The sequence below is a fragment of the Streptomyces sp. R302 genome (assembly GCF_012927245.1).
GTDB lineage: Bacteria > Actinomycetota > Actinomycetes > Streptomycetales > Streptomycetaceae > Streptomyces.
Genome location: NZ_JABBGE010000017.1, coordinates 57,330 through 109,000 on the forward strand (window position 1 = coordinate 57,330; position 51,671 = coordinate 109,000).

Annotated in this window: 72 protein-coding genes and 1 pseudogene (2 of these 73 cut by a window edge); 14 read left to right on the plus strand and 59 right to left on the minus strand. The window is 70.7% G+C overall.

What is annotated here, in order from left to right:
* From HHL19_RS35440 to HHL19_RS35530, 19 genes and pseudogenes are all read right to left on the minus strand, one after another.
* On the minus strand, positions 1 to 1,575 hold the 5' end (the start) of the coding sequence (locus HHL19_RS35440; RefSeq protein ID WP_169094528.1) for a UvrD-helicase domain-containing protein. The gene continues 12,126 nt to the left of window position 1, outside the view; the window shows 1,575 of its 13,701 coding nt (coding positions 1–1,575); its start codon is at positions 1,573 to 1,575; its stop codon lies beyond the left edge, outside the window.
* 128 nt (positions 1,576 to 1,703) lie between these two features.
* Positions 1,704 to 1,916 carry a hypothetical protein gene (locus tag HHL19_RS35445; RefSeq protein ID WP_169094529.1) on the minus strand — a complete coding sequence of 71 codons (213 nt, stop codon included), beginning with the start codon at positions 1,914 to 1,916 and terminating at the stop codon, positions 1,704 to 1,706.
* Positions 1,917 to 1,922: 6 nt separating this feature from the next.
* Entirely contained in the window at positions 1,923 to 4,376 is a 2,454-nt protein-coding gene (locus tag HHL19_RS35450) for a phage portal protein (RefSeq protein WP_169094530.1), read from the minus strand.
* Positions 4,376 to 4,753 (minus strand): hypothetical protein, encoded by a 378-nt coding sequence (locus HHL19_RS35455; protein ID WP_169094531.1) that lies wholly within the window; start codon positions 4,751 to 4,753, stop codon positions 4,376 to 4,378. The genes HHL19_RS35450 and HHL19_RS35455 overlap by 1 nt, the downstream gene beginning before the upstream one ends.
* 41 nt (positions 4,754 to 4,794) lie before the next feature.
* A complete protein-coding gene (locus HHL19_RS35460) occupies positions 4,795 to 5,310 on the minus strand; it encodes a hypothetical protein (protein ID WP_346768574.1) in 516 nt (171 codons plus the stop codon).
* Between the two features lie 214 nt (positions 5,311 to 5,524).
* Positions 5,525 to 5,977, minus strand: a complete 453-nt coding sequence (locus HHL19_RS35465) for an NUDIX domain-containing protein (protein WP_169094532.1) — start codon at positions 5,975 to 5,977, stop codon at positions 5,525 to 5,527.
* Positions 5,978 to 5,985: 8 nt separating this feature from the next.
* Positions 5,986 to 6,624 (minus strand): dTMP kinase, encoded by a 639-nt coding sequence (gene tmk / locus HHL19_RS35470; protein ID WP_169094533.1) that lies wholly within the window; start codon positions 6,622 to 6,624, stop codon positions 5,986 to 5,988.
* A complete protein-coding gene (locus HHL19_RS35475; protein ID WP_240982073.1) occupies positions 6,621 to 7,763 on the minus strand; it encodes a radical SAM protein in 1,143 nt (380 codons plus the stop codon). Before HHL19_RS35475 ends, tmk begins: the two co-directional genes overlap by 4 nt.
* 324 nt (positions 7,764 to 8,087) lie before the next feature.
* A pseudogene (locus HHL19_RS35480) lies at positions 8,088 to 8,276 on the minus strand (DUF4158 domain-containing protein); the annotation flags it as partial.
* 120 nt (positions 8,277 to 8,396) lie between these two features.
* Positions 8,397 to 8,639, minus strand: a complete 243-nt coding sequence (locus tag HHL19_RS35485; RefSeq protein WP_240982074.1) for a hypothetical protein — start codon at positions 8,637 to 8,639, stop codon at positions 8,397 to 8,399.
* Complete coding sequence (locus HHL19_RS35490) at positions 8,608 to 9,438, minus strand: hypothetical protein (protein WP_169094535.1); 831 nt, start codon at positions 9,436 to 9,438, stop codon at positions 8,608 to 8,610. The genes HHL19_RS35485 and HHL19_RS35490 overlap by 32 nt, the downstream gene beginning before the upstream one ends.
* 81 nt (positions 9,439 to 9,519) lie before the next feature.
* Positions 9,520 to 10,050 carry an NUDIX hydrolase gene (locus HHL19_RS35495; protein ID WP_169094536.1) on the minus strand — a complete coding sequence of 177 codons (531 nt, stop codon included), beginning with the start codon at positions 10,048 to 10,050 and terminating at the stop codon, positions 9,520 to 9,522.
* A complete protein-coding gene (locus tag HHL19_RS35500) occupies positions 10,047 to 11,387 on the minus strand; it encodes a UDP-glucose/GDP-mannose dehydrogenase family protein (RefSeq protein ID WP_169094537.1) in 1,341 nt (446 codons plus the stop codon). Before HHL19_RS35500 ends, HHL19_RS35495 begins: the two co-directional genes overlap by 4 nt.
* 95 nt (positions 11,388 to 11,482) lie before the next feature.
* Positions 11,483 to 11,866 (minus strand): hypothetical protein, encoded by a 384-nt coding sequence (locus tag HHL19_RS35505; RefSeq protein WP_169094538.1) that lies wholly within the window; start codon positions 11,864 to 11,866, stop codon positions 11,483 to 11,485.
* A gap of 71 nt (positions 11,867 to 11,937) precedes the next feature.
* Positions 11,938 to 13,197: a hypothetical protein gene (locus HHL19_RS35510; protein ID WP_169094539.1), complete on the minus strand. Its 1,260-nt coding sequence runs from the start codon at positions 13,195 to 13,197 to the stop codon at positions 11,938 to 11,940.
* Between the two features lie 302 nt (positions 13,198 to 13,499).
* A complete protein-coding gene (locus tag HHL19_RS35515) occupies positions 13,500 to 14,042 on the minus strand; it encodes a DUF6082 family protein (RefSeq protein WP_169094540.1) in 543 nt (180 codons plus the stop codon).
* A gap of 149 nt (positions 14,043 to 14,191) precedes the next feature.
* The gene (locus HHL19_RS38345) at positions 14,192 to 14,788 is read right to left on the minus strand and encodes a class I SAM-dependent methyltransferase (RefSeq protein WP_169094541.1); all 597 of its coding nucleotides are present in this window, start codon (positions 14,786 to 14,788) and stop codon (positions 14,192 to 14,194) included.
* Positions 14,785 to 14,979 carry a hypothetical protein gene (locus HHL19_RS35525; RefSeq protein WP_169094542.1) on the minus strand — a complete coding sequence of 65 codons (195 nt, stop codon included), beginning with the start codon at positions 14,977 to 14,979 and terminating at the stop codon, positions 14,785 to 14,787. Before HHL19_RS35525 ends, HHL19_RS38345 begins: the two co-directional genes overlap by 4 nt.
* A gap of 137 nt (positions 14,980 to 15,116) precedes the next feature.
* On the minus strand, positions 15,117 to 15,536 hold the full coding sequence (locus HHL19_RS35530) for a hypothetical protein (RefSeq protein ID WP_169094543.1): 420 nt from the start codon (positions 15,534 to 15,536) through the stop codon (positions 15,117 to 15,119).
* Positions 15,537 to 15,954: 418 nt separating this feature from the next.
* Between HHL19_RS35530 and HHL19_RS35535 the strand changes: the two genes are divergently transcribed.
* Both HHL19_RS35535 and HHL19_RS35540 read left to right on the plus strand, forming a co-directional pair.
* On the plus strand, positions 15,955 to 16,788 hold the full coding sequence (locus HHL19_RS35535; RefSeq protein WP_206325883.1) for a helix-turn-helix transcriptional regulator: 834 nt from the start codon (positions 15,955 to 15,957) through the stop codon (positions 16,786 to 16,788).
* Positions 16,789 to 16,791: 3 nt separating this feature from the next.
* Positions 16,792 to 17,013: a DUF397 domain-containing protein gene (locus HHL19_RS35540; protein ID WP_169094545.1), complete on the plus strand. Its 222-nt coding sequence runs from the start codon at positions 16,792 to 16,794 to the stop codon at positions 17,011 to 17,013.
* 276 nt (positions 17,014 to 17,289) lie between these two features.
* Here the strand turns inward: HHL19_RS35540 and HHL19_RS38640 are convergent, their stop codons facing one another.
* Genes HHL19_RS38640 through HHL19_RS35575 form a run of 7 tightly spaced genes read right to left on the minus strand, consistent with a single transcriptional unit; the run spans position 17,290 to position 21,417 of the window.
* Positions 17,290 to 18,501, minus strand: a complete 1,212-nt coding sequence (locus tag HHL19_RS38640; RefSeq protein WP_169094546.1) for a tyrosine-type recombinase/integrase — start codon at positions 18,499 to 18,501, stop codon at positions 17,290 to 17,292.
* Entirely contained in the window at positions 18,498 to 18,908 is a 411-nt protein-coding gene (locus HHL19_RS35550; RefSeq protein ID WP_169094547.1) for a hypothetical protein, read from the minus strand. The genes HHL19_RS38640 and HHL19_RS35550 overlap by 4 nt, the downstream gene beginning before the upstream one ends.
* On the minus strand, positions 18,905 to 19,075 hold the full coding sequence (locus HHL19_RS35555; protein ID WP_169094548.1) for a hypothetical protein: 171 nt from the start codon (positions 19,073 to 19,075) through the stop codon (positions 18,905 to 18,907). Before HHL19_RS35555 ends, HHL19_RS35550 begins: the two co-directional genes overlap by 4 nt.
* Positions 19,072 to 19,602 (minus strand): hypothetical protein, encoded by a 531-nt coding sequence (locus tag HHL19_RS35560; protein ID WP_169094549.1) that lies wholly within the window; start codon positions 19,600 to 19,602, stop codon positions 19,072 to 19,074. The genes HHL19_RS35555 and HHL19_RS35560 overlap by 4 nt, the downstream gene beginning before the upstream one ends.
* The gene (locus HHL19_RS35565; RefSeq protein ID WP_169094550.1) at positions 19,599 to 20,132 is read right to left on the minus strand and encodes a hypothetical protein; all 534 of its coding nucleotides are present in this window, start codon (positions 20,130 to 20,132) and stop codon (positions 19,599 to 19,601) included. The genes HHL19_RS35560 and HHL19_RS35565 overlap by 4 nt, the downstream gene beginning before the upstream one ends.
* Complete coding sequence (locus tag HHL19_RS35570; protein WP_169094551.1) at positions 20,129 to 20,524, minus strand: hypothetical protein; 396 nt, start codon at positions 20,522 to 20,524, stop codon at positions 20,129 to 20,131. Before HHL19_RS35570 ends, HHL19_RS35565 begins: the two co-directional genes overlap by 4 nt.
* An 8-nt stretch (positions 20,525 to 20,532) precedes the next feature.
* Complete coding sequence (locus tag HHL19_RS35575; RefSeq protein WP_169094552.1) at positions 20,533 to 21,417, minus strand: hypothetical protein; 885 nt, start codon at positions 21,415 to 21,417, stop codon at positions 20,533 to 20,535.
* Positions 21,418 to 21,647: 230 nt separating this feature from the next.
* On the opposite strand from HHL19_RS35575, the gene HHL19_RS35580 reads away from it, so the two are divergent.
* Positions 21,648 to 22,244: a hypothetical protein gene (locus HHL19_RS35580; protein ID WP_169094553.1), complete on the plus strand. Its 597-nt coding sequence runs from the start codon at positions 21,648 to 21,650 to the stop codon at positions 22,242 to 22,244.
* Between the two features lie 7 nt (positions 22,245 to 22,251).
* On the opposite strand, the gene HHL19_RS35585 is transcribed toward HHL19_RS35580, so the two are convergent.
* Positions 22,252 to 22,524: a DUF6225 family protein gene (locus tag HHL19_RS35585; RefSeq protein ID WP_169094554.1), complete on the minus strand. Its 273-nt coding sequence runs from the start codon at positions 22,522 to 22,524 to the stop codon at positions 22,252 to 22,254.
* A 175-nt stretch (positions 22,525 to 22,699) separates the two neighbouring features.
* On the opposite strand from HHL19_RS35585, the gene HHL19_RS35590 reads away from it, so the two are divergent.
* From HHL19_RS35590 to HHL19_RS35620, 7 genes are all read left to right on the plus strand, one after another.
* A complete protein-coding gene (locus tag HHL19_RS35590; RefSeq protein WP_169094555.1) occupies positions 22,700 to 23,620 on the plus strand; it encodes a hypothetical protein in 921 nt (306 codons plus the stop codon).
* 17 nt (positions 23,621 to 23,637) lie between these two features.
* On the plus strand, positions 23,638 to 24,183 hold the full coding sequence (locus tag HHL19_RS35595) for a hypothetical protein (RefSeq protein WP_169094556.1): 546 nt from the start codon (positions 23,638 to 23,640) through the stop codon (positions 24,181 to 24,183).
* Positions 24,184 to 24,283: 100 nt separating this feature from the next.
* Positions 24,284 to 24,913, plus strand: coding sequence for a hypothetical protein (locus tag HHL19_RS35600; RefSeq protein ID WP_169094557.1), 630 nt, complete (start codon positions 24,284 to 24,286; stop codon positions 24,911 to 24,913).
* Positions 24,913 to 25,152, plus strand: coding sequence for a hypothetical protein (locus tag HHL19_RS35605; RefSeq protein ID WP_169094558.1), 240 nt, complete (start codon positions 24,913 to 24,915; stop codon positions 25,150 to 25,152). The genes HHL19_RS35600 and HHL19_RS35605 overlap by 1 nt, the downstream gene beginning before the upstream one ends.
* A gap of 55 nt (positions 25,153 to 25,207) precedes the next feature.
* Entirely contained in the window at positions 25,208 to 25,861 is a 654-nt protein-coding gene (locus HHL19_RS35610) for a hypothetical protein (protein ID WP_169094559.1), read from the plus strand.
* On the plus strand, positions 25,858 to 26,121 hold the full coding sequence (locus HHL19_RS35615; protein WP_169094560.1) for a hypothetical protein: 264 nt from the start codon (positions 25,858 to 25,860) through the stop codon (positions 26,119 to 26,121). Before HHL19_RS35610 ends, HHL19_RS35615 begins: the two co-directional genes overlap by 4 nt.
* A gap of 558 nt (positions 26,122 to 26,679) precedes the next feature.
* The gene (locus HHL19_RS35620; RefSeq protein ID WP_169094561.1) at positions 26,680 to 27,141 is read left to right on the plus strand and encodes a hypothetical protein; all 462 of its coding nucleotides are present in this window, start codon (positions 26,680 to 26,682) and stop codon (positions 27,139 to 27,141) included.
* A gap of 7 nt (positions 27,142 to 27,148) precedes the next feature.
* Here HHL19_RS35620 and HHL19_RS35625 read toward each other — a convergent pair whose 3' ends face one another.
* Positions 27,149 to 27,538 carry a hypothetical protein gene (locus HHL19_RS35625; RefSeq protein ID WP_206325882.1) on the minus strand — a complete coding sequence of 130 codons (390 nt, stop codon included), beginning with the start codon at positions 27,536 to 27,538 and terminating at the stop codon, positions 27,149 to 27,151.
* Positions 27,539 to 27,691: 153 nt separating this feature from the next.
* Between HHL19_RS35625 and HHL19_RS35630 the strand changes: the two genes are divergently transcribed.
* Entirely contained in the window at positions 27,692 to 28,174 is a 483-nt protein-coding gene (locus HHL19_RS35630) for a hypothetical protein (RefSeq protein ID WP_169094562.1), read from the plus strand.
* Between the two features lie 132 nt (positions 28,175 to 28,306).
* On the opposite strand, the gene HHL19_RS35635 is transcribed toward HHL19_RS35630, so the two are convergent.
* The 3 genes from HHL19_RS35635 to HHL19_RS35645 form a co-directional block, all read right to left on the minus strand.
* Entirely contained in the window at positions 28,307 to 28,846 is a 540-nt protein-coding gene (locus HHL19_RS35635) for a hypothetical protein (protein WP_169094563.1), read from the minus strand.
* A 197-nt stretch (positions 28,847 to 29,043) separates the two neighbouring features.
* Positions 29,044 to 29,253, minus strand: a complete 210-nt coding sequence (locus tag HHL19_RS35640) for a hypothetical protein (protein ID WP_169094564.1) — start codon at positions 29,251 to 29,253, stop codon at positions 29,044 to 29,046.
* Entirely contained in the window at positions 29,253 to 30,296 is a 1,044-nt protein-coding gene (locus HHL19_RS35645) for a hypothetical protein (RefSeq protein ID WP_169094565.1), read from the minus strand. Before HHL19_RS35645 ends, HHL19_RS35640 begins: the two co-directional genes overlap by 1 nt.
* A gap of 258 nt (positions 30,297 to 30,554) precedes the next feature.
* Here HHL19_RS35645 and HHL19_RS35650 point away from each other — a divergent pair, with 258 nt between their 5' ends.
* A complete protein-coding gene (locus HHL19_RS35650; RefSeq protein ID WP_169094566.1) occupies positions 30,555 to 30,746 on the plus strand; it encodes a hypothetical protein in 192 nt (63 codons plus the stop codon).
* Here HHL19_RS35650 and HHL19_RS35655 read toward each other — a convergent pair.
* The 6 genes from HHL19_RS35655 to HHL19_RS35680 form a co-directional block, all read right to left on the minus strand.
* Positions 30,695 to 31,465 carry a hypothetical protein gene (locus HHL19_RS35655; protein ID WP_169094567.1) on the minus strand — a complete coding sequence of 257 codons (771 nt, stop codon included), beginning with the start codon at positions 31,463 to 31,465 and terminating at the stop codon, positions 30,695 to 30,697. The two genes, HHL19_RS35650 and HHL19_RS35655, sit on opposite strands and share 52 nt — an antisense overlap.
* Entirely contained in the window at positions 31,462 to 32,019 is a 558-nt protein-coding gene (locus HHL19_RS35660; protein ID WP_169094568.1) for a hypothetical protein, read from the minus strand. The genes HHL19_RS35655 and HHL19_RS35660 overlap by 4 nt, the downstream gene beginning before the upstream one ends.
* Before the next feature lie 3 nt (positions 32,020 to 32,022).
* A complete protein-coding gene (locus HHL19_RS35665) occupies positions 32,023 to 32,385 on the minus strand; it encodes a hypothetical protein (protein ID WP_169094569.1) in 363 nt (120 codons plus the stop codon).
* An 82-nt stretch (positions 32,386 to 32,467) separates the two neighbouring features.
* Complete coding sequence (locus HHL19_RS35670) at positions 32,468 to 33,481, minus strand: hypothetical protein (protein WP_169094570.1); 1,014 nt, start codon at positions 33,479 to 33,481, stop codon at positions 32,468 to 32,470.
* A gap of 127 nt (positions 33,482 to 33,608) precedes the next feature.
* Positions 33,609 to 35,402 carry a hypothetical protein gene (locus HHL19_RS35675; protein WP_169094571.1) on the minus strand — a complete coding sequence of 598 codons (1,794 nt, stop codon included), beginning with the start codon at positions 35,400 to 35,402 and terminating at the stop codon, positions 33,609 to 33,611.
* 293 nt (positions 35,403 to 35,695) lie between these two features.
* A complete protein-coding gene (locus HHL19_RS35680) occupies positions 35,696 to 36,484 on the minus strand; it encodes a hypothetical protein (protein ID WP_169094572.1) in 789 nt (262 codons plus the stop codon).
* 121 nt (positions 36,485 to 36,605) lie between these two features.
* Between HHL19_RS35680 and HHL19_RS35685 the strand changes: the two genes are divergently transcribed.
* The gene (locus HHL19_RS35685) at positions 36,606 to 37,244 is read left to right on the plus strand and encodes a hypothetical protein (protein ID WP_169094573.1); all 639 of its coding nucleotides are present in this window, start codon (positions 36,606 to 36,608) and stop codon (positions 37,242 to 37,244) included.
* A gap of 276 nt (positions 37,245 to 37,520) precedes the next feature.
* Here the strand turns inward: HHL19_RS35685 and HHL19_RS35690 are convergent, their stop codons facing one another.
* From HHL19_RS35690 to HHL19_RS35795, 22 genes are all read right to left on the minus strand, one after another.
* Positions 37,521 to 38,138, minus strand: coding sequence for a hypothetical protein (locus HHL19_RS35690; protein WP_169094574.1), 618 nt, complete (start codon positions 38,136 to 38,138; stop codon positions 37,521 to 37,523).
* A 331-nt stretch (positions 38,139 to 38,469) separates the two neighbouring features.
* Positions 38,470 to 38,943, minus strand: a complete 474-nt coding sequence (locus HHL19_RS35695; protein ID WP_169094575.1) for a hypothetical protein — start codon at positions 38,941 to 38,943, stop codon at positions 38,470 to 38,472.
* An 80-nt stretch (positions 38,944 to 39,023) separates the two neighbouring features.
* Positions 39,024 to 39,377 (minus strand): HNH endonuclease signature motif containing protein, encoded by a 354-nt coding sequence (locus HHL19_RS35700; protein WP_169094576.1) that lies wholly within the window; start codon positions 39,375 to 39,377, stop codon positions 39,024 to 39,026.
* 115 nt (positions 39,378 to 39,492) lie between these two features.
* The gene (locus tag HHL19_RS35705; RefSeq protein WP_169094577.1) at positions 39,493 to 39,894 is read right to left on the minus strand and encodes a hypothetical protein; all 402 of its coding nucleotides are present in this window, start codon (positions 39,892 to 39,894) and stop codon (positions 39,493 to 39,495) included.
* Positions 39,895 to 39,991: 97 nt separating this feature from the next.
* Positions 39,992 to 40,300 (minus strand): hypothetical protein, encoded by a 309-nt coding sequence (locus HHL19_RS35710; RefSeq protein WP_169094578.1) that lies wholly within the window; start codon positions 40,298 to 40,300, stop codon positions 39,992 to 39,994.
* A gap of 173 nt (positions 40,301 to 40,473) precedes the next feature.
* Complete coding sequence (locus HHL19_RS35715) at positions 40,474 to 40,950, minus strand: hypothetical protein (protein ID WP_169094579.1); 477 nt, start codon at positions 40,948 to 40,950, stop codon at positions 40,474 to 40,476.
* 193 nt (positions 40,951 to 41,143) lie between these two features.
* Positions 41,144 to 41,485, minus strand: a complete 342-nt coding sequence (locus HHL19_RS35720) for a hypothetical protein (protein WP_169094580.1) — start codon at positions 41,483 to 41,485, stop codon at positions 41,144 to 41,146.
* Positions 41,486 to 41,695: 210 nt separating this feature from the next.
* Entirely contained in the window at positions 41,696 to 43,051 is a 1,356-nt protein-coding gene (locus HHL19_RS35725) for a DNA cytosine methyltransferase (RefSeq protein ID WP_169094581.1), read from the minus strand.
* A 116-nt stretch (positions 43,052 to 43,167) separates the two neighbouring features.
* A complete protein-coding gene (locus HHL19_RS35730) occupies positions 43,168 to 43,629 on the minus strand; it encodes a hypothetical protein (RefSeq protein ID WP_169094582.1) in 462 nt (153 codons plus the stop codon).
* Positions 43,630 to 43,683: 54 nt separating this feature from the next.
* Complete coding sequence (locus HHL19_RS35735) at positions 43,684 to 44,538, minus strand: hypothetical protein (RefSeq protein ID WP_169094583.1); 855 nt, start codon at positions 44,536 to 44,538, stop codon at positions 43,684 to 43,686.
* 68 nt (positions 44,539 to 44,606) lie between these two features.
* Complete coding sequence (locus HHL19_RS38350; protein WP_169094584.1) at positions 44,607 to 45,431, minus strand: hypothetical protein; 825 nt, start codon at positions 45,429 to 45,431, stop codon at positions 44,607 to 44,609.
* 99 nt (positions 45,432 to 45,530) lie between these two features.
* The gene (locus HHL19_RS35745) at positions 45,531 to 46,226 is read right to left on the minus strand and encodes a hypothetical protein (RefSeq protein WP_169094585.1); all 696 of its coding nucleotides are present in this window, start codon (positions 46,224 to 46,226) and stop codon (positions 45,531 to 45,533) included.
* Between the two features lie 29 nt (positions 46,227 to 46,255).
* Positions 46,256 to 46,753 carry a hypothetical protein gene (locus HHL19_RS35750; RefSeq protein ID WP_169094586.1) on the minus strand — a complete coding sequence of 166 codons (498 nt, stop codon included), beginning with the start codon at positions 46,751 to 46,753 and terminating at the stop codon, positions 46,256 to 46,258.
* A gap of 28 nt (positions 46,754 to 46,781) precedes the next feature.
* The gene (locus HHL19_RS35755; protein ID WP_169094587.1) at positions 46,782 to 47,057 is read right to left on the minus strand and encodes a hypothetical protein; all 276 of its coding nucleotides are present in this window, start codon (positions 47,055 to 47,057) and stop codon (positions 46,782 to 46,784) included.
* A 95-nt stretch (positions 47,058 to 47,152) separates the two neighbouring features.
* Complete coding sequence (locus tag HHL19_RS35760; RefSeq protein WP_169094588.1) at positions 47,153 to 47,746, minus strand: hypothetical protein; 594 nt, start codon at positions 47,744 to 47,746, stop codon at positions 47,153 to 47,155.
* A gap of 73 nt (positions 47,747 to 47,819) precedes the next feature.
* Positions 47,820 to 48,344, minus strand: coding sequence for a hypothetical protein (locus HHL19_RS35765; RefSeq protein ID WP_169094589.1), 525 nt, complete (start codon positions 48,342 to 48,344; stop codon positions 47,820 to 47,822).
* Positions 48,345 to 48,436: 92 nt separating this feature from the next.
* On the minus strand, positions 48,437 to 48,955 hold the full coding sequence (locus tag HHL19_RS35770; protein WP_169094590.1) for a hypothetical protein: 519 nt from the start codon (positions 48,953 to 48,955) through the stop codon (positions 48,437 to 48,439).
* A gap of 82 nt (positions 48,956 to 49,037) precedes the next feature.
* Positions 49,038 to 49,409, minus strand: coding sequence for a hypothetical protein (locus tag HHL19_RS35775; protein ID WP_169094591.1), 372 nt, complete (start codon positions 49,407 to 49,409; stop codon positions 49,038 to 49,040).
* Between the two features lie 160 nt (positions 49,410 to 49,569).
* Positions 49,570 to 49,800, minus strand: coding sequence for a hypothetical protein (locus tag HHL19_RS35780; protein WP_169094592.1), 231 nt, complete (start codon positions 49,798 to 49,800; stop codon positions 49,570 to 49,572).
* Between the two features lie 62 nt (positions 49,801 to 49,862).
* Positions 49,863 to 50,309, minus strand: a complete 447-nt coding sequence (locus HHL19_RS35785; RefSeq protein ID WP_169094593.1) for a hypothetical protein — start codon at positions 50,307 to 50,309, stop codon at positions 49,863 to 49,865.
* Positions 50,310 to 50,381: 72 nt separating this feature from the next.
* Positions 50,382 to 50,672 carry a hypothetical protein gene (locus tag HHL19_RS35790; RefSeq protein WP_169094481.1) on the minus strand — a complete coding sequence of 97 codons (291 nt, stop codon included), beginning with the start codon at positions 50,670 to 50,672 and terminating at the stop codon, positions 50,382 to 50,384.
* A 141-nt stretch (positions 50,673 to 50,813) separates the two neighbouring features.
* Positions 50,814 to 51,083, minus strand: a complete 270-nt coding sequence (locus tag HHL19_RS35795; RefSeq protein WP_169094594.1) for a hypothetical protein — start codon at positions 51,081 to 51,083, stop codon at positions 50,814 to 50,816.
* 270 nt (positions 51,084 to 51,353) lie between these two features.
* On the opposite strand from HHL19_RS35795, the gene HHL19_RS35800 reads away from it, so the two are divergent.
* A protein-coding gene (locus tag HHL19_RS35800) for a hypothetical protein (RefSeq protein WP_169094595.1) crosses the window boundary here: on the plus strand, positions 51,354 to 51,671 show its 5' end (the start). 2,088 nt of this gene lie beyond the right edge of the window; 318 of the gene's 2,406 nt are visible here — the first part of the coding sequence; its start codon is at positions 51,354 to 51,356; its stop codon lies beyond the right edge, outside the window.

Below are 51,671 nucleotides of genomic sequence, written 5' to 3' on the forward strand. Positions count from 1 at the left end.
GTCCAAGAGGGGCACGCTCGTGCGGCCGGCGCCCGGCCGGTAGGTGGCGGCGACGGTCCCCTCGACAGTGACAGTGTCCGGCTTCTGCTGGTCGCGAGTGGACACCGGCCACTCAACGTCGCTGCCGGAGACGGTGGCGGAGACGCGGTCGCCGGGACGGAGGTCTTCCCGACTGACCGTCGACTCGTCACCGCCGCCGGTCTCCGGAACGTCGACGTCGGCAGCGGGGGCCTGCTGTTCGGGCTTGGGCTTCTGGTTCCTCCTCTGTGCCCTCCGCTTCTCCACGGCCTCGAGGACCCGCTTGGCGTAGGCGTTGTACGCGCTGCGCTCGGCAGCCGAGGCGTCCGCTCCGGCACCAGAAAGAACCTCCGCCGCCTCCAGGAGCATCTCGTGCACCTCGAGTGGCGCGGTGATTTTGTAGGAGCCGCTGCGGTTCCGCTTGGCGGTGTCGCGCGCCTTAACGGTGTCTGGGTCACGCGTCGGCCAAGCGTCGTCGTCGAAGACCCACTCTTGGACGATCGCGGGCATGGTCAGGCTGATGAGGTTCTCGCGGGCCCAGTCGAACCGTAGAGGATCTGGGCGGGCAGTCTCAGTGCGGGCCGGAGCCTTGGGGCGCTGGCGGGCCATCGGGGGCTTGCCAGCGTCGAACTCCTCACGGGCGCGGCGGATCGCCGCCTGGACGTTCTCGCCCGCGCTTGAGCGCCAGGTCTGTGCTGCAGTGTCGAGGTTCGGATCGGAGAAGTCGAATCCCGGGGCGAGGGGCTCCGTCGAGCCTTCGGTGGGCGCCGTACGCTCGAGATGGCGGACAAAGCCACGGGCTGCGTCGGCGGTGTCGAAGTCGCCGGCCATGGTCATGCGCTCGCCAGTGCCAGTAGCGGTCAGGTACCAGCGCTTGGTGGATTCGTCCTGGCGGATTACGAGACTTCCGTCTCCCGTGACCATGAGATCGTCGCTGCTGGCGAGAAAGCGCAGGAACTCCGCCATCCCCGGCTTGCGAGCGGGCTGGTCGGCAAGGTCGAGGAAGTGCTGGCGGACAGCCGCAAGGTTCTCGAAGCGGCCCTCCGAGAACGAGTGGTCGGGCAGAGCCTGGACGTTGATGGGGTGGCGGCCGTCGGCGGGTTCATCCTCGTCGTCGTCGGCGGGGCCGTCGCCTTCGTCCTCGCCGATCGGGCGGCCCTGGTCGTCCGCGTCGTGCGGGTCGTTCGGGGTGTCGGGTTCGCCGTCGTCGTCCCGGACCACGCCGTTGCCGCGGCCCGGGGCCTGGCGCCGCTTCTCGTCCTCGGCCTGGACCTTGCGCTCATTGTCAGTCGGCGCACTGCCATCCGGCCGCGCCACCATCGACACCCATTTCGCGCTGGTGGTGTGGCGGCGGCCCTTGAACTCGTTCGGCCCGGACTGGTCCTGGACGAGGACGCGGTCGCGGGGGAGCGCGCGTACGACGCGGGCGAGCTTCCCTCCCCACAGCCGCACGACGCCGCCCGTCTCGATGAAGCGGCCCTTGCTGTCGCGCGGGTGCAGAGCGGGGTTCCACTTGCGGCGGGCAGCCTTGGTCTCTAGGCCGGCGGTGGCCTGCAACTCAGATCGATCAGCGCGGCGATTCAGCATGCGGCGGACCATGCACAGCGAGCGGGGTTAGCGTCGCGTGCTGACCGGCAAACCCCCGACCAAGATCGTTTTAGTCCAATTGGCCACGTCCGGGTCGGCTACATGGTCTCGGTGAGTATGTGGATGCCGAACCAGGCGGAGAACCCGAACCAGCCGACGGCAAAGAGGGCGCGGCCGGCCTTGCTGGTGCGGGTGCGGAACAGGCGCCGGAAGTTCTCGGACAGGGTGTCGTCGTCACGCTTGTTGGCCAGGGCAAGGGTCTCGGCGGCGGCGAAGGCGAGGGTCCAGGCGATCCAGACGGCAGGCCACATGGCGGGTCACTCCTTGGGGTCGGTGTCGTAGTGCAGGCGGCATCGGCAGTTCCGGGTGAGGCCGATGGGGGCGAAGGGGTCGCCGGGGTAGCGGAGCTGGGCCCCGTTGATCGCGTACGGAGTGCCGGCCGGCAGCGTCTTGCCGTGCAGCGCCTTGTGCGCGGGCCGGACGCGGCCGTCCTGGCGGGTGATCCAGGTCCGGACGACGCCGGGGCCGGCGCTCTCCGCCGCGGCGTCCGCGGCCCCGTTCACGGTCGCCACGGCGCACATCTCCGCAATCTGAGCCACCAACTCGGAACCGGTGGAGCGGTAGAAGGCGGAGACGGACTCGATGAGGTCCTCCAGGGCTGGTTCCCCGTCCTCCTGGGCGGCGCGCAGGACCTCGGCGAGCTCACCGAGCATCGTGGCCACGGCTTCACCCGCGTACATCGCGGTGACGAGCGCGGCCGCGGCCGCCGCGGGCGGCGCGACGTCGGCGCCGGCGAGGGCCCGGCCCGCGCGGCGGGCGGTGGCCGCGGCCGCCTGCTGCAGGATCGGGGCGAGGGCGTTGGCCGTCTCCTCCGCCCAGCGCGGCGCGCTGACGACCCGCTGCTCGTCGAGATTCGCGTCGCCCCCGCGGGTGTCGGTCTCGTTCTCCGGCGCCCAGAACCGCGTTCCCTTGCGGATCTTCGGAGCGCGGAGCCGCGCCGTGACCACGCCTTCCTGCCGGGCGAGAAGCGCGACCAGGGCCGCCTGCACGGCCGTGGCGAGGGCGTCGAAGTCGGACTCCGAGACCTCGAACCCGTCCCCGGCCGCCGCCTTGTTCTCGATGGTGGTGCGCGCCGCGGCGACATCCTCGGCTGCGGCCCCGGGCTCTGGGGTGACGCTGGTACGGGCCCGGGCAACGTCCCCGGCCGCGTCGCCGGGAACGTACGTGCCGGTGCCGGCGCGGGCGGCCGCGACGTCGGCCGCCGCAGTCGTGGCCTGGCCGGGCGGCAACTCGAGAGCCGTCTGGCCGCGCGCTGCGGCAACGTCGTCCGCCGCCGACGGAGCGGAGTCGAGGCTTCGGGCTTCGGCGACGACCGCAGCGGCGGAAGCGTCCCCGCCGGCCGGAGGCAGCCCGGGGACCGAGACGCCGCCTCCGGGGAGGGCTCCCGGTTCCAGGGTGAGGCCGAGCGCGGCCGCGTCCTGGTCGTTGGCCGGCACGGGCGCCTTCTGCGGGCTAATCCACAAGGCCCGGGACTGAGGGGTGTCGAAGGCCCGACGTCCTGCGACCCGGCGGTACTCGTCGACCGTGATGAGGCCCGCGTTGAACTCCTCCCGGGCTTCCTGACGGGCCAGGCGGCGCGGAAACTCGAGCGCCTGGACGCCGGAGACGTCGAAGCGGATCACCCAGTCGTCGGGCAGGTCAGGGTCGAACGCCGAGGCGAACAGCTTGAGGTGGGGGAGCTCCGTATGGTCCCAGAAGTTCCACTCCTCGCGGTCGGCGTTGTTGTAGGTCCGCTCGGACGCGTTGCCGATCACGCTCTCGTACACGCCGAAGGCGGAGAGGATCTCGTTCTTCGCGGTGGTGGCGAGGGTCTCGTAGGCCATTTCCCGAGGGCGGGCGGAGGTGTCCACGTAGGTGACGCCGCCCGGCCCGGTGCCGACGAGGGTGAGCTGGCCGGCGTTGTGCGCGCCCGGCGCGAGGCGCTTCTGGATCCGGTCGACTTCCTGCGGGTCGACGCCGTCCAGGTCGATGCCGACGATGCCGCCCGGGCGCCCGTCGTTGTCGATGAAGCTGATGTTGTAGGTGCGGGCCTTGACGTCCAGGTCGACGGACAGGCCCGCGGCCTCGAGCGGGGTGACCCCGCAGAACGGATCGGTCGGGTGCGGGTCGCGCAGCCAGATGACGTGTTCGGGCTCGAGGGTACGGATGTGACCGGTGTAGTCGGTGAACTCGAAGTGCTTGATGTAGGTCGCGTTCTCGTCGTCCGGGATGATCCGGACGCGGTCCGGCGGCAGAATGTCGAGGCGCACCAGGACACCGGCCCGGCTGCGGGTCTTCTCGATGAACACGCCCTTCTTGCTCAGCAGCAGCTGGGCGGAGACCCGCTTCTTGAAGACGTCGCCCGTCTCCAGCGGGTTGGCACGCTGGTTCAGCAGCCTCAGCAGCGGATGGTCCTCGAGGGTTTCGGCGAACTCGCGCTCGTCGCCGCCGCGGCCGATCTGCACCGGCAGCGTGCTCGCGTGCTTGCTGATCGCCTCCACGCTCTTGAAGGTCCAGATGGAGCGCTCGTAGCCCTCCACGATCACGCGCTCGAGGTCCCAGCCGTCCGCGCGGCCCGGCGTACCCCAGACGTTCGTGACGCCCGCGTACGAGACGGAGGTGTAGATCCCTCCCGCCAGCAGGTCCTTCGTTTCCACGGTCAGCGGCGCCGGCGCGGCGACTCCTTGAGGCACGAGGAGGCCTCGGAGCGCCTGGAAGAGCTGCCGGCCCATCAGGCTTCCTCATCCACGCGGGAGCTGGACAGCCAGAGGCCTGCGGCGACTGCGAGGAGGCTGACAGCCAGCCACCCCAGGGTTGGCGCGACGCCGAACAGCACAGGGATCAGCCCACCGCAGCTACTGCACGCAACGATGGTGCCGAGGTCCTGCTTGAACCGGCTGCTGCTGGTGCGGCGGGCGATGACCCCGCAGGCGATCAGCCCGACGTGGGCGGCGATCAGCGCTGCGAGCCAGTGCCAGGTGGCCAGCGCAAGGAGGACGCCGAGCACACCGAGCGAGAGCAGGAGGAGCCCTACGGCCTCCCGTCCCACCCGCCCGCGTGAGTCGACGTGGGAGATGCCGTTCTCTGCCTGTGTCTGCTGAGTAGTCACGCCGCGCACCATGGACGGTGGGCGGCGTTAGCGTCGCGCCCTCAGCTCCGCGGCCGGGAGACCCCGGCAACGTACGCGTCGAGTCCGCGCCGGTTGATCGTTTCGCCGGTGATGATCCGGGCGTTGGGAGGCGGGACCGGGGTCTTCCTCTTCGCGCGCGTCGTCTGGTCCCCGCCGATCAGGTGGGTGTTGTCGACCTTCGCGGCGCAGGAGTCGCCCTTGACCTCGTCGTACGGTCGGCGGCAGCCCTTGCAGTAGACCTCGAGGGCCTCGACGCGTTGCTCCTTCTCTGTCTTGAAGGAGCCCCGGTAGTCGGCGATGCTCGCGATCCGCGGTGTGACGACGATTTCGGCTGCCACCACCCACACGTGCGCCAGGTCGGTCTTCTTCCCCTTCTTGTCTGCAGGCGGCGCGGCCGGCGGTTTCAAGGTCGGCGCCTTCTTGACGGACGGCGCGCCGGGCGCGACGGGACTCTTCGGCGGCGCTGCCGCAGGCGTGAGCCAGTCAAACAGGGCGTCCTGCAGGTGTGAGCGAGGCGGGGCTGTTGGGGTCGTCACCGTTCCTCCGGTTGGCTGGAGAGGGGTTGACGCAAGCTTTCAACCCTCTTCACTCACCGAACGCCAACGGCCGCCTTGTTGTGACACTTGCCGGGCGTATTCACGGCTCCGCCATGGGACGGCAAAGGGCTTGGGCCCGCCGTGCTGCGGCGGGCCCAAGGGTGTGGTTCAGTGCGCCTCGGGCTTCTGGGCGTTGCCTGAGGCCAGGGAAGGGCTAGGCCGGTGCCGGCCAGTTGTGGAAGGTGACGCCGTCACGGTCGCCGAGGAGGCCGTGGATCCCGGCGGCCGGGTAGGGGATGAGTTCTTCCGGAAGGTCGTGATCGGCGAACCACCGCAGCGCCAGGCACTTCTCAGGCTCCAGGTTCTCGGGCTCGCCGGTGTAGTCGGTGAGCTCGTAGAAGAACCCGATCCGGTCCGGAGTCCCGTCGCCCTGGTGGTGGATGACGGTGTGTCCCAGGGTCAGGGCGTCCGGAAGGGCGTGGAGGCCGGTCTCCTCGCGCAGCTCGCGAACGGCGGCCTGGAGCGGCGTCTCGCCGGGGTCGAGCTTCCCGGAGGGGGCGTGCCACTGACCGTATCCGTACGGGCCGCCGCGCTGGGACAGGAGGATCTTGTCGCCTTGGCGGACGACGATGTGAACGTCGACGATGGGCTGCTGAACGGTGCTCATGGCTCTTCTCATCGGGGCTGGGGGACGGTGGGGCTGACGGTAGCGGGCATCTGCTGGAGGTGGAGGAAGATCTGGGCAGCGGCCTCCCTGGGGGTGAGGTCGGTGGTGTCGAGGCGGAGCACCGGGTAGCCGAGCTGTTCGACGAGCGGGATCGCTTCCTCGTAGAGGGTGAGCTCGCGCTGGGTGTCGGCGGGGGTGAGCTCGAAGCGGTGACGGGTGCCACGGCCGCTGAGCCGGTTGTGGATGGTGTCGGCCTGGGCGAGGAGGACCACAGCGAGGTCGGGCGCGGGGATCCCCTCGTTGATGGCGAGGAGGAAGTCGGTGTCGACGCCGTCCTTGCGCTGGAGGACCAAGGTGGAGGGCAGGTAGCGGTCGAGGACCACGGTCCGGCCGGCGGCGAGCGCGGGCTGGATCTCGCTGTCGAGCTGGTGGTGACGGTCGGCTGCGACGGCGAGGGCGAGCGCGCGGCCGCGTAGGGTCCCGGCGCCGCCGAGGGCCCTGATGGTCTTGCCGAAGGTGCTGTGGGACGGCTGGGCGGCGGTGTGGACGTGGTGGCCGGCCAGGGCCAAGGCGTCAGCGAGTAGCTGGTGGGTGGTGGACTTCCCGACGCCGCCGGGCCCGTCGATGGTGATGAACCGACCGCTCACGCCGTGACCTCCTGGGCGCCGTGGTTGCGCTCGTGCTGCTCGCGGGAGATCTGCGCGAGCATCCGGTTCAGGTCGTCGAGGGGGACGTCGCCGAACTGCTGGCCGGTGGTGAAGTTGAACTCGTCGCGGCCACGCATCGCTTCGTCGGCGCCGTGGTCGGTCAGGTCGACGTCGCTGTAGGTCTGCATGGCGACGGGGTCGTACCCCTGCTTGACGAGGTCGTTGAAGATCGGGGAGCCCGGGTAGGGGCGGAAGACGAAGGACGAGGCGCGGAAGGTGCCGGGCAGCCGGTCGGACAGGGCCCACAGCTCCTTGATGTGCCGGACCGTCTGCTCGGCTTCATCCCGGGTCTCGCCGGGGTAGCCGAGGATGAAGTAGCCCTTCACGTTGATGCCGTGCTGGAGCAGGCGCCGGGTGACGGACAAGGTCATCTCGGGGGTGATCCGCTTGTCCATCGCGGTCAGGATCCGCGGGGCGCCGGACTCGATGCCGAGGGCGACCTCCCGCAGCCCGTTGGTTCGCAGCACGGCGAGAACGTCGTCGTCCTCGCGGTCGAGGACGTTGATACGGCCGGTCGCGTCCCAGACGTACCGCTCGCCGATCCTCTCCTCGGTGAACGCCATCATCGCGGGGTGGATGACGCGGCGGACGCCGAGGAACAGGTCGTCGACCGCACGGAACGCCGTCACCCCGTGCGCGGCGTGCAGCTCGTCCATCTCCGCGATGATGTTGCGCGGGTCGCGGGTGCGGATGGTGACGTCGGTGTTCATGGACGCGGCCGCGCCGCAGAAGCCGCACTCGTACGGGCAGCCGCGCGAGCACACGAGGTTCGCTTCGATCCGGCCGTCGTCGGCACGGTAGGGGTCCTGCGGCAGGAAGCGGCGGTCGACGAACGGCAGGGCGTTGATGTCGGGCGCCAGCCACGGCTGCTGGTTGCCGTGGAATATGCCGAGCTTGGGGTGGGTGCTGCCGGCATCGCGCCACATCACCTGGGGCAGCTCCTGGCGGCGGTGGACGTCGCTGAGGATCGCCGCGGCGCGCGTCTCGCCTTCGCCGATGATCAGCGCGCCGATGTTGTGGAACCGCGGGTCGCGCAGGACGGTCGTGGGGGCGGCCTTGGCGTGGTGGCCGCCGACCATGACCAGGATGTTGGGGTCGAGCTCGGCGGCAATCCTGGCCGTCAGGTCGTAGGTCGGGGCCAGGAGGTTGAAGCCGACCCAGCGCGGCCGCAGCCGGTTGACGATCTCTGCGGTGTGCCGGATCCCGGTCCTGAGTAGCAGCGGTACAGCCGTTAGCGCTAAGGGATGATCTTGGGTCTGCAGGATCCCTAGTCTTGAACAGACTTCTTGAGAGCGTGGGTGGTGAACCGGGCGGTGTCTGGTTTGGCCGTGTCGTGACCGCGGGTCATCGAACTGCACACCGGTTCACCGCCGGACATCTCTTGAGCGAACTCGGCAACACGGACCCACGTACCGGACGGTGCAGATCTGCAGAGCGAAGCCCAGGCGGTTGTGGTCACCGCGCCGTCTCGCGGTCAGCAGGCGGTCCTCGTCATCGAGGAAGAAGAAACGCTCCAGCTCAGGGCGGGTCGGCACCTCCTTGAAGGTGCCGTAGGACGCGGCCTGATCATCAGTCAAGAACTCAACGGGCACGGCCACTGACCGTACGCAGGCAACTACGCGCCAGGTGGGCGGTTTACCGAACCGCGATCAAGCACTTCCCCACACTGACCTGCACCGGAGCCTTAGCGCTAACCGCTGTACCGCTGCTACTCACGACCGGATCCCGAGGCCGTGCGCTTCGGCGTCCAGGACACCGACGTTGAACCCGGCCTGCGCGACGTAGGTGGCGATGTAGCCCATGCCGAGGACGGGCAACGTGTAGTCATTGACGCGGGCCCGCTGGTCGTAGTCGCGCAGCGGGGCGTTGACGAACAGGGCGTCCAGGACTCGGTCCGGGTCGGCGCCGGCGATCAGATCATGTTCACGGACCGGCGTGCTCAGTGGTGCGGGCATGGGCCCCCCAGGTGAGTGTGGTCAGGGTGAGTGCGTGCAGGTCAGCGGGCACGGGGCCCGCCTGGTGGCGCCAGTGCTTCTCGAAGGCCCGGCCGGTCTTGTCGGCGAGCGGCCAGTCCTCGGACGGAGCGATCTTCGCCGCCCACGTGCGGACGGCGAGATCGGAATGCGGGTAGACAGAAAAGTCGCCGGTGAAGTCGGCCGCGGCCGCATGAGCCGTCCACGGGCCGACGCCGGCGATCGTGGTCAGCGCGGCGGCGAGCTGGTCGGGCAGGAGCTGCGTCCAGACCTCTTCGTGCTCCAGGACCGCGGCGGCCGCGGCCCGGAGCTTGGGCCGGTGCAGCTTCGCCCCGATGGTGGCGAACGCCTCGTCGTCCAGGCCGAGCACGTACTCCGGGCTGGGGACGACGTTTCGCGTCAGGCCGTTGACGGTCACGGCCGTGCCGTGGACGTGGCTCCACCGCCGGTAGAGGACACGGGCCTGCTCGGCGCGGACGATCTGCCGCAGGATCGCCGTGGTGACGGCGTCCCACAAGGACGGGTTGGCCAGCCGGACGACCGGGCCGAGGTCAGCGAGCTCGACGCGAAGTTCGGCCGGGACGCTCTGCGGCAGAGCGGCGGGGTCCGCCTCGGTGATCTCGGGCTTGTGGTCGTCCGGCCCCTCGACGCACTCCAGCACCAACCCTGTCGGGCCGAAGGTGGCCATCCAGAGGCCGTCACCAGCGCGGACGGCGCGTGCCCAGGTGCCGTCCAGCGCCTGGACCCAGGCGGGGTGATCGGTGGTCATGGTGGTGGTCATCGGAGTGCTCCTCAGCGGGCGTGGCGGGCGTTACGCGGCCCAGCATGCCGGGTCGGGACAGAAGTGACGGGCGGGATGGTCTTACCGGTGAGGGCTTCCTCCGGAAGGGCGCTCGTTCGTGAGGACGAGCTGCGTTCCGCTGTGCCGCGCCATGAGTGCCGCTGCGATCCGCCGGTGTCTCTGGAGCGTCAGGTCACGCTTCCACCCATCCAGAGACCGCACCTCGAAGTGATTGTGCTCATCCGGGTTCAGCCGGATCCTCGCGAGTTCCGCCAGGGAGAGCTGGCCGCCGTCGAAGACGATGCCGATCTTCGGCCGGGGCCAGTCGGTGCCGGCGGGCATGAACTCGACCGTGAGGATCGGCAGATCCGGGGTGAGTACGAGGCCCGTCTCCTCCTCGACCTCGCGCAGCGCGGTCGTAAGCGGGTCCTCCCCGTGGTCGGCGAGCCCCCCGGGTAGCTGCCAGCCCTTCCCTGTGTACACCGACCGCAGGAGCAGCAGACCGTCGTACGGGTCTGTGATCAGCGCCCCCGCGTACACCGTGAACGCCGGGATCCGCGCCAGCATCTCCTGCGGCGTCATCGGCAGCGGCCGCAGACCTTCCGCGCTCATGCGTCCCGGCCTGTCGGGATGGTCGACGGGCGGCCGATCCAGTGGACCGACCATCCGGCCGCCGCCCACCGGTCGCCGTCGAGGATGTTCCGGAAGTCGACGACGGTCAGCTTCGCCGCCAGGCCGGCCAGGGCCTCGGGGTTGATCTCCTGGTACTCCGGCCACTCGGTGCCGACGACCACCACGTCCGCGTCGATGACGGCCTCGGCGACGCTGTCCGCGTACTCCAGCTCGGGGTGACGCCGGGCGGCCGTGGGCAGCGCGACCGGGTCATGCACGGTGACCCGCGCGCCGTGCTTGTGCAGACGGCTGGCAACGGAAAGCGCCGGGGACTCGCGGACGTCGTTCGTTCCGGCCTTGAAGGATGCGCCGAGCATCGCGACCCGGGCGCCGGACAGCTCCCGGTCGAGGGCTGCGTCGATGAGCTGCACCGCGTGCTCCGGGCGGCGGTCGTTCACGGCCTCCGCCGCCAGGAGCAGCGTCTCGGCGTGGTCGACACCGAGCTGCCCGGCACTCGCGGTGAAGGCGCGGACGTCCTTGGGCAGGCAGCCGCCGCCGTAGCCGATGCCGGGCTTCATGCCGCCGTGTCCGATCCTCGCGTCGATGCCCAGGGCCTCGACGAGCTGCGCGACGTCCGCGCCGGCCGCGGCACACATGTCGGCCACCGCGTTGATGTACGAGATCTTCAGGCCCAGGAAGGTGTTCGCCGCACCCTTGGTCAGTTCGGCGGTCTCGGGCGTCATCACGAACAGCGGCACGCCGGAGTCGATAATCGACTTGTACACCTCGCGCACGGTCTGCTCGGCGCGCTTGCTGGTCAGTCCGGCGATGATCCGGTCCGGGCGCAGCGTGTCGTCGATGGCGTGGCCCTCGCGCAGGAACTCGGGGTTCCACACCACGTCCACGGCGTCCCCGGCCGGGGCGAGGCGGTGCACCAGCTCGGTCAGCCGCTTCGTGGTGCCGACGGTGACCGTCGACTTGCCCATGATCGTGCACGGCCGTGTCAGGTACGGCGCGAGCTCGCGGACCGCGCCGAAGACCTGGCCGGTGTCGTAGCTGCGGCCGTCGGAGTCGATCGGTGTGCCGACGGCCAGGAAGTGCACGTCCGCGAACTCGGCGGCCTCCTGGAGGCTGAGCGTGAACCGCAGATCGCCGGAGGACGTGTACTTGGCTAGCAGCTCCAACAGCCCGGTCTCGTAGATGGGGGCCTCGCCGGCGTTCAGCGCCGAGACCTTCCCAGAGTCGGTGTCGACGCCGATCACCTGGTGTCCGAGATGGGCCATCGCCGCCGCGTGCGGGATGCCGAGGTGACCACAGCCGATTACCGAAACGCGCATTGCAGAGTCCTTGTCTGGTCGGGGGCGCACCGGGCGCGGCACGCCCCCGAACGGTATCGGGGCGATGACCCAAGTCCGGCCGCTCGCACGCCTGTTCAGGCCAGGGACAGCGCCGCTTCGCGAAGCGCCGTGACCAGGAAGTCGAGGTCGCCCTCCGTGGAGATGAGGGGCGGCGCGATGACCAGGCCTTCCGTCTTCGGTTCACCTGCCCCGGTGAACGGGTACAGGAAGACGCCGTTGTCCTCGACCGCCCGCATAAGCGGCCACAGGCTGCCCTCGGTGACCTCCACGCCGTACAGGAACCCGCGGCCGCGCACGTCGCGGATCGGGCCGATGCCGTTCAGCTTCCGCAGGCCCTCGCTCAGGTACTCGCCGCGCCTCGCCAGGGCGGAGAGATCCATCGCCTCCAGGTCGTCCTGGAAGTCCGGCATGGGGCGGGTCGACGTCAGCAGCCGGGGGCGGTCCTTCTCGTAGTCCACGTGCTCCCCTTCCTGGGGTGTGTGCGGTGCGGGGCCGCACACCGGGCGGTGCGCGGCCCCTGGGGTGGCGGTCAGTTCCTGACCGTCGCCTCTTCCCGGTCGCGGTCGGCGAGCAGGGCCTTGAGCCGGGACAGCGCCTCGATCGCACCGGCCCGTACGACGACGTCGCCTTCCCGGGCTCCCTCGATCGGGTAGGACTTCCACTCGCCGTTCTCCATCAGCCCCTCGGGGTCGACGAAGAAGACCTTCATGCCCCGCTCGCGGGCGCGGGCCTGGACGGCGCGGCGGTCGGCGTGCAGGCCGACGACGAGGAGCGCGTTCGCCTGCTTCTCGAAGGGAACGGGCGGGATCTTCTGGTCGTAGCGGCGCACGAAGCACTCATCGAGCCCGGCCCGCGCCGCGAGGAGGTCGAAGTTGTGCTGGATGACGGGGCCGACCAGGTGGCCGGCGTCGTGCAGCTCTTTCAGGATGTGGTGCGCGTCGGTCGGCTGCGCCTCGAACGCGATCTTGAACATGGAAGTGAGCTGTTCGGCCTTTGCGGTCGGGGCGGTCAGCATCTCCTCGATGAGGGTGTCGTCCTGCGGCCGCATGGTGAACCGGTGCGACTGCGTGAGCGTGTTGTCCTTCCGCTCGGTGACCCGGTACACCTCGTGGAGGTAGTGCAGCGGCGGGACCCCGGCCTCGATCGAGCTGCCGCAGCCGATCTCGACCATGAACGGCATGTGGTCCAGCAGGCCCGACAGGTCGTCCGCGATCTCCGGCTCGCCGCGCTGCTCCTTGACCCGCATTCCGCCCGCCAGGACGTTCCACGGGAGCTGCCGGATGGACTTCGGGACCTCGAACTCGTCGGTGATCAGGCGGATGTCGACCGATCGGAAGCCGGCCGGGGTGTCGCGGTCGGCGCGCTCGTCCTGGGGGTGGTGGTCGTACTCGGTGATGGTGGCCCGCAGGTCACCCTTCGCCCAGGTGCCGTTGTCCTTCTTGCGCCAGCGGCCCCGGCCGAGCCACGCGTCCACCTGCGTCAGGTACGCCTCGATTTCGCCGGCCGGGGCGAGCACCGAGTGGTAGAGGTACAGGTCCTTCAGCACCAGACGCGGCACCGGGTAGGTGTAGTCCAGGTCGTACACGTACCGGTAGTGCACGATGCGGCGGCGGCCGTTCTCGTCCTGGGTCCAGCCGGACTGTTCGGCGTTGGCCGGCTCCTGCGTCCGGCGCCAGATGCCTTCCTCGACCGCGCGGGGCCGCTCGTGGGCGGTACCGGAAAAGTGCCGGTTCCAGGTGTCCACCTGGTCGGCAGTCAACTGCTCGATCACGGGGTACGGAAAGAGCATGTTCGCCCTCCTCGGGGTGTGTGAATGGCGCGGGCCCCGGCAAAAGCGCGGCTGCTGCGCAAGGGCACCTGTCGTGCCTGCGGCTGTTTGACCGCGTTCTGGCCGGAAGTGCAGCCCGCCCCTCTCCTGCGTCGTGCGGGTGTGATGTGACCTTGCAGCAGGCTGGGGCGGGAGGTGGTGCCCGGGTGACCGCACGGGACGGGTCGACCGTGTGGCCACCGGAATCGTGGAGCCGAGGCGCGGGGCTACTTCGCCGCCGGCAGGAAGTGCCCCGCCCCGGCTGGACTGCGGGGGAGGGCCGGTCAGGCGGGCACGTTGTTCTCGGCCTCGGCCTCGGCCTCGGCCTCGGCCTCGGCCTTGAGGCAGGCCGCGGTGTACTCGCCGTCAAGGACGGTGATGAACCGGCGGGTGGTCTCGTTCTGGGTCTCCCGGGACCGGAAGTCGCGGGTCACCGCCCAGAAGTCCCGGACGGCCTTGCGCTCCATGAGGCTGCGGGCCTGCACGTGCAGCTCGGGCAGGGTGATCTGACCCAGCGAGAAGCGGAGCTGGGTGAGGCTGATCTGCTGGTTGACCTTCACCATCTGGCCGCACTGCTCGGGGCTGAGGCCGTTCCTGGTCCAGATCGCCCACTGCTCGGGGTCGTTCGCGATGACGTTGAGCAGCGTCTGGTGCATCTTGGCCGTACCGAGTTCGAGGCGCTGCCCGTGGTGGAGGGCGGCGAGCTCTTCCACCTCCTGGTGGTGCCGCTCGGCGCGCTCGGCCGTCTCGCGGTGGCGGCGTCCGGCGTCCAGGATGCCGAAGGCCACCGTTCCGGCGGTGATGAGGATGGCGGTGGAGATCTTCAAGGGCTTGTCCTTCGTGGAATCGGTGCGGGGCACCCGCGTTGCGTGGGCGCCGCCGGGCGTGCGTGAGGCGAGACCGGCTGGGTCGAGGGCTCCCGACCTGTAGTCCCCGCAGGGAGACGACAGGGGGTGAGGCCGGGAGCCGGTTCGTGTCAGCCCCAGGGGCCGCGGAGGACGAGGACCGTGCTGGAGCTGTCGGAGGTGAGGTCGTAGCGGTCGTGTTCACGCCAGCCGGTGGCGAGGGCGCGGATCTGTTCCTCCGGCATGCCGAGATTCCCGCCGGGCGTCTTCTCGGTGACCGCGGTGACGACGTGCAGGACGCCGTCCCTGTGCAGCCATCGGCGGACGTCCGCGATGAACCGAGGGAGCTCAAGGAACTGGAGGACGTGGCGGCAGGACACCACGTCGACGCTGCCGGTGTGGAGGTGAGGGGGGATCGGGTCGGCGTCGAAGTCGTGGACCTCGAAGTGGAGCTTGCCGCCGTGCTCGCGGTGGAACTCGTGGGCGCGGTTGATCGCGACGGGGGAACAGTCGTAGCCGGTGACGTTGAGGCCGATCTGCGCCATCTGGCAGGCCCATTCACCAAGTCCGGTACCGACGTCGATGGCACGCTGCCCGAGCGCGGCGCCGGCGCGTTCCTGGAGGAGAAGTCGCTCCTCGCGGGGGATCGGCTGGTAGATCGTGTCGTGGGGCTCGTAGATGCTGTCCCAGAAGGCGGCGGACCTGTGCTGGAGAGGGGCGAGGTTCACGAGGTGGCCTCCTGTCCGTCGTTGTCGGGACCGATGCTGGGGCCGCAGCGGCGGCGAAGGCGGGCAGGGTCGAAGCGCCGCTCGAAGGTGTCGCCCAGCCGCGCGCCGAAGAGGTTCACGTCGGCCGGCGGCTGGGGTTCGGGGACCATCGCACGCAGGGCCTGGCCGGGGTCACGCTGTTCAAGCGTCATGGGTGTCCTCACGGAGTCCGGAATTCGTAGAGGTAGAACCAGGTGAAGGCGCCGGCGACGGTCACCACCAGGAGGACCTGGGCGGCGATCTGCCGCCAGCCCACCCCGCGGTCGTCCAGCCAGCGCGCAGGTGTCCTTCAAGTCGACGGCTCCGGAATGAGGAGCGAGGTGAAACAGCGGCGCTCGGCGACGAGGTTCAGCGCGTTCGTGTATGACCTGGAGTCCATGCTGATGTGGTGGTACGTCGGGACCAGCACGCCCTGCGCGGACCCGCTGCTCAGGATCGTCAGCAGCTCGTTCCACGCCTCGCTCATGGCGGGCTCAATCCCGCCGGCGTCGTCGTGGATCGCACTGTGCACCGTCCAGCCGCGGCCGGCGGCCTTGGCGCGCAGCCGCTGGAAGTGCTCGGTGGGGTTCTCTCCCGGAAGGGTCTTCACGTACAGGACCACCCGCGCCCCCGAGCTGCGAACGACGGCGCTCGCGTTCAGGTCCTCGCGTAACTGTTGCAGTCGCTTCCCCAGCAGCCCTGTGCTGGTGGGGCTCTGGCTCGTCGTCATGATCTGCCTCGGCAAGGTCGGGGGAGGGGGGCCGTCGTCACCTCTGGTACGGCGTGGACCTGAGGTGACTGCACGGCCAGCTGAAATTTCCGCCTGGCTGGTCACCGCTCGTTGCGACTGTTGCGGTTCCCGTGGCAGAACTACCGTCCTCCATGCGACAGTTCACGTACAACCCCAAGTGAAGTTTTCATTCGTGTCGGCATATGCCGCCGCCTGCGAGATCCTCTTTGCAAGGAGGACTCGCGGTGGGACACTCTGGACACGCCCTGAGATTCGCTGCACCGTCGGCCAATCGCCCGGACTCTCGCTGAAGTTCGGGGGACTCTCGACTGGCAGCGGCGCACTGCGGGCAGAATCAAGCGGACTCGCAAGAGGAGGCGAACACGTGGCGGCCCCGACCGGACCCACCATCCGACGCATGCAGCTCGGCATGGAGCTGGAGCGCCTGCGAAAGAAGGCCGGCTTCACCAACCTCAAGGACGCGGCCCACGGGCTCGGGATCTCCGACTCTCAGCTCTACCGAGTCGAGAAGGGCACCTCGGCCTTCCGGCGCGTTGCCGACCTCGTCACTCTCCTGGAGCGCTACGGCGTGACGGACGAGGAAGACGTCGAGTTCCTCGTCGGAATCCACAGGGACAGCCTGAACCGCGGGTGGTGGTCCACGTACGCGCGCACACTGCCGTCCGGCATGGCCATGTACGTAGGCCTGGAGGACGGCGCCCGCACCATAAGGGCCTGGCAGCCGGACGTCGTCTTCGGCCTCCTCCAGACCGAGAACTACGCGCGCGCCGTCTTCCAGTCCAGCAAGCTGATCGAGGAGAAGACGACCGAGTTCGTGGAGCGTGGGGTCGCCCTGCGGATGGAGCGTAAGGACATCCTCACCCGCGAGAACCCCGTCGAGATCCGCGCCATCCTATGCGAGGCGACCCTTCGCCGGCGCATGGGCAGCCAGGAAGTGATGCGCGGTCAGATTAACCACTTGATCGACCTGGCTGCCCTTGACAACGTGACCATCCAGGTCCTCCCGCTGAACATGCAGACGTATCGGTCGAACTTCGACTTCACGCTCATGGATTTCGGGGAGAACCTGCCGACCGTCGTTCAGATGGACATGCCTGACGGCGCTTCCAACCTCAGCGACAAGGACACTGAGGTCTGGGCATTCTCCCGCAGGTTCGATGCCCTGCGGGACGGCGCGCTCCCAGTCGGGAGTACGCCGGACTTCCTGCACCAACTAGTACGAGAGATCTGAAACATGTCCCTCAACAAGTCCCTGGACCTGGCGCCCGCTGACGCCTGGGTCGCCTCGTCCTACAGCGGCAACGGAAACAACTGCGTGGAGGTCGCGGACCTCGCGCAGCGCGGCACCATCGGCACCCGCGACTCGAAGCAGGAGAACGGTCCGGCCTTCGAGAGCTCGCCGGCCGCCTGGTCGACGTTCGTGACCGGCGTCGCGGCAGGCAGCTTCTCCGCCTGAACGAGCTCATAGCCGAGCGGCCCGGCTTCCCCCACGGCGGATGAGGGGGAGGCCGGGCCGCTTCGTGCATCTGTACCCATTGGGGTCCACGAGCCTACCCACAGGACATCAGTTCGTCAGGTGGCAGCGGGTGAACTCCTAGGCCCCCTGGTAGCAGGCCGTTGCCGCCCTGGAGGACCGCCTGCGGCTCGTCGTCGACAGCGACTTCTGACGACGACGAGCCGGCCGTCAGCCGCGCTCGGTGGGTGGTGCCACGATGATGCGGAGCGGCGGACGTCAGGACTCCACGGAGGCGTGATCGCCGGGGGACGGCTCGAAGACGGCGACCTTCTCGAAGACGTCCTTCTTCGCGTTCTTGACCGGCCGCACGTACACCTCCCGAGGGATGCGTGAGCCCTTGACCCACCGGCCGGCCTCCTCGAGCTCCTCGTCGGTGGCCCCGGCCTCGGCGAGGTCCGTGGCTGCGCCCGCGCGAAGACCGTGCGAGCTGATGGGGCGGCCGTCGCCGACGAGTCCGGCCTTGGCGAACCAGTACTTCACCCGCTCGTTGATGGTCTGCGGGCGCAGGTGCTCGCCGCGCTCGGTGGCGGTCCTCTCCCGGGTTTCAGTGCTGGCCGGCTCGCCGTTCTTGAGGAGGTGCCGGAAGACGGGACCTGTCGTGACGCCGAAGCCAGCAAGGTGCTGCAGCCAGCGGCGCATACGGGGCACAAGCTGGATGTCCGGCCGGTCCCTGAGGACGAGGGTCTGGGGCTCGCCCTTGTGGGTTTTGTCCTCGGCGAGCCAGACGAGAACGCGGTCGTCCAGGATCGTCAGGTCCTCGATCAGGAGATCGACGTCCTCAACGCTGCGGGAGAGCATCCGGTACCCGAGGGCGAAGATGGCCGCGTCGCGGATGCCGATGGCCCGCCCGCTGGCCTCGGCCTTCTGGATCATAGGGATGACATACGGCAAGGTGAGCGGGAACGCCTGCTTGACCTTCAGCGCCCGCTTGTTCTCCTTCCGATAGAGCGCCAAGAGCTGCAGGTACTCGCTGCTGTCGGGCTTCTTCCCCACCGGCATCGCGGTTCGGATGAGCGACATGTAGTTCTTGATCGTCGAAACCTGAAGACCCTTCGCCATCAGATGCCGCGAGTACTCGGTGAACGTGGCGGTGGTACACGGCACCGGCACACGGCCTGTCGCCTCGCCCTCCTCTCCGTCCTGCTCGTCGCGCTGCTCCGCGCACCACTCCCTGAACGCCTTCATCGGGCCCGTCTCAGCCGGGTCCGACTTCTTCAGCAGGGCGGATGTCTCCGGGCTGACGCGCAGGTCCAGCTCGGTGTACCGGGGTCCGTCAGCCGTGGTCGGCAGAGCCTGGCCCGGGTGCAGGATGGTGTGCTGATCGACGACGATCCGCGGCGCGGGCTCCTGGACGACCGCCAGGGCCTCGCCCTCGTCCTCGACGAGCTCCGCGTCGAGGACCTCCTCGTCGAAGGTGTCGTGGTTCACTGCTGGGTCCCTGCTCTGGCGCGCGCCTGCTCGTACCGCCGGCGCGCGGCGATGAACTCCTCGTCGGTGCCGCCGCGGTCGGGGTGCGCTGCGGCCATCGCCGCCTTCAGCGCGCCGAGATCCGGGGCGGCTGCCGTCTCTAGCACGGGCTCGTTGAGGTAGACGCGGATGTCCGGCTCCCACCAGCCGGCGGACTTCCGCCAGACCTCGCCGTCCCGCTCGAGGACGGCCCGGTCGACGAACCGCTCCTGGAGCCGGCCGAACTCTCGCGGCAGGTAGTAGACACGCCGCGGGGTCTTCTTCGTGATCCGGAAGCGGATGACGCGGGTGGGGATCCAGTCGTTGCCGAACTCGTGCCCGGCCTCGATGCCGTAGAGGTACTCGATCGGCGCAGGTGCGGCGCTCACCGCAGCTTCTCCCAGTCGAACCATGGCCGGATGCCCTGGGCGGCCATCCGGCGGGCGCCGAGCTGCCAGAAGTCAGGCTCGAGGGTCAGGCGGCCGTTCTCCCAGCGCCATTCGTACTCGCGGCCGAACAGCGCCACGATCCTGCCGTGATCACGGTGTCGGGTCATCGGTCCCTCCATCTCCAGCAGTCGGGGGTGCAGTCCTTCGGCCAGTGCCACTCCGCCGGAACTTCGGAGAGGAGGACGGGCAGGTCGCGGCTGTAGTGAGCCCCGCCCCTGTGGAGAGTGGCAGCCTCAACGGACTGCCAGAAGTGTTCACCGCCATGTCCATCGTCCGCCGAGCAGCCAGCAGGAATGGTCTTGGTGCAGTAAGTCCCGGGGGCGGGGCCAGGAACGAAACAGGGCATAGTTCCGTCGGAGATGGGCACTGCGGCAGGGTGCTCGCCATGTGTCTTCCACCTCGAGGCCAACTCCTCCAAGGCCTCCAAGCGCATGTCCGCCACGGCGATGTCTCCACAGCGAATAGCTTCTAGGGCCTGATGAAAAAGCTGCTGGGCCTCGCGACGCCCCTTGCGGTAGACGTGTACGGCGTCGCTCTCCTGCACGGGGGAGGCGGCTTGCAGATCGTCTTCCAGTCGGTCACGAATGAAGTAGAACCAGGTGCGCGCAGTGGCCTGGTCGATGGCGTCGATCATCGGTCTCTCCACTGCAAACAGTCAGGGGTGCAGTCCTCCGGGCGGTGGTAGGGCGTGGGCTGCCCGGACAGGAGGAGGCCGGCGTCGAAGTGCACCCCCTGCTCGCGGAGTTCAGTGACCTTGGGGTCCTGGAACCAGTGGCCGCCGCCGTGTCCTTCGGATGGTGTCCAGCCGGGGTTGATCATCTTCGTGCAGGGGTGCCCGGTCTCCGGGGAGGTGATAGGGCAGGGGAGGGTGCCGTCGGAGATCGGCTCGGGGAAATCCGGGTGCTGCCGCCAGTCGTTGGCGATGTTCTTGAGCCCCCACCACGCCTGCTCGATCTCGTAGTCGTCCCCGGCGTCCCACTCGGCGAGGAACCGCCGGTGCGCCTTCTGGGCCTCGCCGTACCGCTCCCGGTACGTGGCCATGGGCCCGTCGTCCTGCCCCGGGTACGCCGCGCGCAAGTCGTCCTCGAGCCGGTCGCGGATGAACTCGTACCAGGCGAGGGCGGATTGTTCGGTGTAGAGCGGGTGGGTGGCGGTGGGGCTCATCGGCTGCCGGCCTGGGACGTGGTCTCTCCGCCCTTGCGCATGGCGCCCAGCAGCATCTCCAGTTGCGTGACCGTCATGTTGCTGTCCTCGGCAGGATCCTGGGTGGCGAGCGTGCTGATCAGGTGCAGGATGAAGCCGAAGTTCGGGTCGCTCTTGACGTAGAGGAGCACCTTGCGCGAGCCGTCGAGGGGGAGACTGGGCGGCAGGTGACCGATGCCGTTCTCCGCCAGCTTCTGCTCGATACGCTCGACGACACGGACGCCCGCTCTCTGGGAGCTGGCAAGTCGCACCAGTTCCGCGACGTCCCACGCCGTGAACCCGCCCTGGAACCTGAGCATCTCCGCCAGGCTGGCCCACTCGTCTGCCGGCTTCCCGTTCTCAACGGTACTCATCGAAGCGCTCACGACGAGATCACCACCGTCTCGCCTGTATGCACGTAGGTGACTCCGCACGCGAAGCAGATCAGGCGGTCTCGTTTCTTGTCGCTGGCGACTCGCCCCTTGAAGAGGGTCAGCTCTTCGCAGTCCTTGCACTGGCCAAGGTCGCCGGGGTAGCGGATGTTCAGTACGTAGTCGACAGCTGCGGCAGCGGGCTCTCCGTACTCGTACAGGCAGAACCGACAGGTGATGACCTTCTCGCCCACGACCAGCGCCCACTGGCTGCACTCGATGCATCGAACTGTTCGATGCATCAGCGGCTTCAATACCCCGGAGAGCTGGTTCATGCGGTCCCGGACCAGTCGCTTGATGCGTTGCAGCCGTGCCCGCAGCTCGGCCATCGTCAGGGTGACGTCCGGCTCGTTCTTGAGGTGGGTGTTGATGAAGTCCAACAGAAAGCTGAGCACCGCTGCCGCCTGCGCCTCGACGCCGTGAGCGCTCTCTACGTGGCCGAAGTGGGTGAGACCGTTCCGGGTTCGCTGGAGCGTGTGGATGGCCTGCTTGCCGTCCTCGGAGATCTTGAGGGAGGCAACGCCCTCGAGTCGCTTCACCGCGTCAGCGATCGTGCAGCTGGCGAAGGAACCGTTGCTGTACGCCTGCAGCGTCGCCTTCCCGGGGTCCGCGAAGACGAGGCTCCAGTGCTCCTTGACGAGGCGTACTTTCAGGAGGACCTCGGTAGCGGCGTGCAGGTGCAGCACGGCGTACTTCAAGTCGTAAGCGTTGGGCGGCTTTCGTCCTTCAAGGTGCCGAACGGCACTGTCGAGGTAGTCGAGGCCGTTGCTGACGGGGGTGAACTCGACGTCGGGCCGGTAGTCCGCCCGGGGGGTGGGGATGCTCTGCTCGCTCACAGGGTGCCGCCTTGGTGATGGGGTCGTGCGTGGAGCGTACCGCTGATTACCGACAACAATTGCAGTTATTGTCGACTACCCGTAAGTAACTACTCGATGAGGTGCGCCCGGTGCTCCGGTCACGGTTCGCCGCCCCATGTCCGGATCTCAGTCGCTTCAGTCGCTCCCTCCGGTATATTCACCCGAGACTCAGGTGAGTCCCGGGTCATTTCTCCGAGAGGGGTTCTGCGGTGCGCTTCGTTCTGGAGACAAGCGACGACGACAACGAGCTGAACACGGCCCTGCTCGAGGCCGCCTGCCGGCCCGGGACCACCGTGCTGGTCGGCGACGACACGTGGACGCCCGAGCGCGCCGACCGATTCGTCCGCGAAGTCAAGGGACGCGGCCGACAGCTCCTCCGCGCAGTCGCCGAAGGCGGCGGCTGGCTGGACGGCGAGAAGTACCGGCAGAAGTACGGCGAGAACGCCCTGCTGGGCCCCACCTCCTCCATCACCAAGACCGTCACGAAGGGGATCAAGGAGAAGTGGCTCCCCGAGGGGGCGGTCCTGCCGCTCACCTCCACCTACGACGGCCGCTCCTCCTGGAGCAAGACCGACGGCTACCGATTGCCCCCGCACCTCGCCGTGATCTTCCGCAACGCCTTCGCCCGGGTGTACCCAGCCCGGCGCGGCAACCCGCAGGCAGTCATCAAGCACCTCGTCGAGCTGTACGAGGAGATGGGCCACTCCACCCGCGACGCCCGCGAGTTCACGCAGGAGTTTCTGGAGCAGCACGCCGACGACCTCGCAGCGTGGCTGGAGGACCAGCAGGCACCCGCCGGCGGATAGGCGTCAGCTACTCGCCCTCTTCCTCGCGATGGATGTGGACGTACCGCCCGGTGGGCCGGTCGAGCTGCAGAACCGGTGGCTCTCCGGGCGGACCGACCTCAAGGCCCGCCAGGATCCAGTCGTCGTCCTCCAAGGAGTCGCATGGACGCGGCCCGAGGCTCTGGGGAATCGATCCGGCGAGCGGTGTATCGTCAGCCAAGTCCGCTAGCGCGCGCCGCAGTTGGCCCACGGTCCACACGTTGACCACGTGGTGGTACCCCTCCGAGCTGATGGGCTGCACGCGACCTTCTCCTCTTCCTCCACCACACCTCGGCCTCACGCTACGGACACCGTCTACACCGCACGACACAACCGCAAAAATGCACCCCAACGGGTGAAGCGCGACCTTACGGCGCCCCATGTGGCGCCCTGCTGGCGGAGAGCACCGCCGGCACACCGAACCGAGGAGCACCCCTGTGTCCCGTCGTACCACTGTGACCATCCTGCTTCCGCAGCCCGACCCCGAGCCGACGTACCCCGAGTACGAGGAACTGCGCCGCGCGGCCCGCGCGAAGGACGGCGGCCCGATCAGCGGCCGCACCATCGCCACCATGGAGGACGTGGTCGCCCGGCGCGGGGCGGACTGGTGCACCGCCGTCCTCGGCCGCTCCTTCCCCGGCCTGGGCCGGGTGCCGTCCCGGGACGGCTGGATGCTGATCCTCGCCGACGAGCGCGGGCTCGATCCGGCGCTCCCTGACCGTATCGTCCAGGAGCGTCGGGCCGCAGAGGCGCTGCGTGAAGAGCGCGCGGCCGCGGCCGCCGCGCGGCGGGAGCAGGAGAACCGCCGCTGGGCGCTGATCACCGCGGCGGCGCCCGCCGCCTTCGCCGTGCGGGAGAACACGCGGCACAGCGGCGTACGGGGGCCTCTGGGGCACGTGACGGCCGCGGTCGACCTGGTCTCCGGCCGGTCCCGGCAGCACAAGGCCGGAATGGGGCTGTGCGAGAGGCCCGGGCGGACGAACCCGCTGCACCTGGGCGAGCCGCTCGAGGGGACGCCGCCCACGTGCGTGCGGTGCATCGAGTACGCGGGCCAGGTGCGCACCCTCGACGCCCCGGCGCCGCCCACCCCCGCGGAGGCCGCCCTGCTGCTCCTGATCCGGGACGGCGTGGTCTTCACGATGAGCCCGGGCCGCGGACAGCCGACGGTCCGGGACACCAGCACCCGCAGCCACGACGTGGCCTGGGGCCAGTTGGGGCGGAAGGTCGACGGCGCGGCGCGGAAGCTGGAGGCGAAGGGCTGGACGCGGATCGAAGACGACTGGACCTCGACTCCGCTTGGCGGCACCGGCCGCCGCTGGCGTCTCACCGACGCCGGCTCCGCCGCCCTGGAGGGCTGACCGGCGTGGTCGCCAGGATGACCGCGAAGCAGTTCCTCCAGCTGCAGGAGCGCCGCCGTGGAGGCGCGGCGGCGCCCGCGGCCGCGGCCAAGAAGCCCCGGAAGAAGCCGGCGAACCCGGGCCCGCCGTCCACCCCGCCGCCGCCCGACGTCGCGCCGCTGCTCGCCGGACTATCCGGGCCCGGGCGGCACTGGGTGCTGCTCATGCCGTACGTCGAGGAGATGCTGACCAGCAACCAGCGCCTGCACCACATGGCCGCCCACCGGATCCGCAGCCGCCTCCGGGAGGACGCCGCCGGCGTCGCTGTCGCTCGGCGCCTGCCGCGCCTCGAGCGGGCCGCCGTCTTCTACGTGCTGCACCCGCGGCCCCTGTCCCGGCGGCGGGACCCGGGGAACTGGGCGCCGACCGCGAAGGCGTACGTCGACGGCCTGGTCACCGACGGCGGCCTGCTGCCCGACGACAACCACGAGTTCCTGGTGGGCCCCATCCCCGTCATGGGGCCCCCGGTCACCACCGGCGCCGCCCGGATGAGCCTCGTCGTCGCCGAAATCCCACCGCTCTGACCTGGGCAGACGCAGAAAGCGTCACAGAAATCGGCCGTTCGACGTACAGGTACATGAGGGCTGGCCCGTCCTCGACCACTGCACCAGGAGATGCCCCTCCATGAGCACTGCACCGACCATGCCCACCCCGCGCGCCTTCGACCACGAGCGCATGCTCGATCTGGTCCGCTCCTCGTACGCGCGCAGCGGTACCCACCTCGACACCGATCTCATCGACCTGCAGCTCCTCGGGACGGCCGACAAGGCCGCGTGCTCCCTGCTGCGCGACCAGTGGATCGACGGCTTCCCCGTCGCCGGATACACCGAGCTCCTGACCACGATCGCCTCGCTCCGGGCGCTCCTCGGCTTCACACCCACGCCCACGGCCGTAGACGTCAGCACCTGGGCACTCAACGTCCGCGACGCGTCCGCCGTCGCCTCCGGTGACGACCGGGACTTCCACATCGCCGTCTTCGCCGAAGGCCCCCACCGAGGCGTGCAGATGGTGCTGTGGGGCCCGCGCGCGCCCCAGGCCCCCGGCGCCCTGCCCGGCCCCGTTCTGTCGCTCGAGCTGGCGACCGAGTGGGGGGACTCCACGGACATGCAGTTCGGCACCGCCTACTACCGGCGGGCCAAGAGGCCCAACCCCTTCACCGGTCAGTGGGAGTACCAGCTCGACCGCGACCACCCGTTCCCCGCCGCCGGCGCCCGGCCGTGCTTCCTGCGCACCCCCCACGAGGACGGCACCTGATGCTGCTCCTCTCCGCCGCCGCCCCGGGCCCGGCCGCCGACGCCGCCCACGATGCCGCGCACGCGACCGCGGCCCGCTTCCAGCAGGGCGCCTACTCGGTGGCCTGCTCCACCTGCCACGTCCCGGCCGGCGAGCTCTGCCTCGCCCGCCGCACCGTGCACGGCGCCCGCCGGGCCCTGTACCGAGCCAACACCCCGAAGCCGACCCGCCTGATCCCCTTCCTCCTCAGGAGCGCCTGATGACCCCGCAGCCCGCCACCACCCTGTCCTGCGATCCGACGTGGGGCGAGGACGAATGAGCGCACTCGCCGTCGAAGCGCCCCTCACACCCGACTGGGCCGGCCGGCTGATCGTCCGCGCCGCGGGGCGCCCCCTGCTGCACCTCGCGGTACAAGGCGTCGCCGCCCCGGCGATGCCGGTGTTCACCGTCCCTCTGGAGTGCATCCCGGACGACGAGCGGGCGCCGGGCGTCCGCCCATGGACGGGGCCCGTCACCGAGTCCGACCTCTGCCCGGGATGCCTCCGTGCGCTGCGCGGCGAGCCGGAACCCCCGCGGCCCCGCCCCATCCCGCCTGCCGTCGCCGAGGAACTCCCCGCGCCGGCACCAGACCGTGCCGACCGGCACCTCTGGGCGGTCCCGGACCGGCCGGTCTACACCGCCGCGCCCCTGCCGACCGAACACCGCGGGCACCCGATCACCTGGTCGCCGTGGAAGACCGCCCCGGTCCTCTCCCACTACGACCCCTCGTGCACCTGGTGCGGAGACCCGGGCCCCGGCGAGATGGCCGGCGGCCGCCAGAACAGCCCGCTCCGCCGGTTCCTCGCGTACCGGTGCACGGCCTGCCAGGAGATGACCGCCTACGAGCAGGCCGGAACCGACCTGCAGACGATCGCCCATCACAAGTCCCGCGCCCCCAAGGGCAGCAACAAGCCGAAGGAGCCGCGATGACCTCCCTCGCACCGGACCGCAGCACGCACGCCCTGGAGGACCGCGTTGCCCTCATCGCGTGCGGCGAACGGCCCGGCAAGACCCAGGCCTGCGCGCGTTGCCGCCGGAAGGGCGAGATGCTGCTGAACATCGCCTCCACCGGCGCCACGGATGCCCTCGCCGCGGCCATCTGCGGGACCGGGAAACCGCCGTCCTGCGGCGACTGCGCGGCCAAGGCCCGGCAGATCGTGCGCGTATACGGCGAGGAAGGACCCCGGTGACCCGGCACCCGGTCGGAAGCGGGGAGATCTCCGCCGCGGGCCTGGACGCGCTCCTCGGCGGCGAGATGCCGCCCCGGCTGCCGCTCGAGGGCTGGCGCACCGTCACCGTGCACTGCCAGGTCGACGCGATCGGACCGTCCGACCAGCACCCCGACCTGACGAAAATCACGCTGTCGATCCCCCCCCGGCCACCGCCGCGGCGAGCACCGCCTGCGCAGTGTGCAACGACACCCGCCTCGACCCGGCCCCCCGGACCCTGGACGCCGGGCTCGTTCCCTGCCGAAAGTGCGGCGGATGCACGGCGACGAATGTCCACGCCCTGTGGGGTCTGATCCGCTGCTCTCTTCCTGCCGGGCACTACGACGGCGACCAACGCCCCGACCCTGACGACGTGGACGATGCCGGAGGCTGGCACCAGTCTGCCTCTGACCATGTCGGGGGGCGGTGGGTCTGGAACGACGGGACCATCGGCGCTACGCCGCACGGCGCCCAGCCCACGGGAACTCTGTAGGGAAAGGACGCTCGCCGTGTCGTAGAGCCGTGCGATGATCCCGCGTCATGGGGAGAGACCTGTGGGGGAAGACGGCCGGCGCTCTGGTCCTGGCCGTGGTCGTGTCGACCGTGGCCGGGTGCGGAGGGGGGAGCGAGGCGGACTCCGGGAAGCCGGCCGCCGCGACGACCGAGAAGGCGGCGAGCGTGCAGGACGCGGCCGCGGCAGTGCGGGCCGCCGTCGAGACGTTCGACACGAGCGGCGGGTGTCTGGAGCCGGCACCGGGGACGTGCTGGGATCAGATGCAGGCCGTCATGGCGCCCGCCCGTGAGCTGAGGGCCGCGGCGAACGCGGACACGGAGACGGGGCCGGAGTTCTGGTCGGAGGCGTACGCGCTGATCGACTCCATGGAGCGGGGCGTCGCCGTAGGCCGAGACCTCGGAGCGACGGACCCGAACACGAACCGGCCCGACGTCCTCGGATCCGCGCACAAGCTGGTCGACTGGCTCACGGCCCACCCCATCACCTAGCCAGGCCCTACAGGGTGCTGGGGACCGGGACGGGCATCTCGCCGAGGTAGCCGAGACGTACGTCGACGTTCCCCTCGGCCTGCCTCTGACGCCCGACGTGCGCCTTGTCGGTGGCCCACCCGCTCTTCGTCTTGCACTGCTCGCCGTCGGTGGCGCCGCACTTCTCGCACGTCAGCGTCAGAACCTCCCGGGCCACCGCGGCGTCCCGTTCTCGGCGGCGCCGGGCGGAGGCGGCCTTGGACTCCCAACCGATGCCGAGGCCGGCCATCGCCTCCGGGTACGTCGTGGTCTCGCCGCCGGGGCGCTTGCCGTCCTGCGCGAGCTTGAGCAGCTGCCAGACGGTCGGCACGATCGCCGGGCCGCCGAAGCCCGGCCGGTCGGTGCCGCGCGCGGCCACGCCCCACGGATTCGGGTCTCCTTCTCGGTTATCTCGGGTTGAGAAACGGCGTCAGGCATGTTGTCAAGTGCCCTCCGGACGTACATGCCTGCCGGATATCGTGGGGTCATTCAGGCAAGTTGGGCACGTTTGTGATGTGCGAGGAGTCGGGCCATGGCGGAATGGACGCCCATCGGCGGGACGCTGGTGAGTAGCGCGAAGGGCCGTTCGTGGCGCGAGGAGGCGGCGTGCTGGTTGCTCGCCGAGTCCGGCTCCGGAGAGAGCCACTGGCCGGACCGACTCCAGGAGGCGGGACTGCTCTCCTGGGAGACCCAGGAGAGCGAGGACTGGGACTTGGTCTTCGTCCGCTGGTCGGCCCTGGCTCAGACCCTGGCTCGCAAGGACCACGATCCGGCCGATGGACTGTATGGCACCGGCGCAGAGTGGTGCGTCCTGCGGTTCGCCTGCTCCCTGATGACGGGCAAGGGCGGGAACTGGGGAACCGACCTGCCGCGTCTGGACGGCTCGAATCAGCGGATCGTGCTCGGTGCGCTGGCCTGGGCCGCAGGCGGTGAGGCGGCCGCCCACCCCTACATGCTCCCCAAGCGGCCGGAGCCCGAGCCGGTCCCGCCGACTCCCCTGCACATCGTGGACTGAACGCTCACTTCCGAACGCGCGTGCAGGAAGTGATTCGACCGAAACGCTTTCCCAGGACGTGCCAAGTCGCACTTGCCTCACATGCCTGCACTGTCGATCAGTGGTCTGACCTGGGCGAAGAGGCCTCGCCCCCTAGATAACGCCCGTGGTGGTCGTACGGGCTGCGGGGATGCTGAGGCGGACGACGGCGTCGACCTCGGCGGTGAGCCGGGCGCGGGCCCGGGTGAGCTTCTCCTCGGCCGCGCGCTTGGCGGACTGGGTGCGGGCCAGGGCCTCCTTCTGGCGCTGCTCCCGCTCGGTGAGGGTCCGCAGCACCTCCTCGTAGTGCGCCGTCTGCGCCGCCGCGATCTCGGCGCCAGGGCGCTGCGGGCTCTTGTGGCCGGCCCGGGGGCCCTTCCTCCGCTTCTGCTGCTCTCGCGCGAAGTCGACGAGCTCGGCGGCGACGACCCACTTGGTCCTCTTGTGCAGCGACCCGGTGAGCAGGACGAGCGCGGGGAAGTTCGCGTGCCGGTTCTGCCAGTTCGAGATCGCCTGCTTGGTGACGCCGACGAGCCGGGCGCCGTCGGCCAGGGTGACGAGTTCGCCGTGGCGGCCCTGGTACTCGGGCCGGAGCCAGACCACGCCGTCGGCGCAGTCGGCCGGGGAGCCGGGAGGATCGGGGTCCTGGTACATCTGCGGGTCTCCTTGTGGTGGGCCCGGGGCCGGTGGCTGCCGGGGGGGGCTTCGCCGCCCCCCGGGCCCCCGCTCCCCCGGCACCGACCGGCGCGGTCAGCGCTCCCGTGGTGCGGGTGCGTGCGCGCCAGACGGCACCGGGGCCGTGGCCTGCGACCTGGGCAAGTTCTAAATTTCCGACCGGAAATGAGGCGGTCTCAGTCCGGGTCGGGGGCGGTGTTGCCGGTGTCGAGCTGGAGGTAGGCGCGCTGTCCGCCGTCGTACTCCCGGGCGCTGGTCGTGAGGAACTCGGCGGCCAGGACGTCGAGGACGGCCCGGACGGTCGCCTCGTCGCCGCAGATCCGCACGTCCGCGATCCCGGGCAGGTATGTGCGCTCAGTCCGCTCGCGGCGGGCACGGGCGGCCATCAGACGAAGCTCACGCGGCCGACGACCGCCAGGAGCTTGCCCTCGTCGGCCGTGTCCTGGAGCGCCGCCGGCTCGCTCGGGCCGACGACCAGGACGTGCTGGGCGCGGTCGAGGAGGTCCCACCACGCGTCGGGCATGCTGACGGTCTCCGAGGCCCGCCACAGCTCGATGTCGTCCCGGCCGTCGGCGTCGACGTGCACCAGGCCCTGCAGGGACCGGTCGGCGATCCGGGCGCGCAGCCGCCAGCGCGGGTCCATGTCCGGCATCCCGTGCAGGCCCCAGTGCTCCCAGTCCGTACGGCGCTCAAGGTCCTCGATCCCGGCGTCCTCGGTCTCCGGGTACAGGGTGAGCATCGGGAAGTCCTGACCGTCTGGGGTGTTCGTCGCACCCACGTACACCCCGTAGTTCGGCTGCAGGTGGTACAGGTCGACGTCGTCGCCCAGGTCGAGGTCGTCGAGCGTGAAGACCTTCACCCCGGCCTCGCGGAAAGCGTCCATGGGGTCGGTCGGCCGCTGGCGCGGCGGCGCGTCGTGGACGACCTTGACCGTCTCGGTGATCCGGGCCGGGTCGGCGTTGACCATCGCCCAGTGGTCGAGGGTGTCCTCCAGGAGGTCGGAGGCGTCCGCGTCGTCCATCTCCTCCACGGCGGCCAGCGCCGCGGCGGCCGCCGCCGGGTCCGTCTTCCCGGCTCGGGCCAGCGGCGCCCACTCCCTGGTGGTGGCGGAGGCGATGAAGCCGGGCGTGGGCAGGGCGCCGTAGATCGCCGCGGCGAGCGCGACCAGGGTCGGGCGCTGTTCGGTGCGGAGTTTCCTCGCGAGCGTCTTCTGGCAGGGCCTGCACTGCGCGTGGCAGGCGGCCACCAGGCGGGCGGCGAGTTCGGTGTCGAGTTCCCGGCCGGAGTGGTGCGGCAGGTCCTCGAGGACCGCCATGTCCGGCAGCGGGGTGTGCTCGTGCCTGGCGCCGGCGGCCGCCGACGCGTAGGCGGCTCCGGTACGGCGCGAACGGGCCTTCGCGCGCTGCTTCTGTCCGTGCTTCTTGACCACGTGTCTCTCCTCGGTGGCGTGCAGCGGTTACCCATGACCCGATGCACGCGCGGAGAACGTAGTGGTGGCGCGACATACGGAAGAAGGCGCCGAAAACGGCGACCTGGCACTTCATCGCACTGATGCGCTGGGACTCCAAGGTCCTGGCACCTTCGCCTCAAATGCTCCCAGTCATGGGCCGAAGCTGGCTTGGGCCTGTACGTGGCCGTGCAGCAACAGAGTACCGGTTGCTGCACGGTGGAACCGTAGGATCCGGCCATGAACACCCGCACGCGATACATCGGCGGCCCCTTCGACGGGGGAGCGAACCCGGACGACTTCATCGACGAGATCGAGATGCGCACCCCGGCCGGCTGCGGCCGCTATGTCCGAGAGGAGGACGAGAGCGGCCGCCCCGTCTACCGCTGGGAGCCGGAGGTAACCGCGGGAGGGCCTGCGACCCGCGCTTGAAGTGCTTCTGCCGCGAGGTCCAGTTCGGCGCGGAGCCGAGGTACGAGGGCGAGCGCGGCCTTGATCTGTTCGGGTGTGGCTTTCGGGTCTGCCTGCACGGCGGCGAACGCCTCCAGCGCGGTCATGGGCTCCAGCTGCTCCCGCCAGGCTGCCGAGCCCTGCGAGCTGACGTAGCGGGCCGTCAGCGCCTCGATGGGGGACAGCTCGGCGCCGGACCGCCGCAGGAACTCGGCGAGGCCGCGCTCGCGGACCAGTCGGACGATGGTGTACTCGCTGGCCCAGTTCGTCCCATGGCCGTCGTTGGCCTCAGTGACGATCGCCTCGACAAGAAGACGTTCGCGGTCGTCGCCCGGCCGCGGGTGCGGCACGAGCCGCAGGGCCTCCCGGACGGTCATCTCGCTGATGTAGACGGTGCCGTACCGGTCCTTCTCCAAGGTCCCTGACCGCAGCAGGCGGACCGCGCCCAGGGCGAAGGCCGCCGAGGAGAACCGGCGCTCGTACCGCAGCCCTTCGACGGCCTCCGGCTGCTCCTTTCGGGCAGCCCGCTTGATCTGTTCGACCGTAGGCCCGTCCACCCAGCAGAACGTCCACTCGCGGGTCCGGTCGTCGTACTGCGGCTCGATCTGCTCGTGCCGACCCTCCAGCCCGTACTTCACGCTGAGTGTGTAGGCCAGCCGCCGAAGCTTGCCCGCCCGGTCCCGAACCGGCCTCGTGCTCATACCGTCGTCTCCTTCGGCTGACTGAGGCGCCGCTCAACCGACGCGATGAGTCCGTGCATGCCGGTCTGCGCCGCCTTCTCGCGCGCGGTCTCCCGCATCCGGACAGCCTGCTCCGCGATCTCCGCTGCGTCCTGCCCGGCGATCTCCATGGCCCGAGCCAGGTTGTCGAGTGCCTCCGCGGCGTTACAGGCCCGGTAGGCGACGGCGGCCTCGGCCGGAGCGCGAACGTCTTCGTAGGCTGCGGTGACGCCGAACCGGTCGGTGATCTCCTTGAAGGAGGTGCGCCACAGGTCCTTGAGGCAGCGCTGGGCTTCCAGCCACACGGCCGCCTCCGCGTCCTCCCGGGGGGCCCGGAGCCGCTGCCGCCGTTCCTCCTCGGCCCGCTCCTGGCAGGCCCCGCCCATCTGGCGGCTGATCTCGTTGTTGATGGCGTCGTGCCACACCATGGCGTCCGGGTGCTGGCTGTAGACCAGCGCGTTCGCCAGACGGCTGAGGCCGATCCCGCGCCGTCGGTTGCCCTCGTCGCTGTTGATGTACTCGGTGTTCAACGGCATGAACTACTTCCTTTCGCTCGCGGCGTCGGTGAGCGGGCCGTAGTGGAAGGCGAGCTGCTGCCACGGCAACGGCTCGCCGGCGCGCGCCTCGTGCCGGCCCGGGTGGAAGTCGACCATCCGCCACAGGCCCTGATTCGGGCCCGTCCTAAGGCGGCGCCACCGGTCGAGGTCGCCGTCGAGAACTTCGGCAGGACCGTCGTCGCCCGGGTCGGTCTGGTCGACCGGAGACCAGTGCGCCCGCTCAGGGTGCACCCGCTGGCGCTCCTCGAACGCGGCGATCTGAGCCATGAAGTCGACGCCCCCGGCTGGGGCCGCGCGGACGCGGTCCAGGCCGTACGCGTCTGCCAGGGTAGTCAGCTGGGTCATACCGACACCCTAGAGGGGTACGGATCCTTCCCAAATGCCCTATCCGAAGCCTCGCTCGTCACGGCGCCAGCTCGCGGGCGCCCTAGGCGGTGCCTTCAAGGGCCTGCCGCTCGGCGAGGAGGGTACGGCGCATCGTCTCCCAGCGGGTCGGCACCAGATCCTCCTCGGCATCGCCAGCAGCGTCCTGCCGGATCTGCACAGCGTCGGCGACCTTCTTGTACCACTTGCTGATGCCTCGCTTGTCGATGGGGACGCCCGTGTTCGGGTGCCACGTGGACAGCCACAGATGCCGGGGAACACCTCCCTGCAGGTGCGCGATCAGCGCCGGGCGCCGCGTGAGCCAGTCGGCGAGCCGACGCCCGGTCTGCGCGCTCAGGGCGGCGGTCTCCGGCTCGGGCATCTTCCCCCGCAGGCCGCCCTGTGGCTGCCGGACGAGGGTGATCGCGCGCGGGATGCGGTTCTCGAGGGTCAGGTCGTCGACGAGCATCGACTCGAGCTCACCCTGGCGCGGGAGGACGTCCTTCATCACGCCCCACATGGCCAGCCCGCGGACGAGGAGATCGGGCCGGTCCGCCTCCGGCCATTTCGAGGCCTCCTCCTCCAGGTGGTCGGTGATGAGGTCGGCCATGCGCGGGGAGACGGTGGGGCGCAGCCCCCAGGGGGGAAGGTCGGGCGCCTCGAAGGGGATCCTGGCCTGGCTGGCGAACCGCTCCAGGCAGGCGATCCGGATCCGTTCCGAGGTGTCGTAGCTGCTGGGGTCGGTGGCCACTATCGGCGCCGTGCGCAGGTAGCCGCCGCGGCCGTAGAGCAGGTAGGCGTGGACGGCCTCCGGGGAGAGAAGGTCGGCGAGGGAGTCGCCGGCGGTCTCGGTGAGGCCGAGAGGGACCGCGAGGGCGAGCTCGCCGGCGACCCATTCGAGCTGCTGCATCCGCGACTTGCTGACGACGTCCGGCGCGGTGCGGTGAACCTTCCGGAAGACGTCCAGGACCCGCTCGAGCTCGCGCAGCGCGGGCGGCGGGTCGGCGACGACGGTGAGCGCGACCGCGGGCGTCGGGTGCACGCCCCGGTCGCTGGGGTGGTGGGCGGTCAAGCTCATGAGACAGAGTTTGCACGCTCGGGCGGCCGCCCACCCACTTCCCGGTGAAGAACGACGGCGGCCTACGAGCGGCGGGCCGAAAGTCCGGCCATCGAAACGACCTGCGGCGCCGTCGTCGCCGGGCCGCCTAGTTGAGCAGGCCGCGGCGGCGCGGCGGGTTGATCGGCTCCGGCTCGTACACGGCGAGCAGGGCGGCGTCCGCGCGGTCGGGGGACTTCATGCCGCGCTGCTTCATGGCCCGCTTGGACTCGACGACGCTGTAGCCGGCGGAGTTGGAGCCCAGGCGGGGGGTGGAGAGCTGAATGCCGGTCTGCCGGTCGACGCGAAGCCGGAGGCGCCCGGTGCCGGTGGAGGGGTCGGGCTGGAGCAGGCCGCGGGTGGCCAGCCACATCTCGTCGCGCTTCCGGTAGGGCCGCATGACCGCGCCAGGGTCGTCCTGGGTGGGTGACTCGGACACCATGACGCCGACGATCTGGGCCTGGTGCCGGCCGGTCTCCGCCCACCGCTTCAGCATGGACGTCACGCCGTGCCCGATGCCGTTCTGGTCGACCTTGACACGTACCACGTGCGGGGAGCCCAGCGCGTCAGCGAGGCGCTGCGCCGCGGCGATCTCCTCGAGGACCTTCTCCGCGAGGAGGACCTGGTCGTCGTTGATGGTGCCGGAGGAGCAGTACCGGGTCTCGATGACGTCGCCGACGATCCGGGAGATCACGAACTCGTCGCCGCCGTCGGCCGCAACGTCGACGCCGAGACGAACCCAGGAGCCGTCCTTCACGGTGTGGATGCCGGTCTCTCCCTCGAGGCCGAGGTCGCACAGGCGGCGCCAGCCCGGGCCGGTCGGATCGTCGGCCTGCTGCGCCGCTTCGACCCAGGTGACGGGGATCGTGAGGCCGCCGCCGCCCTTGGGGAACTTGGCGTGGACCTTCGCGATGACGTACGGGTGGTCGGGTCCGTACTCGCGGATCGTGCGGTCCACCCATTCCTGGTCGGGGAGGTGGATGGCGAGGGAGTGCCGGGGGACGCCGGCGGGGCAGTCGTTGCAGTAGGGGACGCGCTCGCCGGTGACGGCGGGGGAGGCGAACGTCGCGATGGGGATGGTGATGGTGCCGGGCTCTTCGGGGTCGTCGCCTTCCTCACACAGGCCCTCGAACCAGGAGCGGGGGTCGTCCATGGCGGGGTTGCCGATGGCGAGCATCCGGGCGTCGCCGGTCAGGAGGTTGTTCGTGCCGTTGCCGATGGTGCGGGCGATGCCGCCGGCCTCGTCGACGACGATGAGAAGCTTGGGGGTGCCGTGGATGCCCTGCATCGCGGCTTCGTCGTTCTCGGGCGCGGTGAACCCGTACGCAACGATGACGTCGTTGCCCCACTGATCAGGGATTTTCCACTGGGTGGTGTCACAGTAGCCGGGAAGCCCTGCGCGGGCGACGGTCTTGCGGATATGCGGCCACAGCTGGTTGCGGACCTGCCGGAACCGGGTCGCGGTGGTGACGATGACCATGGTCCCGGGCGCGTTCACGGACCCGGCCCAGGCGACCAGGCGCCCGGCGATCCAGGTCTTGCCGACACCGAAGCCGGCGGGGACAGCGGTCCGCTTGTGGAAGGGGACGGCGTCGACGATCTCCCGCTGCCTGCTCCAGATCGACTCTCCGAGGACGTCCTCGATGAAGCCGGACGGGGTGTCGGCCCACAGGCCGTACATGGAGCCGGTGGCCCGTTCGACCTCCCGCATGACGTACGGCCGCTCGCGCGTGCTGAGCTGGTGCTTGAACGCGTTCCGGCGGGCGGCGGCGGGGGCCCGCAGCAGGATGTCGGCGACGTTCGCGGCGTCGCGGGAGACGACGCCCGGCTTCCGGGCGTTCTGCAGCTCGCGCCGCCCGGGTGCCACGCGGGGGCTGCGGGGCGGTGGCTGCGTGCGGGACATGCCGGGAAGGTGCAGCCCGCAGGGACCTAGTGTCGCGGCCTGGCCGACGGACCATGCCCAGGCCGTCGGCCAGGCCGCGAGGGATTCCGGCGCGGGCCTGACGAACAGGCCGCCCCCGCCAGTCGGTGGCGGCGCCCGCGCCGGAAAACGGGGGCTGGGGTGGTGGGCCGTGCACCCGGGGGAGGGGAATGGATGAAGCAGGCCCACCACCCCAGCGAGGGGGTGCGGCCGGCTGCTGCCCGTGGGGGCGGTGGACCGGCCACACATCTAGTACGCCGAACCGCGGGTTTCTGTTACACCTGCGGTTCGGCCGGGGGCTGTCCGGCGGGTTCCTGGGGGAGCTCGTACATCGGCGAGAGGAACCTTCTCGCGGACACACGGGAGGCCAGCTCGTTCCGGAGCCGGCTCGCGGGGATGGGCCGCATGTCGAACTCGAGGGACCAGGTGGCCTCCCCGAAGGCGCTCTCGAAGCCCGGCAGGCCGTCTTCCGCGGCCGACCACAGGGCGGACAGGGCCCGCGCCCCGGGACCGGTCTCTGCGGCCTCCTGGGGGCCGTCCTGCGGCTGGACCACCATCATGTGCGGGCGCGGGGCGGGGCCTTCCGAGAGGGCGGGGTTGATGCGGGTGGTGAGCACGGACACGCCGGGCGGCAGAGGAAGGGACGGCGGCGCGCTGGTGTAGGCCTCCTGCACTGCCTTGCCGATCGCGGCGGCCAGCTGGCAGGAGAAGCACGAACCGCAGTCCTCCGCCGCCGGCTCGACGGCCTGGTCCGCCGCGGCGGCCGCATCGTCGGCCTCGACCGGATCGACCGTCGTGGCCTCGGCCCAGGTCTTCGGCCGCCGGGAAGCCGAGGCCTCGTGGTGGGCGATGAAGTCCTGCTCCTTCTCGGCCCTGCGTATGGCCAGCCGAAGAAGGTCGAGGTCCGCCTCGAGGGACGCCCGCCGCTCGGGGCTGACCTGGTACCAGTCGGGCATCTGCGCCCCGCCCTCGCCTGCCTGCTCGCGGAGCGTCTCGTAGTAGTGGCGGGTCAGATTCGGCGGGAGCATCGTGCGAGGGATTGCGGGCGTCTGGTTCGTCGTCATGCTCAAGGGAACGTCGTCGGGCCGAATTCTGTGACGGTTCGACCCCCACAGCGCCACGGCTCCGCGACGTCGGTACGTGGAACCCGCCCCGACCCGCGGCCCGGGCGACATCCTGTGCTCCATGAGTGATGAGATCGAGGTATCGGACGACGTCCCGGACCTTCCCCGCCCGAAGCACGAGCACCACGAGATCGCGATCCTCGGCGGCCGCGGGGAAGACGACCTGTCCATCGCCGGCGGGTACCTCACCGCGGGCGATCTCGTGGCCACGAGGTTCTTCGAGAGCCCTGACGACGGACTCGCCATCCCCGTCCTGTACCTGTACCGCCACAGCATCGAGCTGAGCCTGAAGTGGCTGGTCCGGATCTCCGCCCGCTGCGCGCTCCGTGACGGCTACGAGGGAGAGGAACGCCTGGACTCCGAGCGCATCGAGGAACGGCTGCGGAACACCCACAACATCCGGCAGCTCGCCGACTGTCTGGAGCGGTACCTGAACCTCCTCAGCAACTTCGGCTCGAACAACCGCATCGACCCGGCCACCTGGAAGACGCTGAAGTGGCTCGACAGCGAGGACCAGTACGGCGAGGCGTACCGGTACGCCGTCATCGGCAAGAAGCAGCCCGCCCCCGTCCGTCCGACCCAGGAGAACATCAACTTCTACGAGCAGGTCAACGCGCTCCACCAGCTCGCGGTCTCCCTGCAACACGGGTATGCGACCGAGCTGTACGAGTACGAGCAGTTCCAGCTGCAGGGGTTCTGACCCCCTGGGCGAAGCGGACGCTCTGGAAGCCGATGGCCCGGATCCCGCCGATGCCTGAGCGCAGCGAAGGCATCGGAAGTTCCTTGATGGTGGTGCTTGATCTTCCTACTAAAGGGGCCCAAGTCTGCGGAGACCGGCGTGGCGGCGACCGATAAGCCGGGGACCGGTTCACCGGGGACCGGAAACTGGTCCCCGGTGCGACCTGCGGAAACGCAGCAAGAAGCCCGGCCCTGGTGCTGCCGGGGCCGGGCTTGATGTGCTGCGGGGTCGTAGTGCCTACTCGGCCTCACGCTTGCGGGCCGCGGCCCGCTGCTTGTAGATGATCTTCCGATCCACGCCGGCCCGCTCGGCGATCTGCTCCGGGGACCACTCGTAGGGCGGCTTCGACAGCGTCAGTACGGCGTCCTGCATGAACCGCACGGCTTCAGCCCGGCGGGTCTGCGCGGCATGCACAAGCGGCGCGGCCTTCAGGAGATGCTGTTCGGCGCCCTCGATCCGGACGACGCCCAGGGCCTTCCCGATCTCGGCGAGCTCCTCGCTCGAACCCGCCGTCGGCAGCTCGCGGTTCTTGTCGCCGAACAGCAGCTTGGAGAGGGCGAACCGGTAGCCCCGGTTCGTCAGGCCGGCGGACGCGGCCAGGCCCAGGCGGGCCTCGTAGAACCAGAGGTGCGCGAGGGCCTGGTCGCGTTCCTTCAGGTACACGGCGAGCTCTGCGTCGGCCTGCTCGATGATCTGGGCGGCCCGAACGAGGAGGTCTTCCGGCGGGATGTAGATCACGCCAGACTTCTTGCGCCCGCCGATCTCCTCGATGAGCGCCGCCTTCGCCTGTTCGGCGATGGCGGAGTAGTCCGGAGCCTGGATCCGCGGGCCGTAGGTGATTCCAGCCTTGGGCATCTGGCTGTTCTCCGTCCAAACTGTGACGCTTCCTGCGCCATGCAGCGGCTGGGGCAACCCCATGCCGCCACGTCGACGGAATGCTACACCAAGGGAAATGTTGCAGGTCAAGGCCTTCGGTCGTCTACGGGGACCGTCCGGAAACGGAGCACGGCCCACCCGGCGCCGCCCACGCCCATGATCCACCCGCTCCCGTCCCGTACGGAGGCCTGGCCCGGAGCGGGCGCACCAGGGGTGTCCGTGGCAGCGGCCCGCCTGATCCCGCAGAGCGCGCCCTTCGGCAGCCGGCCCGCCCAGACCTCGAGCGGGCCCACGCGCAGCACCCGCCGGATCAATGCCGCCCCCAGGAGAACAGGGCATTGACCACGGTCTCGAAGAAGTCCGCGATGTACGCCACGGTGCTCCTGCGGTCCGACGCCGCCGGGACCCGCCCGCGCCGCTCCGGCAACGGCGCGGGCGCCTTCTTGTGCAGGTCGCCGAAGTTGGCGCGGCTCGCGCGAACCTCGGCACGCGTGGCCAGCTTCGCGAGCATCAGCGTGCGAGAGGCGACCGTGACGGTGCAGCCGATGACGCGGCGGCCGGATGCACCGCCGCAGATCCAGCCGGTCGACACCGGCACGCACCGAACCGTTCGCCAACCAGCGATCATGTACCGGCCGAACCGCTCGCCGACGTCACGGGACCAGCCGGAGGCGGTACGGCACGGTGTGGCAAACATGCCGAGGGCGATGGTGTACCGGAAGAGCGAGACACCGGCGCCGATGACTCGGGCTCGACCAGCGACACGCGCCCGGATGAGCTGCACGCGCAGCCGGTGCCCGCCCGCCCATCCGGCGAGGTACCACTTGGCGGTCAGAGGGACCACACGGGCGTGAGCAGGAGCAGTCATTGGGCCACCGCCGTCGCGGTACGGACGCCGTCCGGGGCGAGTTCGTAGAGGCGGCCGTCCGGGTAGTGCACCAGGACCTCGGTGGGCAGCTGCGGCCGGCGCACCTTCCACCCGGCCTCGTACGACTCCCGCGGGTGGTCCTCGAACCAGCTGTTGCACGTCGTGCAGGCGAGCAGCAGGTTGTGCGCCTGGTTGATCCACGCCTCCCTCGCGCCGCCCATGCCGCGGTTCACCCGGTGGTGGATCGTCAGGCCAGCCCGGCTTCCGCAGCGCACGCAGGCGCCGCCGTCCCGGGCGTGGACCAGGGCCTTCACCACGTCGGTGGGTCCGGTCCTTCGTCGCGCCTTCATCGTGCTGGACTCCTCGCCTGCCCCGGACGCCGGGCCGCGGTGATCACGGCCCTGATGAGTGCGCCGGGGCGAGGCGCGCAGAGTGAACGGCGGCCGCGCCTTGCGTCGCGCGTCGCTAGCGGGTGCCGCTTCCCCGGTACGTGGCGAGCCCCTTCGCCTCCGATCGCGTAGTCACCGCGGGCGACGGGTGGCGCGCCCCGTTGTACGCGGCTCGAGGGCGTGCGCCGAGGATGTCCTCCATGTACCCGGTCGGGGTGTCGGCCCACAGGGCGAAGGGGGTGTTGTGCCGGAGCTGCGAGATCACCAGGAGGTCGACGACGGTGTTGTCGTCGAGCGCGGCCAGGGCCGCACGGCGGTCGGCGGCCGGCGCGGCGGCCAGGTCCTCGTACTGGTCGAGGCGGGCGGTCCAGTCGGGGACGGCCGAGATCCGGGCGCACAGGCCGGAGGCGACGAGATTGCGGGCGCGGTCGACGAGACCGGCGAGACGGGTGCGGGGCGGCGTGTTGGTGGCGATCATGGGCGCGGACCGTAGAGGCGCGCGCCTCTACGGTCGCGTGCTGCCCCTCGAGCTCTCCCGGGCCGGGACCGAGAAGGGGAGCGGAGCGTCGGCCCGTCTACGGCGTCTGGCGAAGAGCCGCAGCGGCGCCGGGCCCCAGACCGCGCCTTCGGCCCCGGCGCGCGGCCGCCGCCCGGGGGCGCTCCGGGGCCGCCCGGTCGAGTTCGCCCACAGCGGCGGCTGCCGCCGCGGCGGCTGCACGGAGGTGGAGGGCGGCCGCGGGCGGCAGCCGGTCGGCGGCCGCCCTGCTGAGCGTCTCGACCGCGTCGAGGACGTCGTACATGGCCATGTCGCCCCACGGGCCGGCGTCGGCCAGCACGCTCGCGGTCTCCGCGATGATGTCGGCGTTCTCGTCGATGGTGGTCACGCTGGCTGAACGAGCTCCTAGGCGGGGACGGCACGGACCCGGCCCGGACGATGCGGCGGGCCGCCGGGGATCCGCGCCTATGGTCGCACGGCAGGCCCCGCCCCCAGGACGCTCGAAGCGGTCGTCGCCCCGCTGCCGGAAATCCGTCCATCGATCCGACCTGGACGGAAGGGTCAGGTCGTGCGGTGCTCGGCGAGCACCTGCTCGAGGGCGTCGAGGATCACGACGATGTCCTCGATCTTCAGGTAGGAGATCGAGAGCGTCGCAAGACCCGTCTCGTGGACGTGGATGTAGTACTCCGCGTACGTGGACTCGTCCTCGTAGGTGTACTCACCGGGCTCTGCGCCGGCGAACCCCGCCTCTCCTTCGTCGAACCAGTTCGTCCCGAAGACCTCCTCCAGCGCCTTGCCGACCGCGGCCTTCGGCACGTGCTCGAACTCGGCCGTGGCACGGCCGTGGTCGTCCAGGCAGACCTTCCCCTCGCCCTCTCCGGGCGTTGCCCAGCGCAGGGTGGGACCGTAGCAACGGCACCGTGGGTCGAGCGTGTCGAGGGCGGGGAAGGCTGCGGTGAATGCCTCCTGAGCGGCGGCCTGCTGGTCCTCCCAGGCAGTTCGCCAGTCCTCCAGTGCTTCCATCGTGCGCGGCTGCACGTTGCTCCCTTCCGCCCAGGCGCGAGGCCACCGTGTGGCAGCCGCGGGCGCGCCCGTGCAGAGAGGCACCCTGCACGGCATGAGGATCTTGTGTCCCCAGCCCGAGCGGGCACGTCCGGTAGCAGCGCTTTCGGGGGAAACGGCTGCGCCCCGGGCTTCCCCCGGGGCGCAGCGGCGTACGGCGGTGAGGCGGTCAGCCGGCGCTGCCTGCCGCACCGGTAGGCGGGCACTCGGGGTCGAAGGGGGAGCAGAACGTAGGCGTCGACGCCCCGGTCGGCTCGGTCGGGGAGACGGTGGTCGGCATCGTGGTGGGCGGGGCGGTGGTCGGCTTCGCGGTGGTGGGTCGGGGCGTGGGCGTCGCCGAGGTGGTCGGGGACGGCTTCGGCGCCGGCGAGGACCCGTGGGCGTCGGTGGCGAGAGCGAAGACCGCGAGCGCCAGAACCAGATAGGCGAGGCCGAAAAGGCCGATGATGGCCGCACGCAGCACACGCGAGGAGCAGAGGCACGGCTTCGGACAGTGGGTGTGGTCGGACACGGCTGACCTTTCGGTGGGAGGGCTGGTGGCAGGGACCGTGGCCGCCTCAGCACCCTTACGTCACGCCGTGCCCTGCTGCCCCTGCCCTCTCGCGTTCCGGAAGCGGGGGCGCTGCTCCCGGAACCGTTGATAGTGGGCCCCGAACCGTCGGCCCCGCCCCGCCCCGTCTCTTGGGGCGGGGCCGACGGTTCGGGACATCCCGGGCCGGGGTTAGGCGGCGGTATCGAAGTCGTCGCTGCCGAGGCCGGCGTACAGGTCGGGCCAGCGGTACAGGTAGGCGGTGTAGTCGGTCACCCGGGGCTGCCAGCGGAGGTTCGGCATGCGGTAGGAGAAGAGCGCTCCGAGGACGGCCCCGGCCATGATCGGCGGGACGACGTCGGCGGGCTGCTGAAAGGCGCTGCTGCGGGCGCCCTGCCAGGGGTGCGCCGGGCGGAAGCCGACGAGGAGACCGGCCTCTCCGGGGGTGAGGCGCAGTCCGTCGCTCACCCGGTACCAGGTGCGCGCCTTGCCGGTCAGACAGTTGGAGGGCCGGTCGGCGGAGAACTCGTTGCCGCCCTTGGGACGGCCGGTGACCGGGTCGACAGGCCGCGCGCCCCGGGTGTTGATGCGCTCGCCGGGGCCCCAGCCGAGGGCCTGGGCCATCGACGTGACGGGGACGTCGGGGGCCTCGGGGAGTTGGAGGACCGTGCTCGGACCGGCGATGAGGAAGACGCGCTCACGGCGGGAGGCGAGGCCGAACTCGGACGCCTCCAGCACCCCGTAGGCGCCGCCCGCGAAGACGCCGTCTCCCTGGCCGCCCCGCAGCTCCAGGGAGATGTCCTGGAGGATCTGCTGGGGGAGGCGGTGGGACTGCTCCATGGCGACGAACTCCAGGAGCGCACCGGCGGCGAGCATCCCGAAGGTCCAGATGAGGACTTCGGCCATGAGGCCGATGCGGGGGTCAGTGAGCGGGGCGAGCTGGGCGCGCAGGTCGTCCCAGGTGAGGCCCGAGCGGGGCGCGAAGCCGTCGTGGTAGCCGTTCTTCTCGCACTGGTCGGGGTCGTCGCAGTCGTCGCCGTACTCGTAGTCGATGTCATCCGGCGGGCAGAAGCCGCCCGCCTCGGAGCACTGGGCGAGGACGCGACAGAGGATGTCGATGTTCTCCCGCTCGCGGCCGGAGTGCTTGCCAGCGGGGGAGAACGGGGGGCACGGGGGCCCGAAGATCGCGGCGCTCACCTCGCGCAGGGCGTAGTGCTCGGGGTCCATGGTGGTGACGTCGGCGCAGATGCGGAAGTGACCGGCGGCGCGGGCGGTGGCGCACGCGTCCTTGGAGATGTCGATGCCGACGACGTCGACGTTGAGGCCGAGGACGGTGGTCATGCCCTCGGACCAGCCGCCCGGGCCGGCGAAGACCTCCAGGACGCGGATGGGGTCGCCGGGGAGGCGGGGGAGGAACCAGCGGCCGGGGTAGGGTGCGGCGGCTTCGTCGAGGACGGCCATGACGTTGGGTGGGACGGGACGCCCGTTCTGGCGGGCGAGGGTGCCGACGTGTACGGCGGTGGCGACGGCCGGGGTCAGGGTCCGCATGGGGTGCTCCTCGGTTCGGTGTGTCGGTGGTGCTCTCCACCAACACACCGAATGTTATACCAAGGGAAATTCCTGGGGTAGTCCACCAGCTGAACACACCCCGGCGCGGGCCCGCCCTAGGACAGCGGGGCCAGCGGCAACCACAGCGGCGTGGGCCACCCACGCCCTTCCCTCTCCACCTCCTCCGGCGTGCGCAGAGCGTCCGGCAGGAAACCGAAGCAGGCGTATGGAGCCAGGGCCTCCACGGCCTCCAGCACCTCGACCACCTCGGACAGGCTGGCAGGGTCACGCGCCCCCCACCGGTCCGCCAGCTCCGGCGGCACACCGCCCAGCACGGACCCACCCCCGTGGTTGCTCTCCTCCTCGAAGTCCCGCAGCACCACCCCCTCGGCGTCCCGGATCGAGTGCGGGAACAGACGCGTCTCGCCGTCCTCACGGCTGCGGGTGAGCACGAGACACGCACCCGCCGGGAACTGGGCGTGGAGCGTGGCGGCGACGAGCGCCAGCACCTTTCCACCGACGGTACGCGCGTGCTCGACGGCCGTCTCGAAAGCGGCCAACGGCGACTTCGCAGGCATGGGTGTCCTTCCAGGAGAGAGGGCGCCCCGTCGGTCGCGGGACGCCCGTACGGGTCAGCGGGTGAGGCGCGGGGCGAGGGAGACGAGGAAGTCGACGCCGACACCGTGCAGCTCGACGGACACGGGCGTCGTGTCGTGAGCCCGGCCGCCCGGATCGGCCGCAGGAACGGCGTGCCCGTACACCCCCGGCCGCGTCCCGAACGACAGCCCGCCCCTACCGGGTTCCTGCTGCACATCCACGTACCGCCCCAGGAACGCGGCCATACGCCGCTCCAACCGGCCCCCGATGCCGTCCAGGGCCCGCGCCGGCGTCAGCTCCGCCCGCTCGGGCAGGAACAGGGCGCACGCCCGCTCCACGGCACGCACGGGCCCCGTGATCTGCACGTCGCACACCGGCTTGGCGCCGTGCAGGGTCGCCGAGTACCGCACCCCGCCCGCACCCCACGCCACCGTCGACGCGTTCACCAGCAACCCGGCCCGCTCCCACGTGGCCGCGCCCTGGGCACGCATCGCGGCACCGATCTCGTACAGCAGCCGGTGCCGCGCCGCCGCCGCGTCCGTGACTCTGGCGGCGGCCTCGTCGTCGGCGACGGGCAGGACCAGGCGCAGCGCCTCCCGTGCGACCCGGCCCGGGGCGGTGGAGCGGACCACGAGGTCCGGCCTGGTCGGCTCCCGGCCGGGGAGCTGCCAACCCACCTCCGTGTTCCAGCTGTGGCCGTTGGCGACGAGGACCAGGGCGCGCTCGCCCTGCACCAGGCGGGCGGCGGGATGCCGGGCCGTCCACCACGGCCGGTAGGGCTCGGCGATCCAACCGGAGCCGGCACGGGCGGGAAGCAGAGCGGCCACGCGCTCGGCGAGCGTGAGGGCGGGGCAGTCGGGACGGGCGGGGGCGGTCGCGGGCAGGGCCATGGCGGCGGGGCCTTTCGGGAGACGGCCGCGCCCCGGGTGAGAGCGGGGCGCGGCCGGGCGGGAGAAGGTCAGACCAGGTGGGCGACGGCGGTGAGCAGCAGATCGACACCGAGGCCGGAGAACTCGGCGACGACCGGGCGGGAGTCGTCCGCGTAGTCCGTCGGCTCGGCCTTGTCGGGCAGCGCGATCCACCCCGACGGCTCGTCCCGGCGCCCGAACCCGACCATGTCGTCGTCGAGTGACCGGAGCTGCGGGAACCGGCCCGTCAGATGCCGGGTGAACTCGCTCCCCGCGTCGTCTGGGGCGTGACCTTCCGGGGAGGGCAGCACGACCGGCAGGAAGGCGTACAGGCCCTCCAGGGGGCTGCTGTAGGACAGCGTCAGGTTCCCGGAGCCCAGGAACGCCCACAGGCCCCAGCCGGGATCCCCGGGCAGACCCCACGTCACGCCGACGCGGTCGATACGGCTCCGGCCCTCCGGGTGCGCCCCGTGGTCGATGAGAGCGGACGTCACCTCGTTCAGGCCCTGCACGGCGTCGATGAGGACCTGCTCCGGCCCGTGGGCGGCCTCCGTGGTCCGGGCGGCTTCCCGCTCCAGGCGGGGCAGGACGACGCGGAGCACGAGCGCGGCTAGGTCCGGGGCCGGGGTGGTGACGGCGACGACCATGTCGGGCGCGGTGGTGAGCATGCCGGGGCGGTCGGCGTAGACCTGGACGCGGTCGTCGCGGGTGACCACCTCCAGGGCGCGGCCGTTCTGCACCAGGCGGGCCGTAGGGGCGTCCGTGCGGTCGCCCGGCGGGACGGATTCGACCTTCCATGCCGTGCCCCGGCGGGCGGGCAGGAGGTCCGCGAGCGCGTCGGTTATCGGGACGCTCGTGACGAAGGTGGTGGCCATGGTGTTCCTTCTCTTCGGTGGTCCGGCGCGGTGCTCTCCGGCCGGGGTATGTGGCCGGGGCGGGGACGCTTGTGTCGCGCCCCGGCCCCGGGTGCCGGCTCAGGTGGTGATCTGCAAGCCGGGCGGGTCGAACGAGACGACGAGCTTGCTGTCGTCACCCACCTCGTGCGCGGCGGCGTGGTCGGCCAGGAAGTTCCGGCAGGTGTCCCCGTAGTCCAGTTCCACGTCGTGGGTGCTGCCGTCGGAGAACCTGACGAGCACCTCCTCCACGGACCAGCCGTATCCGTCGTCGAACTCGCTGGTGGCGAAGACGGCCTGGGTAGGCGCACCGTGCTCGGCGAGGGTCTCCTCGTCGAGCACGTCCAGCACCGCGCCCTCAACATGCCGGGGCAGGACGCGGTCGACGTGCTGCTCCATCAGCCGTTCGATCTCGCGGTAGGAGGTCCGGAGCGTCTCGTACGGCATCGGCCCTGTCGGTGTGATGGCGTCCCGGGCGAGTTCCTCTCGGATCACGTCCGCGACCACGACCGCTACGTAGGCGAGTCCTGTGCTGGGGTCGGCGTCCGTGAGCGTGGTCAGTTCCTCGGCGTCTTCGTTTCTGATGTGCAGCTCGCCGGCCGGGCTCACGGCGAGCGTGAAGCCGTCGTGGTGCCCGTCGCGGTGGCGTATGGAGCCGCTGGCCTTCCATCGGCCGATCGGCACGGTCTCCCAGTCCCGTCCGAGGATCTGCACGGTGGCCGTGGCGAGGTCGAAGATGGTGAAGGTGGTGGCCAGGCTGGAGGTCAGCTTGGACATGAGGCGTCCTTTCCGGGGGAGGGGGGAGGTCAGCCGTAGAGCAGCTGGTGCAGGGCGGTGTCTCCGGCCCCGTGGGCGATCTCACTGGCCACGGAGTCGGCAGACGCCTGGAAGCACTCGGCTGTGATGTCTTCGAAGGTGGCGTCCGGGTTGTCCAAGAGGGTCAGGACCGCGTTCAGGGCGAAGGTGTCGGCGTAGTCGGCGTGGGCTCCCTTGCGCAGGTGTGCGGCGCCTTCGTCGATCGCCCAGTTCACCGCCGCCTCAACCTGTGAGCGGGTCCAGGTTCGTCCGTCGTCTTTCGGCTCCGGGATCTCGTCCTCGGTGCTGATGACGTCCCTGACCGCGTCGTGCAGTACGTCCACGTCCCCCGGGCTCAGATGGGGGTCGTTCAGGTGTGCCAGGGTCGCGGCCATGGGCCAGGTGAAGCGGATGTGCTGGAGAGGGACGGGCGCCTCAGCGGCGGTCATCTGGAAGCCGTCGTTGAGAGCGGCAACGATCTCGGGGAGTGTGAACTTCGTGGTGCTCATGGCGGGTCCGTTCCAGGGGTCGCGGGTCTCAGGAGGTCGGGGTGGTTCGCAGCGCGTCAAGGCGGGCGAGGACGGCGCGCGCGATGGTGCCCATGTGCTGGCCGTGCTCGTTGGTTGTGCGTTCGGCGAACCGGTCGCGGGCGGTGAGCATGAGGAACGTGGTGGGGCTGCCGTCCGGGTGGGCCAGGCAGGCGAGCTGCTGCGGGGTGGCGTCGAGGAGGTCGCGGGCCATCTCCTCGATGGCCGGGTGGTCGAGGAGGAGGGCGGTGGCTTCGCCGTGGGCGGGCTCGATGGTGATGCTCATGGGTGCGGGTCCTTCGGGCTCGGGTGGGGCGGCGGTGGGGCCGCGCCCCGGGGCGGCTCGTACGTCCGGCCCCGGGACACGGCAGCAGCAGGTGCCTAGCGGCCGGTGACGGCGCGGACGGCGGCGGCGACCTGGGCGGCGAGGAAGTCGAGCCCGTCGGGCGCGGACGCCCCGACGAGGAACACGCCGCCGTCGCAGTGCTCCACGCCGTCGGGCAGCTTCGGGTCCTCGGGCCAGTCGTCACCCGCGTACCGGGAGAACTCGATGTAGAGGTCCCCCTCCTCGTCGATCAGGAGCGTGAACTTGCCGATGTACGGGCCGGAGAGGGTGCCGGTGATGCCCCAGTACCCGGACTCGGCGAGCCAGTCGGGGCCGAGAAGCCGTGAGGCGGCGCGGGCGATGTCGGAGACGCTGAACGGGTACTCAGTGCCCGGGGCGGGTGTGTACTCGCCGCGCTCGTCGAACAGCTGGACCGGCGCGGGCACGGCGTGGCCCTGGCACTCGTCGTGATCGTCGTGCGCCTCCACGGCGGTGACGGCGGCGTCGGGGTGCCCGGCGGCGGTCAGGACGGCCGCGTAGGCGTCCAGCTCGGCGCAGCCCATCGGGGCAGCGAGGTCGACGGCGCGCTCATGGGTCGCGGCGGCGAAGAGAGCGAGGACGTCGGCGGGGGAAGCCGGGACGTGGGGCATTGGTATTCCTCCAGGCGGGTTCTGGTTCATGAGGGGCTGCGGCTGAGTCCGGCGCGGTGCTCTCCGGCCGGGGCTAGGAGAGGGAGGCGAGCAGCGGGGCCACGAACGTGCGGGCGACGTCCAGAGCGGGCGGCCGCCAGTGCGGCGAGTCGAGAAGGTGTTGCCACAGGTGCGCGGTCATGGGCACGGTGCGCGCGCCGTCGTAGTCGGGTACCGCGCCCGGGTTGAACATGCCGTTGATGTCGATGTGCTGGCCGTTCGGGTGGACCACAACAACGTGGTCGAGCTGGCAGGCGCACAAGCCCTCGGCTATGTCGTCGTCGCCGCACAGGTCGGAGTCGTAGATGCACTCGTCATCGGCGAGCAGAGCCATGGGCCATCCGGTGGCGTCGGAGACCGCACGGGCCAGGGCGTGGCACTGACCGCTCGTGAACGCGACGCGTGCGACCTCGTTGATGTGACCGGGCGTGAGGGCGAAGCTCGTACCGTCGGCCCCGCGAACTGTGACGGTCGACGCGGCGATGTCGACGGCGCGCTCATGGGTCGCGGTGGCGAAGAGGGCGAGGACGTCGGCGGGGGAGGCCGGGGTGTGGGTCATGGGTGTTCCTCCGGTGACGGGCCCTGGTGTGCTCTCACCAGGTAGGTACGTCGGGCGGGCCGATCCTGTGACGGCCCGCCCGACGGGCCGGGTCAGTGCTGGTTGCAGGGGCGGGCGTTGTCGATGCGGACCTCGTCGGCCAGGCGCATCAGGTCGCGCCAGGTGAGCAGCACCTGGGCCAGCCAGCCAGCGAGCCGTTCCGCCTGGTGCGCCGTGTCGTCGTGCAGCTGGGTGAGCCGGTTGCGCAGGTTGAGTTCGCGCAGCGCGAGGGGCGGCGAGAAGGGGTTCATCGGGTCGGGGAAGGGCAGCGGGCGGCCGGTGAGCGGCTGGAGGACGTAGTTGGTGAAGTCGGCCGGGAACCGGGTCTGCGGGTGTTCTTCGGCGAGGGTGTCGGCCTTCCACAGGGCCTCGGTGACCTCGGTCGGTACGGAGATGTATGGGCGGGGCTGTTCGGCGTCGAGGGCGAGCGCGGCGATGTCGAGGAGTCCGGCGATGCGGAGGAGGACGGTCATGGTGGTGGGGTCGGCGTAGCGGCTGCGGGCGGTGGCGGCGATGATCCGGGCCCGCTCGGCGGCCTCGCCGTGAAGGGCGTGGGGCGTGGTGGTGGGCATGGGGTCTCCGTTCGGGAGGGCGTAGGGGGGCCGGGGCGCGGCAGGGGGGAGGGGGTGCCGCGCCCCGGCGGTATGGGGTGGGTCAGGCGGCGGCGAGCGCGGCGCGGGCGGCCTTGAAGGCGGGCTTGCGCGGCTTGTAGGTGGCGACGATCGCGGCGACCTGTTCGCGGGTGTAGCGGTAGACGGTGGTGGCCTTGCGGAGGAACCCGTCGGAGGTGCGGCGGGAGCGGGCGCGGCGGCCCTTGATGGCGTTCTTCTTCGCGTGCTTCCGGAGGGTGTCGACCATGCTCTTGGCGTCCTCGGAGGGGAGGCCGACGGCCAGGACGTGGGTGGTGAGGGAGCGGGCTCCGGTGCGGACGCGGTGCGCGGCGATGAGGGTGGCGCGGCGGGCGCGGGCGGCGGCGCGGTGGGCGCGGGTGCGGTTGCGCAGGTCGGTGCTGTGGCGCTTGGCCATGGGTGCTCCTCGGTTCGGTGGTGTCGGCGGTGCTCTCCGCCAACAAGAAGAATGTTATACCAAGGTAAATCTTGAGGGAAGCCTTTCCCGTGAACTTTCCGAACTCCCTCCGGCGTCCGGGGCGGTGCGGGGCCGCTCCGGCACCACCCCGGACGCCTCGTCAGAACAGTGGCTGCTGCGGTTCGGAGGCCTTCGCCGACTGGGGTGCGGAACGCGTCCGACGAGCGCGCGGCGCGTCCCCGAACAGGGCGTCCGTGCCGTTCGCGTGCTGGGTAGCCACGGGCCGCCGCACATCCGCCGCGTCCACCAGGGCGTCATCAGCGCTGCCGTCGAAGTCGGCGCGGCGCATGGTGGACCAGTTGATGCCCTGAGGGCTGGGGACAGTGCTCACGGGGCCTCTCCTATCTCGGGAACAGGGCCGGGCGCGGGCTGCGCCCCGGCGGGGGAGGACTGTCAGGCGGCAGCGGTGAGGCCAGCGCGGGGAGTGGCGGACTCCTCGCGCATCTCGCGAGCGGTGTCACGCACCGTGGCCATGACCTCCTCGGCCTGACCCGGGGTGAGCTGCTCGGCACCCTCGCGCGGCCCCTCCTCGGCCTCCACTACGGCGAACACGGCCGCGAATATCTCGGCGGCCAACAGGCGCGCCCCCTTCATTCGCTGACTGACGGAGCCGGACTTGGCGGCGGCGAACTCCTCGCGGGCCGCCGCGACCTTCTGCCCGTAGTACAGAGCGGAGCCCCACCCGTTTTCGACGTACTCGCGCCGGACGGTGGTCTCCGCGATGTGCAGTCCGTCGCGGATCGCACAGTTAGCCTGCCCGCGCTCCATCAGGCCGTCGCGGACGTACTTGTTCACGACGTCGCGGGCGGCTCGTTCGGTGGCGCTCATCTTCCGGGCCATGTGATTGGGTCCTCTCGTGTGCCGTACGGGGGCCGGGGCGCGGCACGGACGCCTCGGCAGGGTGGCGGGGTGTCAGCGGCTGGTACGGGCCGCGTCGGGGCCGCAGAGGCGGTTGCCCATGAGGTGACAGTTCCACCCGCTCTCGTCTTCGTCGATCCGGCCGTCGGCGTTGTCGTCCCCGAGTCCCTGGGCGACCTCCACCGACCAGCGGGGGGCGACCAGGCCCGTGGGCGCGGCGGGGCGCTTGTGCTCGGGGAGAAAGTCCGCCGGGGTGGCGTCGGAAGAGCCGATGAACCCGAGGGCGCCGAGCATGGCGGCCGCCGCCATGCCGGACAGGACTGTGGAGGGGCGGGGGAGACGCATGGGGTGTTCCTCTCGTCGGCGGTGGCCCCGGTGCTCTCCGGGGCGGGGGTGGGGCGGTGCGCCCTGCGCCTGTTCCGGCGGTTTGCCGGCCTGGGGGCGGGGCGCACCGCCCGCCGGGGGTGGCGGGCGGTGCGGGGAGGGTCAGCCGAACTCGCGGCGTTCCCGCATGACGTCGGCGACGGTGAGGCCGACGAGGTCGTTCCGGTGCTGGGCGTGGATGATGGCGCGCTCCCGGCGGGTCATCTCCTCCGCCCGCCGACGGAACGTCGCGTACTGCTCCTTCACCTCGGCGTCGGTGAGCTCCGCGAGGCGGGCGGTGCGGGCGAGGATGGCGGCGCGCTGGATGTCGGCTGCGACCGCTTCGGCGGCGGCGACGACCAGGTCGGACGGCTTGGTGAGGCTGACGGGCATGGGGTGCTCCTCGTTTCGGTGGCGGCCCCGGTGCTCTCCGGGACCCTGCGGCGCGAACCGCCGAGGAGAACGTTATACCAAGGAGAATGAAGCGCAACCCCTGAATCGAAACTTTCTGAGTTACACCAGCTCAGGCGGCATGAGATGGAGGGTACCCAATCCGATTAATTTCTCTTGGTTGCACATTCTCATTCGGTTGGGTACGGTGGCACTCGCCACTACGGCACGGCCGGGACGAGCATCCCGACCACACCAAACCGAGGAGCACCCATGGCTACTGCCACCACGCCGACGACCGACATCCGAAGCGCCGACGAACTCATCACCCTGGCCGACGCCTTCAACCTCAGCGTCACCGTCAAGAGCACGACCAACGAGGACGTCACCACCCACACCGTGCGCATCACCGTCCCCGTCCCGGCCCCGCTCGCCGGCACGGAGCGCGGCCGCGAACTCCTCGCCTCCGCCGCCGTGATGCAGTGGGCCAAGAGCACCGGCAAGGGGGCCCGCGCACGCCGTGTGAGCGCCACCGCCGAAACCAGCACGGGCCAGACCCAGCTCCTCACCCTCGCCGCCATCGACTTGGCC

What these genes read in the sequence shown, in the direction of transcription:
- HHL19_RS35445 (WP_169094529.1), bottom strand. Translation starts at nt 1,916, where the DNA reads ATGTGGCCTGCCGTCTGGATCGCCTGGACCCTCGCCTTCGCCGCCGCC.
- HHL19_RS35450 (WP_169094530.1), bottom strand. Translation starts at nt 4,376, where the DNA reads ATGGGCCGGCAGCTCTTCCAGGCGCTCCGAGGCCTCCTCGTGCCTCAA.
- HHL19_RS35465 (WP_169094532.1), bottom strand. Translation starts at nt 5,977, where the DNA reads ATGAGCACCGTTCAGCAGCCCATCGTCGACGTTCACATCGTCGTCCGC.
- HHL19_RS35475 (WP_240982073.1), bottom strand. Translation starts at nt 7,763, where the DNA reads ATGGTCGGCGGCCACCACGCCAAGGCCGCCCCCACGACCGTCCTGCGC.
- HHL19_RS35485 (WP_240982074.1), bottom strand. Translation starts at nt 8,639, where the DNA reads ATGCCCGCACCACTGAGCACGCCGGTCCGTGAACATGATCTGATCGCC.
- HHL19_RS35490 (WP_169094535.1), bottom strand. Translation starts at nt 9,438, where the DNA reads ATGACCACCACCATGACCACCGATCACCCCGCCTGGGTCCAGGCGCTG.
- HHL19_RS35495 (WP_169094536.1), bottom strand. Translation starts at nt 10,050, where the DNA reads ATGAGCGCGGAAGGTCTGCGGCCGCTGCCGATGACGCCGCAGGAGATG.
- HHL19_RS35500 (WP_169094537.1), bottom strand. Translation starts at nt 11,387, where the DNA reads ATGCGCGTTTCGGTAATCGGCTGTGGTCACCTCGGCATCCCGCACGCG.
- HHL19_RS35510 (WP_169094539.1), bottom strand. Translation starts at nt 13,197, where the DNA reads ATGCTCTTTCCGTACCCCGTGATCGAGCAGTTGACTGCCGACCAGGTG.
- HHL19_RS35525 (WP_169094542.1), bottom strand. Translation starts at nt 14,979, where the DNA reads ATGACGCTTGAACAGCGTGACCCCGGCCAGGCCCTGCGTGCGATGGTC.
- HHL19_RS35530 (WP_169094543.1), bottom strand. Translation starts at nt 15,536, where the DNA reads ATGACGACGAGCCAGAGCCCCACCAGCACAGGGCTGCTGGGGAAGCGA.
- HHL19_RS35535 (WP_206325883.1), top strand. Translation starts at nt 15,955, where the DNA reads ATGCAGCTCGGCATGGAGCTGGAGCGCCTGCGAAAGAAGGCCGGCTTC.
- HHL19_RS35540 (WP_169094545.1), top strand. Translation starts at nt 16,792, where the DNA reads ATGTCCCTCAACAAGTCCCTGGACCTGGCGCCCGCTGACGCCTGGGTC.
- HHL19_RS35555 (WP_169094548.1), bottom strand. Translation starts at nt 19,075, where the DNA reads ATGACCCGACACCGTGATCACGGCAGGATCGTGGCGCTGTTCGGCCGC.
- HHL19_RS35560 (WP_169094549.1), bottom strand. Translation starts at nt 19,602, where the DNA reads ATGATCGACGCCATCGACCAGGCCACTGCGCGCACCTGGTTCTACTTC.
- HHL19_RS35565 (WP_169094550.1), bottom strand. Translation starts at nt 20,132, where the DNA reads ATGAGCCCCACCGCCACCCACCCGCTCTACACCGAACAATCCGCCCTC.
- HHL19_RS35570 (WP_169094551.1), bottom strand. Translation starts at nt 20,524, where the DNA reads ATGAGTACCGTTGAGAACGGGAAGCCGGCAGACGAGTGGGCCAGCCTG.
- HHL19_RS35595 (WP_169094556.1), top strand. Translation starts at nt 23,638, where the DNA reads ATGACCGCGAAGCAGTTCCTCCAGCTGCAGGAGCGCCGCCGTGGAGGC.
- HHL19_RS35600 (WP_169094557.1), top strand. Translation starts at nt 24,284, where the DNA reads ATGAGCACTGCACCGACCATGCCCACCCCGCGCGCCTTCGACCACGAG.
- HHL19_RS35605 (WP_169094558.1), top strand. Translation starts at nt 24,913, where the DNA reads ATGCTGCTCCTCTCCGCCGCCGCCCCGGGCCCGGCCGCCGACGCCGCC.
- HHL19_RS35610 (WP_169094559.1), top strand. Translation starts at nt 25,208, where the DNA reads ATGAGCGCACTCGCCGTCGAAGCGCCCCTCACACCCGACTGGGCCGGC.
- HHL19_RS35615 (WP_169094560.1), top strand. Translation starts at nt 25,858, where the DNA reads ATGACCTCCCTCGCACCGGACCGCAGCACGCACGCCCTGGAGGACCGC.
- HHL19_RS35620 (WP_169094561.1), top strand. Translation starts at nt 26,680, where the DNA reads ATGGGGAGAGACCTGTGGGGGAAGACGGCCGGCGCTCTGGTCCTGGCC.
- HHL19_RS35630 (WP_169094562.1), top strand. Translation starts at nt 27,692, where the DNA reads ATGGCGGAATGGACGCCCATCGGCGGGACGCTGGTGAGTAGCGCGAAG.
- HHL19_RS35635 (WP_169094563.1), bottom strand. Translation starts at nt 28,846, where the DNA reads ATGTACCAGGACCCCGATCCTCCCGGCTCCCCGGCCGACTGCGCCGAC.
- HHL19_RS35640 (WP_169094564.1), bottom strand. Translation starts at nt 29,253, where the DNA reads ATGGCCGCCCGTGCCCGCCGCGAGCGGACTGAGCGCACATACCTGCCC.
- HHL19_RS35650 (WP_169094566.1), top strand. Translation starts at nt 30,555, where the DNA reads ATGAACACCCGCACGCGATACATCGGCGGCCCCTTCGACGGGGGAGCG.
- HHL19_RS35655 (WP_169094567.1), bottom strand. Translation starts at nt 31,465, where the DNA reads ATGAGCACGAGGCCGGTTCGGGACCGGGCGGGCAAGCTTCGGCGGCTG.
- HHL19_RS35660 (WP_169094568.1), bottom strand. Translation starts at nt 32,019, where the DNA reads ATGCCGTTGAACACCGAGTACATCAACAGCGACGAGGGCAACCGACGG.
- HHL19_RS35665 (WP_169094569.1), bottom strand. Translation starts at nt 32,385, where the DNA reads ATGACCCAGCTGACTACCCTGGCAGACGCGTACGGCCTGGACCGCGTC.
- HHL19_RS35670 (WP_169094570.1), bottom strand. Translation starts at nt 33,481, where the DNA reads ATGAGCTTGACCGCCCACCACCCCAGCGACCGGGGCGTGCACCCGACG.
- HHL19_RS35675 (WP_169094571.1), bottom strand. Translation starts at nt 35,402, where the DNA reads ATGTCCCGCACGCAGCCACCGCCCCGCAGCCCCCGCGTGGCACCCGGG.
- HHL19_RS35680 (WP_169094572.1), bottom strand. Translation starts at nt 36,484, where the DNA reads ATGACGACGAACCAGACGCCCGCAATCCCTCGCACGATGCTCCCGCCG.
- HHL19_RS35685 (WP_169094573.1), top strand. Translation starts at nt 36,606, where the DNA reads ATGAGTGATGAGATCGAGGTATCGGACGACGTCCCGGACCTTCCCCGC.
- HHL19_RS35690 (WP_169094574.1), bottom strand. Translation starts at nt 38,138, where the DNA reads ATGCCCAAGGCTGGAATCACCTACGGCCCGCGGATCCAGGCTCCGGAC.
- HHL19_RS35700 (WP_169094576.1), bottom strand. Translation starts at nt 39,377, where the DNA reads ATGAAGGCGCGACGAAGGACCGGACCCACCGACGTGGTGAAGGCCCTG.
- HHL19_RS35705 (WP_169094577.1), bottom strand. Translation starts at nt 39,894, where the DNA reads ATGATCGCCACCAACACGCCGCCCCGCACCCGTCTCGCCGGTCTCGTC.
- HHL19_RS35725 (WP_169094581.1), bottom strand. Translation starts at nt 43,051, where the DNA reads ATGCGGACCCTGACCCCGGCCGTCGCCACCGCCGTACACGTCGGCACC.
- HHL19_RS35730 (WP_169094582.1), bottom strand. Translation starts at nt 43,629, where the DNA reads ATGCCTGCGAAGTCGCCGTTGGCCGCTTTCGAGACGGCCGTCGAGCAC.
- HHL19_RS35735 (WP_169094583.1), bottom strand. Translation starts at nt 44,538, where the DNA reads ATGGCCCTGCCCGCGACCGCCCCCGCCCGTCCCGACTGCCCCGCCCTC.
- HHL19_RS38350 (WP_169094584.1), bottom strand. Translation starts at nt 45,431, where the DNA reads ATGGCCACCACCTTCGTCACGAGCGTCCCGATAACCGACGCGCTCGCG.
- HHL19_RS35745 (WP_169094585.1), bottom strand. Translation starts at nt 46,226, where the DNA reads ATGTCCAAGCTGACCTCCAGCCTGGCCACCACCTTCACCATCTTCGAC.
- HHL19_RS35750 (WP_169094586.1), bottom strand. Translation starts at nt 46,753, where the DNA reads ATGAGCACCACGAAGTTCACACTCCCCGAGATCGTTGCCGCTCTCAAC.
- HHL19_RS35755 (WP_169094587.1), bottom strand. Translation starts at nt 47,057, where the DNA reads ATGAGCATCACCATCGAGCCCGCCCACGGCGAAGCCACCGCCCTCCTC.
- HHL19_RS35760 (WP_169094588.1), bottom strand. Translation starts at nt 47,746, where the DNA reads ATGCCCCACGTCCCGGCTTCCCCCGCCGACGTCCTCGCTCTCTTCGCC.
- HHL19_RS35765 (WP_169094589.1), bottom strand. Translation starts at nt 48,344, where the DNA reads ATGACCCACACCCCGGCCTCCCCCGCCGACGTCCTCGCCCTCTTCGCC.
- HHL19_RS35770 (WP_169094590.1), bottom strand. Translation starts at nt 48,955, where the DNA reads ATGCCCACCACCACGCCCCACGCCCTTCACGGCGAGGCCGCCGAGCGG.
- HHL19_RS35775 (WP_169094591.1), bottom strand. Translation starts at nt 49,409, where the DNA reads ATGGCCAAGCGCCACAGCACCGACCTGCGCAACCGCACCCGCGCCCAC.
- HHL19_RS35785 (WP_169094593.1), bottom strand. Translation starts at nt 50,309, where the DNA reads ATGGCCCGGAAGATGAGCGCCACCGAACGAGCCGCCCGCGACGTCGTG.
- HHL19_RS35790 (WP_169094481.1), bottom strand. Translation starts at nt 50,672, where the DNA reads ATGCGTCTCCCCCGCCCCTCCACAGTCCTGTCCGGCATGGCGGCGGCC.
- HHL19_RS35795 (WP_169094594.1), bottom strand. Translation starts at nt 51,083, where the DNA reads ATGCCCGTCAGCCTCACCAAGCCGTCCGACCTGGTCGTCGCCGCCGCC.